General features: G+C 68.7%; 43 protein-coding genes, 1 pseudogene and 1 riboswitch (1 of these 45 running past the window's edge). Of the genes and pseudogenes, 20 read left to right on the top strand and 24 right to left on the bottom strand.

Features of this window, described 5'->3' with window-relative positions; translation table 11 throughout:
- The 6 genes from NM961_RS15235 to NM961_RS15210 form a co-directional block, all read left to right on the top strand.
- Nucleotides 1-7,582, top strand: partial view of a beta strand repeat-containing protein gene (locus tag NM961_RS15235; RefSeq protein ID WP_255915265.1) — the 3' portion only. It extends 761 nt beyond the left edge of the window; the window shows 7,582 of its 8,343 coding nt (coding positions 762-8,343); its start codon lies off the left edge, out of view; the stop codon is at nt 7,580-7,582.
- A gap of 141 nt (nt 7,583-7,723) precedes the next feature.
- The gene (locus NM961_RS15230) at nt 7,724-8,236 is read left to right on the top strand and encodes a phage tail protein (RefSeq protein ID WP_255915264.1); all 513 of its coding nucleotides are present in this window, start codon (nt 7,724-7,726) and stop codon (nt 8,234-8,236) included.
- A gap of 10 nt (nt 8,237-8,246) precedes the next feature.
- Nucleotides 8,247-8,750, top strand: a complete 504-nt coding sequence (locus NM961_RS15225; RefSeq protein WP_255915263.1) for a phage tail protein — start codon at nt 8,247-8,249, stop codon at nt 8,748-8,750.
- 12 nt (nt 8,751-8,762) lie between these two features.
- On the top strand, nt 8,763-9,287 hold the full coding sequence (locus NM961_RS15220) for a phage tail protein (RefSeq protein ID WP_255915262.1): 525 nt from the start codon (nt 8,763-8,765) through the stop codon (nt 9,285-9,287).
- A gap of 223 nt (nt 9,288-9,510) precedes the next feature.
- Nucleotides 9,511-10,149 carry a hypothetical protein gene (locus NM961_RS15215; RefSeq protein ID WP_255915261.1) on the top strand — a complete coding sequence of 213 codons (639 nt, stop codon included), beginning with the start codon at nt 9,511-9,513 and terminating at the stop codon, nt 10,147-10,149.
- Nucleotides 10,146-10,658 (top strand): GNAT family N-acetyltransferase, encoded by a 513-nt coding sequence (locus tag NM961_RS15210; protein ID WP_255915260.1) that lies wholly within the window; start codon nt 10,146-10,148, stop codon nt 10,656-10,658. Before NM961_RS15215 ends, NM961_RS15210 begins: the two co-directional genes overlap by 4 nt.
- A 43-nt stretch (nt 10,659-10,701) precedes the next feature.
- Here the strand turns inward: NM961_RS15210 and NM961_RS15205 are convergent, their stop codons facing one another.
- The 4 genes from NM961_RS15205 to NM961_RS15190 all read right to left on the bottom strand — a co-directional run bounded on the left by NM961_RS15205 (nt 10,702) and on the right by NM961_RS15190 (nt 14,340).
- On the bottom strand, nt 10,702-10,995 hold the full coding sequence (locus tag NM961_RS15205) for a DUF6916 family protein (protein ID WP_255915259.1): 294 nt from the start codon (nt 10,993-10,995) through the stop codon (nt 10,702-10,704).
- 104 nt (nt 10,996-11,099) lie between these two features.
- On the bottom strand, nt 11,100-12,347 hold the full coding sequence (locus NM961_RS15200; RefSeq protein ID WP_255915258.1) for a M12 family metallo-peptidase: 1,248 nt from the start codon (nt 12,345-12,347) through the stop codon (nt 11,100-11,102).
- A 368-nt stretch (nt 12,348-12,715) separates the two neighbouring features.
- A complete protein-coding gene (metF, locus tag NM961_RS15195) occupies nt 12,716-13,570 on the bottom strand; it encodes a methylenetetrahydrofolate reductase [NAD(P)H] (RefSeq protein ID WP_255915257.1) in 855 nt (284 codons plus the stop codon).
- Between the two features lie 110 nt (nt 13,571-13,680).
- Complete coding sequence (locus NM961_RS15190; protein WP_255915256.1) at nt 13,681-14,340, bottom strand: phosphoribosylanthranilate isomerase; 660 nt, start codon at nt 14,338-14,340, stop codon at nt 13,681-13,683.
- Between the two features lie 72 nt (nt 14,341-14,412).
- On the opposite strand from NM961_RS15190, the gene NM961_RS15185 reads away from it, so the two are divergent.
- Complete coding sequence (locus tag NM961_RS15185; RefSeq protein ID WP_255915255.1) at nt 14,413-15,543, top strand: GGDEF domain-containing protein; 1,131 nt, start codon at nt 14,413-14,415, stop codon at nt 15,541-15,543.
- Nucleotides 15,544-15,730: 187 nt separating this feature from the next.
- Here the strand turns inward: NM961_RS15185 and ahcY are convergent, their stop codons facing one another.
- Nucleotides 15,731-17,158, bottom strand: coding sequence for an adenosylhomocysteinase (ahcY, locus tag NM961_RS15180; RefSeq protein WP_255915254.1), 1,428 nt, complete (start codon nt 17,156-17,158; stop codon nt 15,731-15,733).
- Between the two features lie 15 nt (nt 17,159-17,173).
- A riboswitch (S-adenosyl-L-homocysteine riboswitch) is annotated at nt 17,174-17,271 on the bottom strand.
- Between the two features lie 187 nt (nt 17,272-17,458).
- On the opposite strand from ahcY, the gene NM961_RS15175 reads away from it, so the two are divergent.
- The 3 genes from NM961_RS15175 (at nt 17,459) to NM961_RS15165 (ending at nt 20,393) form a co-directional block, all read left to right on the top strand.
- Nucleotides 17,459-18,211 carry a hypothetical protein gene (locus NM961_RS15175; RefSeq protein ID WP_255915253.1) on the top strand — a complete coding sequence of 251 codons (753 nt, stop codon included), beginning with the start codon at nt 17,459-17,461 and terminating at the stop codon, nt 18,209-18,211.
- Nucleotides 18,212-18,471: 260 nt separating this feature from the next.
- Nucleotides 18,472-19,224: a hypothetical protein gene (locus NM961_RS15170; RefSeq protein ID WP_255915252.1), complete on the top strand. Its 753-nt coding sequence runs from the start codon at nt 18,472-18,474 to the stop codon at nt 19,222-19,224.
- 476 nt (nt 19,225-19,700) lie between these two features.
- Nucleotides 19,701-20,393, top strand: coding sequence for a hypothetical protein (locus NM961_RS15165; RefSeq protein ID WP_255915251.1), 693 nt, complete (start codon nt 19,701-19,703; stop codon nt 20,391-20,393).
- Between the two features lie 25 nt (nt 20,394-20,418).
- Here the strand turns inward: NM961_RS15165 and NM961_RS15160 are convergent, their stop codons facing one another.
- The 3 genes from NM961_RS15160 to NM961_RS15150 form a co-directional block, all read right to left on the bottom strand.
- Nucleotides 20,419-20,802 carry a GFA family protein gene (locus NM961_RS15160; protein ID WP_255915250.1) on the bottom strand — a complete coding sequence of 128 codons (384 nt, stop codon included), beginning with the start codon at nt 20,800-20,802 and terminating at the stop codon, nt 20,419-20,421.
- A 199-nt stretch (nt 20,803-21,001) separates the two neighbouring features.
- The gene (locus NM961_RS15155) at nt 21,002-21,463 is read right to left on the bottom strand and encodes a hypothetical protein (protein ID WP_255915249.1); all 462 of its coding nucleotides are present in this window, start codon (nt 21,461-21,463) and stop codon (nt 21,002-21,004) included.
- Nucleotides 21,464-21,593: 130 nt separating this feature from the next.
- Complete coding sequence (locus NM961_RS15150; protein WP_255915248.1) at nt 21,594-22,481, bottom strand: DUF2306 domain-containing protein; 888 nt, start codon at nt 22,479-22,481, stop codon at nt 21,594-21,596.
- 224 nt (nt 22,482-22,705) lie between these two features.
- Between NM961_RS15150 and NM961_RS15145 the strand changes: the two genes are divergently transcribed.
- Complete coding sequence (locus NM961_RS15145; RefSeq protein ID WP_255915247.1) at nt 22,706-23,752, top strand: hypothetical protein; 1,047 nt, start codon at nt 22,706-22,708, stop codon at nt 23,750-23,752.
- Between the two features lie 193 nt (nt 23,753-23,945).
- Here NM961_RS15145 and NM961_RS15140 read toward each other — a convergent pair whose 3' ends face one another.
- The 16 genes and pseudogenes from NM961_RS15140 to NM961_RS15065 all read right to left on the bottom strand — a co-directional run bounded on the left by NM961_RS15140 (nt 23,946) and on the right by NM961_RS15065 (nt 43,989).
- Nucleotides 23,946-26,696 carry a TonB-dependent receptor plug domain-containing protein gene (locus tag NM961_RS15140; protein ID WP_255915246.1) on the bottom strand — a complete coding sequence of 917 codons (2,751 nt, stop codon included), beginning with the start codon at nt 26,694-26,696 and terminating at the stop codon, nt 23,946-23,948.
- A gap of 576 nt (nt 26,697-27,272) precedes the next feature.
- Entirely contained in the window at nt 27,273-28,064 is a 792-nt protein-coding gene (locus NM961_RS15135) for a LytR/AlgR family response regulator transcription factor (RefSeq protein ID WP_255915245.1), read from the bottom strand.
- Nucleotides 28,061-29,080, bottom strand: coding sequence for a sensor histidine kinase (locus NM961_RS15130; protein ID WP_255915244.1), 1,020 nt, complete (start codon nt 29,078-29,080; stop codon nt 28,061-28,063). The genes NM961_RS15135 and NM961_RS15130 overlap by 4 nt, the downstream gene beginning before the upstream one ends.
- Before the next feature lie 226 nt (nt 29,081-29,306).
- On the bottom strand, nt 29,307-30,197 hold the full coding sequence (locus NM961_RS15125; protein WP_255915243.1) for an STM4011 family radical SAM protein: 891 nt from the start codon (nt 30,195-30,197) through the stop codon (nt 29,307-29,309).
- A complete protein-coding gene (locus NM961_RS15120; RefSeq protein ID WP_255915242.1) occupies nt 30,184-31,515 on the bottom strand; it encodes an STM4012 family radical SAM protein in 1,332 nt (443 codons plus the stop codon). Before NM961_RS15120 ends, NM961_RS15125 begins: the two co-directional genes overlap by 14 nt.
- Nucleotides 31,508-32,332 carry an STM4013/SEN3800 family hydrolase gene (locus NM961_RS15115; RefSeq protein WP_255915241.1) on the bottom strand — a complete coding sequence of 275 codons (825 nt, stop codon included), beginning with the start codon at nt 32,330-32,332 and terminating at the stop codon, nt 31,508-31,510. Before NM961_RS15115 ends, NM961_RS15120 begins: the two co-directional genes overlap by 8 nt.
- Nucleotides 32,322-33,455: an STM4014 family protein gene (locus NM961_RS15110; protein ID WP_255915240.1), complete on the bottom strand. Its 1,134-nt coding sequence runs from the start codon at nt 33,453-33,455 to the stop codon at nt 32,322-32,324. Before NM961_RS15110 ends, NM961_RS15115 begins: the two co-directional genes overlap by 11 nt.
- Nucleotides 33,421-34,332, bottom strand: coding sequence for an STM4015 family protein (locus NM961_RS15105; protein ID WP_255915239.1), 912 nt, complete (start codon nt 34,330-34,332; stop codon nt 33,421-33,423). Before NM961_RS15105 ends, NM961_RS15110 begins: the two co-directional genes overlap by 35 nt.
- 91 nt (nt 34,333-34,423) lie before the next feature.
- Nucleotides 34,424-34,915, bottom strand: coding sequence for a hypothetical protein (locus NM961_RS15100; RefSeq protein ID WP_255915238.1), 492 nt, complete (start codon nt 34,913-34,915; stop codon nt 34,424-34,426).
- A 285-nt stretch (nt 34,916-35,200) separates the two neighbouring features.
- Complete coding sequence (locus tag NM961_RS15095; RefSeq protein ID WP_255915354.1) at nt 35,201-35,830, bottom strand: 3-oxoacid CoA-transferase subunit B; 630 nt, start codon at nt 35,828-35,830, stop codon at nt 35,201-35,203.
- A 33-nt stretch (nt 35,831-35,863) separates the two neighbouring features.
- Nucleotides 35,864-36,559, bottom strand: a pseudogene (locus NM961_RS15090) (CoA transferase subunit A); the annotation flags it as partial.
- A 347-nt stretch (nt 36,560-36,906) separates the two neighbouring features.
- Entirely contained in the window at nt 36,907-39,111 is a 2,205-nt protein-coding gene (locus NM961_RS15085; protein ID WP_255915237.1) for a patatin-like phospholipase family protein, read from the bottom strand.
- Nucleotides 39,112-39,341: 230 nt separating this feature from the next.
- Nucleotides 39,342-41,675, bottom strand: coding sequence for a TonB-dependent receptor (locus tag NM961_RS15080; protein ID WP_255915236.1), 2,334 nt, complete (start codon nt 41,673-41,675; stop codon nt 39,342-39,344).
- On the bottom strand, nt 41,672-42,616 hold the full coding sequence (locus NM961_RS15075) for a FecR family protein (RefSeq protein ID WP_255915235.1): 945 nt from the start codon (nt 42,614-42,616) through the stop codon (nt 41,672-41,674). Before NM961_RS15075 ends, NM961_RS15080 begins: the two co-directional genes overlap by 4 nt.
- An 85-nt stretch (nt 42,617-42,701) precedes the next feature.
- Nucleotides 42,702-43,241: an RNA polymerase sigma factor gene (locus tag NM961_RS15070; protein WP_255915234.1), complete on the bottom strand. Its 540-nt coding sequence runs from the start codon at nt 43,239-43,241 to the stop codon at nt 42,702-42,704.
- Nucleotides 43,242-43,317: 76 nt separating this feature from the next.
- A complete protein-coding gene (locus NM961_RS15065) occupies nt 43,318-43,989 on the bottom strand; it encodes an energy transducer TonB (protein WP_255915233.1) in 672 nt (223 codons plus the stop codon).
- 328 nt (nt 43,990-44,317) lie between these two features.
- On the opposite strand from NM961_RS15065, the gene NM961_RS15060 reads away from it, so the two are divergent.
- From NM961_RS15060 to NM961_RS15020, 9 genes are all read left to right on the top strand, one after another.
- Entirely contained in the window at nt 44,318-45,862 is a 1,545-nt protein-coding gene (locus tag NM961_RS15060) for a hypothetical protein (RefSeq protein ID WP_255915232.1), read from the top strand.
- 215 nt (nt 45,863-46,077) lie between these two features.
- Complete coding sequence (locus NM961_RS15055; protein ID WP_255915231.1) at nt 46,078-46,335, top strand: hypothetical protein; 258 nt, start codon at nt 46,078-46,080, stop codon at nt 46,333-46,335.
- 619 nt (nt 46,336-46,954) lie between these two features.
- Nucleotides 46,955-47,380 (top strand): DUF2170 family protein, encoded by a 426-nt coding sequence (locus tag NM961_RS15050; protein ID WP_255915230.1) that lies wholly within the window; start codon nt 46,955-46,957, stop codon nt 47,378-47,380.
- Between the two features lie 9 nt (nt 47,381-47,389).
- Nucleotides 47,390-48,049 carry a hypothetical protein gene (locus NM961_RS15045; protein WP_255915229.1) on the top strand — a complete coding sequence of 220 codons (660 nt, stop codon included), beginning with the start codon at nt 47,390-47,392 and terminating at the stop codon, nt 48,047-48,049.
- Nucleotides 48,039-48,395, top strand: a complete 357-nt coding sequence (locus tag NM961_RS15040; protein WP_255915228.1) for a hypothetical protein — start codon at nt 48,039-48,041, stop codon at nt 48,393-48,395. Before NM961_RS15045 ends, NM961_RS15040 begins: the two co-directional genes overlap by 11 nt.
- A complete protein-coding gene (locus NM961_RS15035; RefSeq protein ID WP_255915227.1) occupies nt 48,392-49,015 on the top strand; it encodes a hypothetical protein in 624 nt (207 codons plus the stop codon). Before NM961_RS15040 ends, NM961_RS15035 begins: the two co-directional genes overlap by 4 nt.
- A 138-nt stretch (nt 49,016-49,153) precedes the next feature.
- On the top strand, nt 49,154-51,208 hold the full coding sequence (locus tag NM961_RS15030; RefSeq protein WP_255915226.1) for a flotillin family protein: 2,055 nt from the start codon (nt 49,154-49,156) through the stop codon (nt 51,206-51,208).
- Between the two features lie 189 nt (nt 51,209-51,397).
- Nucleotides 51,398-56,476 (top strand): DNA repair ATPase, encoded by a 5,079-nt coding sequence (locus tag NM961_RS15025; RefSeq protein ID WP_255915225.1) that lies wholly within the window; start codon nt 51,398-51,400, stop codon nt 56,474-56,476.
- Between the two features lie 1,004 nt (nt 56,477-57,480).
- On the top strand, nt 57,481-57,671 hold a 191-nt coding region (locus NM961_RS15020; RefSeq protein ID WP_255915224.1), incomplete at its 3' end, for a hypothetical protein.

Here is a 57,671-nt window from a genome sequence, read left to right as displayed (position 1 = left end):
CGACCTGCAGAACAACCCGCCCGTCGTGAGCACGCCGGCGGTGACCACGCTGGAAGAAACCCCGGTTACCCTGACCCTCACCGGCACCGACGTCGAAGGCGATCCGATCACCTTCGCCATCGCCACTCCGCCGGCCCGCGGCACCCTGGGCGCGATCACGCCGGTCAATGCGACCACGGCGACCGTGGTCTATACGCCGACCGCCAACCTCAACGGTGCGGATTCCTTCACCTTCACCGGCAGCGACGGCCAGGGCGCCTCGGCGCCGGCCACCGCCGCGATCACGGTCACGCCGGTCAACGATCCGCCGTCTTTCACCGCCGGCGCCGACCAGGCCGTGCCGGAGAACGCCGGCGCGCAGACCGTCAACGCCTGGGCCACCGCGATCAGCGCCGGTCCGGCCGACGAGGCCGCGCAGACCGTGGCCTTCACCGCCAGCGTCGTCAGCACCACCGGCAACCTGACCTTCGCCGCCGCGCCCGCGGTCGCCGCCAACGGCACGCTGACCTTCACCGCGACCAACGGCACCTCGGGCATCGCCACCGTCAGCGTGGTCGCCCAGGACAACGGCGGCACCGCCAATGGCGGCATCGACACTTCGGCCGCGCAGACCTTCGTCATCAACGTCAACGCGATCAACCACGCGCCCAGCTTCACCGCCGGCGCGAACCAGACCTCGCTCGAGGACGCCGGCGCGCAGACGGTCAACGCCTGGGCCAGCGCGATCAGCGACGGCGACGGCAACACCCAGGTCGTCGATTTCCAGATCACCGGCAACACCAACCCGGCCCTGTTCGCGACCGCGCCGGCAGTCTCGCCCACCGGCGTGCTGACCTATACCGCTGCGCCGAACGCCAACGGCACGGCCAGCATCAGCGTAGTGCTGCACGACAACGGCGGCACCGCCTTCGGCGGCTCCGATACCTCGGCGCCGCAGACCTTCACCATCACGGTGACGGCGGTCAACGATGCGCCGTCCTTCACCGTCGGTCCCAACCAGACCGTGTTCGAGAATGCCAGCGCGCAGAGCGTGAACCCCTGGGCCACGGCGATCTCGCCCGGCCCGGCCGACGAAGCCGCGCAGACGCTCGCCTTCGCCGTCACCAATAACACCAATCCCGCGCTGTTCAGCGCCGCGCCGGCGATCTCGCCGACTGGTGCACTGACCTATACCCCGGCCGCCGGCGTCAGCGGCACGGCCACGATCACCTTGCAGCTGGCCGACAACGGCGGTGTCGCCAACGGCGGCGCCGACACCTCGGCCACGCAGACCTTCACCATCACGGTGCAGGGCATCAATCACGCGCCCAGCTTCACCGTCGGTCCCAACCAGACCTCGCTCGAAGATGCCGGCCCGCAGACGGTCAATCCCTGGGCCACCGCGATCAGCGACGGCGACGGCAACACCCAGGCCCTGGATTTCCAGGTCACCGCCAACAGCAACCCGGCCCTGTTCGCCACCGCACCCGCGGTCTCGCCGACCGGCGCGCTGAGCTATACCGCGGCGCCCAACGCCAACGGCACGGCGACCATCACGCTGCTGCTGCATGACAACGGCGGCACCGGCAACGGCGGCATCGACGCCTCGGCCACGCAGACCTTCACCATCACCGTCACCGCGGTCAACGATGCGCCGAGCTTCAGCGGCGGCACCTCGGCCTCGGTGCTGGAAAGCGCCGGCCCGCAGACCTTTGCCAATTTCCACACGGCGATCTCGGCCGGTCCGGCCGACGAAGCCGGCCAGACCCTGAGCTTCACCACCACGGTGACCGCGACCACCGGCAGCCTGGCCTTCAGCGCGGCCCCGGCCGTGGCGCCGAACGGCACGCTGACCTTCACCGCGCAGAACGGCACCTTCGGCACGGCCACGGTCAGCTCCACCCTGCAGGACAACGGCGGCACCGCCAACAGCGGCCAGGACACCTCCGCGGCGCAGACCTTCACCATCACCGTCAACAACGTCAACGATCCGCCGGTGTTCACCGTCGGCGGCGCGCAGACCGTGCTGGAAGACGCCGGCGCGCAGACCGCGGCCGGCTTCGTCACCGGCATCGCCGACGGCGACGACGGCAGCCAGACGGTTAGCTTCACCGTTACCGGCAACAGCAATCCCGCCCTGTTCAGCGCCGGCCCGGCCATCGCCGGCGACGGCACGCTGACCTATACGCCGGCGGCCAACGCCAACGGCTCGGCCACGATCACCGTGATCGCGCAGGACAACGGCGGCACCGGCAACGGCGGCAACGACACCTCGGCGCCGCAGAACTTCACCATCAATGTCACTGCGGTCAACGATGCGCCCAGCTTCACCGGCGGCACTGCCGCCAGTGCGCTGGAAAGCGCCGGCCCGCAGACCTTTGCCAATTTCCACACGGCGATCTCGGCCGGTCCGGCCGACGAAGCCGGCCAGACCCTGAGCTTCACCACCGCGGTGACCGCGACCACCGGCAGCCTGGCCTTCAGCGCGGCCCCGGCCGTGGCGCCGAACGGCACGCTGACCTTCACCGCGCAGAACGGCACCTTCGGCACGGCCACGGTCAGCTCCACCCTGCAGGACAACGGCGGCACCGCCAACAGCGGCCAGGACACCTCCGCGGCGCAGACCTTCACCATCACCGTCAACAACGTCAACGATCCGCCGGTGTTCACCGTCGGCGGCGCGCAGACCGTGCTGGAAGACGCCGGCGCGCAGACCGCGGCCGGCTTCGTCACTGGCATCGCCGACGGCGACGACGGCAGCCAGACGGTCAGCTTCACCGTTACCGGCAACAGCAATCCCGCCCTGTTCAGCGCCGGCCCGGCCATTGCCGGCGACGGCACGCTGACCTATACGCCGGCGGCCAACGCCAACGGCTCGGCCACGATCACCGTGATCGCGCAGGACAATGGCGGCACGGGCAGCGGCGGCAACGACACCTCGGCGCCGCAGAACTTCACCATCAACGTCACTGCGGTCAATGACGCGCCCAGCTTCACCGCGGGCGCCGACCCGGTGGTCAACGAAGACTCCGGCCCGGCCAGCATCGCCTGGGCCACGGCGATTTCCTCCGGCCCGGCCGATGAATCCGGCCAGTCCTTCGGCTTCAACGTCGCCGTCGTGAGCGGCGGCCCGCTGTTCTCGTCGCTGCCGACGGTCTCGGTCGCGGGCCAGCTGAATTTCACTCCGGCCGCGAACGCGAGCGGTACCGCGGTCTTCACGGTCACGCTGCAGGACAACGGCGGCACCGCCAACAGCGGCGCCGACACCAGCGCGCCGGCCACCCTGACCATCACCATCAACGCGGACGACGATCCGCCGGCCGCCGTCAACGACGCCGCCACCGTGACCGAAGACGCGGCCGCGACCGCGGTCAACGTGCTGGCCAACGACACCGATATCGATGCCGGCCCGATCTCGGTCGCCTCGGTCACCCAGCCGCTCAACGGCAGCGTCGTCATCACCGGCGGCGGCACGGGCCTGACCTACCAGCCCAACCCGAACTACTGCAACGCGCCTCCGGGCACGACGCCGGACACGTTCACCTACACCCTGGCCCCGGGCGGCTCGACCGCGACGGTGCTCATGACCGTGACCTGCGTGGACGACGCGCCGACCGCGGTCAACGATTCGGCGACCATCACCGAGGACGATCCGGCCACGGCGATCCCGGTGCTGGTCAACGACACCGATCCGGATGGCGGTCCCATCACCATCACGGCCATCACCCAGCCGGCCAACGGTGTCGTCGCCATCACCGGCGGCGGCAGCGGCCTGACCTATCAGCCGAACGCGAACTATTGCAACGCGCCGACACCGGGCACGCCCGACACGTTCACCTATACGCTGACGCCGGGCGGCAGCAGCGCAACGGTGTCCGTCGCGGTCACCTGCGTCGTCGATCCGCCGGTCGCGGTGGCCGATGCCGCGACAGTTGCCGAAGATGCCGCCGCGACGCCGATCGACGTGCTGGCCAACGACTCCAACCCGGACGGCTCGCCGCTCGCGGTCGCGTCCGTGACCCAGCCGGCCAACGGCACTGTCGTCATCACCGGCGGCGGCACGGGCCTGAGCTACCAGCCCAACCCGAACTACTGCAACACGCCGCCGGGCACGACGCTGGACACGTTCACCTACACCTTGAACCCGGCCGGCCCCACGCCGACCGCGACGGTCACCGTGTCGGTGACCTGCGTCGACGATGCGCCGGTCGCGGTGAATGACACGGCGACGATGCTCGAAGACGCGGCGGCGACGGCCATTCCCGTGCTGGCGAACGACACCGACGTCGACGGCGGACCGAAGGCGGTTGCCTCGGTCACGCAGCCGGCGAACGGCACCGTCGTCATCACCGGCGGCGGCACGGGCCTGACCTACCAGCCCAATCCGAACTACTGCAACACGCAGATCGGCGGCACGCCGGACACGTTCACCTACACGCTGAACCCGGCAGGCGCGACGCCGACGGCAACCGTGTCGGTGACGGTTACCTGCGTCAACGATCCGCCGGTCGTGGTCGCTCCGGCCGCGCTGCCGGTGCACACCAACATCGCCGTCGGCATCAACGACGGCGCCGCCGGCGATCTGCTGGTACTGGCCAACATCACCGATCCGGACAGCAGCAACTTCACCATCGGCACCTCGCCGACGGTGTCGGTCAACGGCGGCGACGTGGCGATCAGCGCCAACGGCGCGTACACCTACAACCCGCCGTCCGGCTTCACCGGCACCGACACCTTCCAGTACACCATCTGCGACGACGGCTCGCCGGTGGCCTGCAGCGCGAACATCACCGTCAGCCTGACCGTGAGCGGCCCGCGCATCTTCTTCGTCGATGACGATGCGGTCGTGATCGGCACGCGCGACGGCACGCTGCTGCAGCCGCTGCAGACGCTGAGCGCGGCGGCGACCGTGGCGACCAGCAGCGGCGACAAGATCTTCGTGTTCTCGGGCAACTACACCACCGGCATCACGCTGGCCAACGGCGTGGAGCTGGCCGGCCACGGCCTGGATGCGGCCACGGTGAACGACTTCGACGCCGAACTGGGCATCACGCCGCCGAGCTATTCGATTGCGCGTCCGCTGGTCGACCAGACGCCGCCCGTCATTACCAATGCCGCCGGCAACGGCATCACCCTGGGCAGCAACAACACGGTGCGCGGCGTGCAGATCGGCAACGTCACCGGCGGAGCCATCGCCGGCACCGGCTTCGGCACGCTGACCGTGTACGACGACGTGCGCATCAACACCAACGGCCAGGCGCTGAACCTCACCAACGGCACCTTCGCCGCCGGTTCCATCGTGGCTGCGCTGAGTTCAAGCGGCGGCGCCAACAATGTCTCGCTGACCACGGTCAACGGCACGGTCGACCTGGGCACGGGCGCGCTGTCCGGCGCCACCGGCACCAGCTTCAACGTCAGCGGCGGCACGGTTGCGGTCACCTATGCCGGCAGCATGAGCAAGACCAGCGCGGGCCTGCTGATCGACGTGCAGAACAAGGCCAGCGGCAACATCACGCTGAGCGGAGCGCTGAGCGCCACCAACGGCACCGGCATCAACCTCAGCAACGTGGACAGCAACTTCACGGCGAGCGGCGTGGTGACCCTGAACGGCGGCGACGCCGGCATCGACATCACCACCAATTCGGCCGGCACGATCAACTTCTCCAATACCGGCTCGGCCATCACCAACCCGACCAACGAAGCCATCCGCATCGACTCGTCCTCGCCGACCTTCACCTACGCCGGCACCATCAGCAAGAACAACACCGGCACCGGCATCCGCCTGAGCAACAACACCGGCGGCACGCAGAGCTACACGGGTGCGATCACGCTGAGTTCGGCCGCGGCCAACGCGATCGATCTCAGCACGAACGGCGCGAGCACGATGAACTTCAGCGGTGCCGTCGGCCTCACCACCACGCTTGGCGACGGCGTGCGCCACCAGACCAGCGGCACGGTGAACTTCTCCGGCGGCCTGACCATCACCTCGGCCAGCGGCGATGGCATCGACGCGACCGGCGGCGGCACCCTGACCGTCACGGCGGGGGGCGCGATCGTCAACACCATCAGCACCACCGGTACCGGCACCTCGCTCAACGTCAACACCACGCAGATCGGTTCCGGCGGCCTGACCTTCCGCAGCATCACCAACAACGGCACCGGTGCGAACGGCATTTCGCTGGTCAATACCGGCACCGGCGCGGGCAACGGCGGCCTGACCATCACCGGCGTGGGCACGACCACCAACTCCGGCGGCACGATCAACAACAAGACTGCGCGCGGTGTGTCGACCAACGGCCTGAAGAGCCTGACCCTGTCGAACATGGGCTTCACCGGCAACGGCACCAACCAGGACGGCGCGGCGACCTGCGGCAACGCATTCGGCGGCACCAACACCAATTGCGGCGCCGCCATCCACATGGTGGCCACCAGCGCCGTCGCCCTGAGCAACGTCGATGTCTCCGGCGGCACGCAGATGGGCATCAACGGCAACGACGTCAACGGCCTGACCATGGACGACGTGACGGTGGCGAATGTCGGCGACGAAAACCTCGAAGATGGCGTGCAGTTCGTCAACCTGCGCGGCACGGTCAACATCAGCAACTCGTCGTTCACGGGCAACTACCACCGCCAGTTCGAGGTGCAGAACCCGAATGCGACCAGCGCGCTGACCATGGCGATCACCAACTCCACCTTCGACCGCGGCATCTACACTTCCACGGCGGCACAGGGCGTGCTGATCGCCGGCCATGGCACTTCGCAGATGACGACCGCGATCAACGGTTCGACCTTCCGCCGCAACTTCGGTACGGCGCTGACGGCCCAGGGCATCGGCAATGCGAACATGACGTTCAACGTCGGTACGACGGTGGCGAACACGTTCACCGATAACTCGCTGGCCCTCCAGTTCCTGACTGACAACGCGGCAACGATGAACGCCACCGCGCAGAACAACACCATCACGGTGAGCGGCACGGTAACCTCGGGCAATACACCGGTGACCTTCCGCAAGGGCACGGGCGCGACGGGGCTGTTCGTGGGCACGTTCAGCAACAACACGATCGGCGGAGCCGCCGTCGACAGCGGCAACAACTGCGCAGGCTGCAACGGCGTCTCGGTCACCAACGAAGGTACCGGCGGCGACATGCGCATGACCATCTCCAACAACACGGTCCAGCACATCCGCCAGCGCGCCGTGGAGGTGATCAGCCAGCTGAACGACACCATCGGGGTCGTGATCACGAACAACCAGTTCCTTTCGCCCGATCCGCCGGTTCCGGCCGGCACGCGCGTCGGCCACGCCGTGTTCGTGCAGTCGGGCAACGACGACGGCGATTCCAGCCAGTTGTGCGCCGATATCCAGGGCAACAACATCGCCGGCACCTGGGACGGCAGTGTCGCGGCCGGCAACATGCGCATGCGCATCAACCCGGCCGAGACGGGCACGGCGCCGCTCGCCAACTTCCGCCTGCGCAATCTTGGCGGCACGGGCACCATCACGGACGTAGTGAACTACCTCAACGGTGCGAACACCAACGCCCAGCCGACGGCGACGACGAACTCGTTTACCTCGTATACCACCGGTACCGCGCCTTGCTTCTGATACAGCGCGCGCAATGAGAATCTGGCGCCGGCTCCGCACGCGCGAGGCCGGCGCCGACGTAACGCGCCGCAGGGACGCGGCGCGCAGCCTGTACGCAGTCGTTCCAATCCGACCACGCAACGCATCACCAGGGGAGGCGTCATGGCAGAGCCATTCTTAGCCGAAGTCCGTATTTTCAGTTTTGTTTTCGCGCCCAAGGGTTGGGCGCTGTGCAACGGGCAACTGCTGCCCATCAACCAGAACCAGGCTCTGTTCTCGCTGCTCGGGACAACCTACGGCGGCGACGGCCGCGTGAATTTCGCGCTACCCGATCTGCGCGGCCGGGTGCCGGTCTACGTGGGCGGCGGCACGGGTTTCACGCTCGGCGAGCGCGGCGGCGAGCAGGCGCATACGCTCACCGCGTCGGAAACCCCGCAGCACACGCATGTCATGGTGTCCACATCGGTTGGTGCGACGACGAATGTGCCGACGGGTTCGACCATCCTCGCCACCGTATCGTCCAGCCTCTACAACGCGCCGGGCGGAGCACTGACGACGCTGCACCCCCAGTCGGTCACCAACATCGGCGGAAGTCAGGCACATCTGAACATGATGCCGTTCCTGACACTGAGTTTCTGCATCGCCCTGCAGGGCATCTTCCCGAGCCAGACCTGAGGAGACGACCATGGCACAACCCTATGTCGGCGAGATCCGCATGTTCGGCGGCAATTTCCCGCCCGCGGGCTGGATGTTCTGCAACGGCCAGATCCTGCCCATTTCCGAGAACGAAACCCTGTTCCAGCTGATCGGAACAACCTACGGCGGCGACGGCGAATCGACCTTCGCCCTGCCCAACCTGCAAGGTCGCGTGCCCTTGCACCAGGGCAACAGCTTCATCCTCGCCGAGTCCGGCGGCGTCGAGAGCGTCACGCTGACGACGCAGCAGATACCGGTCCACAACCACGCTGTCGTCTGCTCCACGGTGCAGGCGCAGAATCCGCAGGGTAAGGATGGCCTGCTGGCCCAGGCGCCGACCGTACAGCCCTATCTGACCGAAGCGCCGGCCGGCCCGATCTCGTCCAAGTCGATCCAACCTGTCGGCGGCAGCCAGCCGCACGAGAACATGCAGCCGTACCTGTGCGTGAGCTTCATCATTTCGCTGTTTGGCATTTTTCCGAGTCCGACCTGAGGGGGGCGAGTCATGGCAGATCCATTCGTTGCGGAAATTCGCATCTTCGGGTTCAACTTCGCGCCGCGCGGCTGGGCGACGTGCGACGGGCAGCTGTTGCCGCTGTCGCAGAACACTGCGCTGTTCTCGCTGCTCGGCACCACCTACGGCGGCAACGGCAAGAGCAACTTCGCGCTGCCCAACATGGCCGGCAACACGCCGATGCATTGGGGCCAGTCGACCACCGGCACGATCTACGATCTCGGCCAGGTCGGCGGTTCGGCGTACGTGACCTTGCTTGAGAGCGAGATCCCGTCGCACACCCATCTGCTGCAGGTGGCCGCCGACATCGGCGATCAGAACGCGCCGCTGAACACGCGTTCGCTCACCACGTCGAACAACGGTCCGATCTACGCGCCGGACAGCTCGGCACCGTCGAACATGGCGTTCCAGTCGCTGGCGCCCTACGGCGGCAGCCAGCCGCACAACAACCTGCAGCCGTACCTCACCTTGATGTTCTGCATCGCCCTGCAGGGCGTGTTCCCGGCGCGGCCTTGATGCCCGGGTGCTGATACCCGGGCGGAACCGGCTCCTGGCCGATTTCCGCCCGGACAGTGAGCAGCGGTAGCACTTTTCCGACGGCCCGCACAGATCGCGGGCCGTCGCATTTGTAAAACCACGTAAAATCGTCGGCGGGGCTGAGCTTCCGCTGCGGGTCTGGGCGCGGGCGGCGTTACAGTCCGTCACACGGCCGGGGTGACGGCCGTTACAGGGGATACGCATGAAACGTCGTGAATTTCTCGGCGCGCCGGTGGCGCTGCTGGGTCTTGGGCTGGCCGCGGGCTACAGCCCGCTTGCCGCAGCGGCCACCGATGCCGCCGCTGCCAGCTTCATCCTGCTGCGCGTGGCCGGCAGCGGCGGGGAAACCGATCTTACCGGCGACCTGCAGCAGGCCTGGCCCCAGCTCGAAGCCAGCCTGGGCGAAGCCCGCATCAACCTGCTTGGCGTAGTGCGCTCGACCGGCAACACCCTGGGCGCCATCGACATCGAATCGGCCTTTTTCGGCGAAGGGCGCGAGGTGAACCTGGCCCTGGTCTACAGCGCCGCCGCCGCCGGCCGCGACAGCGGCAGCCGGCCGATTTCCTTCCTTGCCCAGGCATCCTCGTTCGCCGGCTTCGTGGTTTCGCCGCAGGGCGGCAAGCTGCGCAGCAAGACCGCGCCCAGCGTCAACCTGATCGGCGACGCGCGTGACGGCCGCCTGGTGCCGGGCCACTACATCCTGCTGCACCGGCCGCTGAGCATGGGCCGCTTCAACCTGGCCGAGTACCGCTTCTCCGGCAGCTGGCTCAAGCCGCTGGCGCGGCGCGACCGCAAGCCCGTGACGGCCGATTACATCGTCTTCGCCGTGGATCCCGCTTGAGCGGCGCCAGCCTTGCGCAGCGCCTGCTGCAACAGTGTCCGCAGTTCGGGCTGCGCGGGGAGGCCGACGCCGATACGGCCTTCCTGTGCGCGCTCTACGCCGCCACGCGGCGCGAGGAACTGGCCCACGTGCCCTGGCCGGACGAGGCCAAGCTGGCCTTTCTCGCCGAGCAGTTCCAGCTGCAGCGCGATCACTACCGCAAAAACTACCAGGGTGCGGAATTCCTCGTGGTCGAGGCGGATGGCGAGCGCATAGGCCGCATCTACCTGTACCCGAGCGAGCGCGAAATCCGCCTGATGGATATTGCGCTGGTCGATGCGCGCCGCGGCCAGGGCCTGGGCGCGGCGCTGGTGCAGGGCCTGATGCAGATTGCGCGCGAGGACGGGCGCGAGATCACCCTGCATGTGGAAACCAACAACCCGGCGCTGCGCCTGTACGACCGCCTGGGTTTCCGCCTGATCGAGGAGCGCGGCGTCTACCTGTTCCTGGGCTGGACGCCGCCGGCCTGAACGGCGGCTTCGGCCGGGCGCCGGTCCAGGCCGGCACCGGCCTTCAGTTGAACGTGATCTCGTAGCACATGCCGGCGCCGTCCGGGCCTATCGGCACCACGAACAGATCCAGAGGGCCCAGGCTGGGGTGCTCCAGCCGGTACAGGCCCTGACCGAAGGACTGCTGCGCGCCGTTCTGGCGCAGGATCAGCGCGAACGAGGGCGCGCTGCGCGGACTGGGGCTTTTCAATGCGCGCGCTTCGGTCAGCTCCAGCGCGACGGCGCTGGTGCCGTCGCCCAGGTTCAGGCTATGGCCGACCAGCGGTTGGAAATCCTCAAGCTTGAGCTGATCCAGCATATCCCCGTCTCCCCGTATGGCGGTGGCGCAGGGTAGCGGCTGGCGCCAAGGGCGGGCAAGCACACGCGGTCCGGCGGCATTGCGCCGCCGGACCGCGAGACGGATCAGCGGAACGCCGCGACCGTCGCCTTGCGCTCGTTCAGCACGCGCGCATTGTTGCTTTGTGCCGCCGTGCCCATGGCCACGCCGTTATAGGTCTTGTTCGGATTCGACCAGTAGTTCAGGCGCGTGCAGCCGTTGGTGCAGTCATAGGCCATGATGGTGCGCCAGCCGTTCTGCGGACGCTGGTAGCCGTGGCCGTAGGCATAGGGCGAGCCGCTGGCATTGGCCGGATCGTGGTTGGCGCCGAGGTTGTGGCCTATCTCGTGGGCGAAGGAGTAATAGCCCGTCGCGCAGCTGCGCGCGACCACGGTGAAAGCCGAGGCGGCGTTGGAGTTCATGTAGCCGATGCCGCAGGCCGCGGTGCCGTTGGTGATGAGCACGGCCACGTCGGCGCTGACGTTGTTGCGCTGGGTATGGATGGCATCCATATAGCCGTCGTTGGTGCTGCGGTAGCGCGACAGGTTGGTGCTGAAGTTGCTGCTCTCGGTGTAGCTGACCAGGCCGGTGCCGGCCAACTGCAGCGTGATTTCCACGCCGCTGTTGGCATAGCCGATATTGGATTCGCTGACCGCGAGGTTGATCAGGCCGACGATATCGGCGCTGGCGTTGCGCGCGGCGGTGGTGTAGTTGACCAGTGCGCGGATCGTGGTCTGTGCCTTGGCTTCGCTGGTGACTGGCCTGGTCTGCGTGCGGCTGCGGGCCATTTCCGCGAACATCTGCCGGTAGGCGACTTCGTCGTGGTCGGGCGGCATGCGCGATTCGTCCACTTCGACTACGGCGTGGCGGCCGTCGAACAGCGGGCGTATGGCGTAGAGCTGGCCGAACACGCGCACATTGCCGGTGAGCTTGTCGCCGTTGCGCACCAGCACCACGGAATTCATGGGATCGTCGGCGATATCGCTCTCGATCTTGGCCTGGGTGCTGCGCGTCTCCATCAGCGTGCCCTGCCAGACGATGAGGCCGTCTTCGGTCTGGTGCACCTTGAGCGCATCGGCGGTCAGCCGCACCGGGCCGCCGATGTCGAGGTCGAGCTTGAAGCGCGTGGTCTTGAGATCGATCGCGGCCGCATCGGCCAGGACGATGTCGGCGCTGCGCGTGGTCGGCTCAGCGGCCAGCGCGGCGAAGGCGGCGTCGCTGACGAGCGGGGTCAGCGGCGCGGCGCTGAACAGGACGGGTTCGGCGGCGAAGGCCGGCGCGGCGAAGCCGGCGGCGGCAACCAGGCAGGCACGCGAAAGCAGATGCAGTTTCATCGGGATTCTCCGCTAGTGCATGGAAATGCAGATTCGGCAGCGGCAGGGCCCTGGTCGCTGCCGGATCGCGGCGGCGAACCTGCCAGAGATGTGACTGGGGCGCGGGGACCGAATCTACCGCCCGCGCCGGAGATCGACTCTGTACAGGCTGCGTCTTCAGGTCAAGCGGGAATACACCCAGGCGCGGCGCATTCTGTGACTTGCGTCGGATGCGCTTTGGCAAATGGCCACTTTGCTGCATCGCGCCATTGTGCGGGATTGCCGCACACGGGATTTCCGCGGGCATAAAAAAGCCTCGCGTGGGTGGCGCGAGGCGAAGCAGTCCTGCGGGTGTCGTCACTCAACTCGTAAAAGCAGTGCGCCGCGGCTCACCCGCGCAGGCGCTCCACGATGGCGACCGTGGCGCGGGCGCGGTTGAGGGTATAGAAATGCAGCGCCGGCGCGCCGCCTTCGATCAGGCGACGGCAGAGGCCGCTGACCACGTCGATGCCGAACTCGCGGATCGCCTCGGCGTCGTCGCCGAAGGACTGCAGCCGGCGCGCGACCCAGCGCGGAATTTCCGCGCCGCACAGTTCGGAGAAGCGGCGCAGCTGCGAGTAGTTCGTGATCGGCATGATGCCCGGCACGATAGGCACCTGCACGCCGAGGCGGCGGGCGTCGTCGACGAAGCGGAAATACGCATCCGGATTGTAGAAATACTGGGTGATCACGCCGTCTGCGCCGGCATCGACCTTGCGCTTGAAATTGGCCAGGTCGGCCTGGGCGTCGTCGGACTGCGGATGGATTTCCGGATAGCCGGCCACTTCGACGTGGAAGTAATCGCCGGTCTCGGCGCGGATGAAGCCGACCAGGTCGCTGGCGTAGCGGAAGTCGCCATAGCTGGCCATGCCCGAGGGCAGGTCGCCGCGCAGCGCGACGATGCGGCGGCAGCCCTTGTCGCGGTAGAGCTGCAGCAGGCTGCGGATTTCCGCCCGCGTGCCGCCCATGCAGGACAGGTGCGGCGCGGCGTCCAGGCCGTGCTGCTCGCGCAGGTGGCAGACCGTGTCCGGCGTATAGCTCAGGGTGGAGCCGCCGGCGCCGAAGGTCACGGAGACATAATCCGGCTGCAGCGCCTTGAGCGTGGGCAGGGCCTTTTCCAGCGTGTCGCGCTGCTCGTCGGTCTTGGGCGGAAAGAATTCCAGCGAGACGGGCACGGACAGGCGGGGCGGGGTGTTCGCGGACATTGCGGGCATTCCTGGCGGTTGCGGCATGACGCGGCCGGCTCTGCCGGGGCGCGCGGATGCGCAATATATCTCTATTTCCGGATACAGAGATAGATGATTTGCCGCGCCGCTCAGGCCGCCGCAACCGCGCGCTGGAAAGCCGCCAGCTTGGCGGCATCCAGGCGGCCGTCGGTGCGCACGCCGGTGCACAGGTCCAGGCCGAAGGGGCGCACCTGGCGTATCGCCTCGGCCACGTTGTCCGGGCGCAGGCCGCCGGCCAGGAACACCGGGCGGCTGCAGCGTTCGACGATCTGCCGGCTCAGGCGCCAGTCGTGCACCCGGCCGGTGCCGCCCAGCTGCTTGACCGCCAGGCGCGGATTGCCCGAGTCCAGCAGCAGCGCATCGACGTGCGGCGCCAGCGCTTCCGCCTCGTCCACCGAGCCTTGGTCCAGAACGTGTATGACCTGCACCAGGGCGATGCCGGGCAAGGCTGCGCGCAGCTGCGCATGGATGCCGGCGGGCACGGCGTCGACCAGTTGCAAGGTGTTGCAACGGCAGCGGCGCTGCTGCGCGATGATGGCCCCAGCGTCGGTCAGCGAGGTAAGCAGGAAACTCGCGACCGGCGGCGGCACCTGCGCGGCGATGGCGGCGATCTCGTCTTCGCCTATCGGCCCCGGGCCGCTGGGCATGGCCGAGACCAGGCCCAGGGCGGCGGCGCCGCACTGGATGGCGAGTCTGGCCTCGGCCGGGTCGCGGATGCAGCAGATCTTGATGCGGGGGAGGGAGTTCATGCAGCGCACTGTCCACGGCCGGACGCGGGAAAAGCAAGCCGCGGAACCGTCGCCAGGCCCACACGCCTGCGCATGACGCGCGCCCGCATTCCCGCGCCGGAGCCGGTACTGGCCGCCCCCGTGGCGGCCGGCTTCCGCCGTTCGCGCGAGCTGGGCGAAACCGCCGCGCGCGGCGTGCTGGGCGGTGTTTTCTACATGCTGGGCTGGGCCCTGGCCGGCGGTGTCGGCGGCGAATTCGCGCGCCGGCCGCTGCTCTCGGTCGCGCTGCTGCTGGCCTTCGGCCTGCTCGCCGCTGCGCGCGTGCTGCTGGCACGGCCGGCGCTGGCGGCGCGGCTGGGCGAGGCGCTGCTGGCGACCTGGTGGAGTCTGTTCCTGCTCACCGCACTGCTGTGGGGCGGGGTCACCGTCTGGGTGCTCGGCGATGCGCAGCTGGGCAATGCGCGCCTGGTGGTGCTGATCTGCTCGGTGGCCTATGCCACGGCCTATGCGCACAACTTCCCCATGCGCTGGCAGGCCGCCCTGCTCGGTATCGCCTTGCTCTACCTGCCCGGCATGCTGCTGGCCTGGTGGTCGGAAGACCTGCGCGGGGTGGCCATCGCGCTGAGCGTGTTCCTGATCTATCTGCTGTCCGCGCTGCGCCTGAGCCGCGACCAGTACGAACGCCAGCTCGCGCTGGAAGCCGCGCTGCTGCGCCAGCGCGACCTGTACGAACAGCAAAGCCGCACCGATGCGCTGACCGGCCTGGACAACCGGCGCGAATTCGCCTTCAACCTGGAACGCGCCTTCGGCGCCGGCCAGCCGGTGTGCCTGCTGATGATCGACATAGACCACTTCAAGCGCATCAACGACCGCCACGGCCACGCCGCCGGCGACGCCGTGCTGATCGCCTTCGCCGACCTGCTGCGCGGCCATTTCAGCCAGCCCGGCGCGCGCCTGGCCCGTCTTGGCGGCGAGGAATTCGGCGTGCTGCTCGGCGTCGGCGAAGACGCCGCCGAAGCCAGCGCCATCGCCCTGTGCCAGCGTCTGGCGCGCGCGCCGCTGGAACCCGGCTCGCCGCGGGGCGCGGTCACCGTCAGCATCGGCGTGGGCCAGCTGCGTCCGCAGCGCCACCGGCGTCCCGACGACTTCATCGCCGATGTGGACCGCTCGCTCTACCGTGCCAAGGAAGAAGGGCGCAACCGGGTGTGCCGTATCGCGCGCTGAGGCGCGTCGCCGCTGCGGCGGAGCTGCCGGCCGCACTGCGCCGCCGCGGACTCCCGCAGCACGCGCGGCGTTACGCACGCGCCGGCTTTCCGGGCCGGCTGCGGCGGAAATGAAAAAGGCCGGCGATCGCTCGCCGGCCCTGGTCCGCATCCGCTGCGGCAGATGCCGCAGCGTCAACGTCGGTACATCAGTAGCGGTAGTGTTCCGGCTTGTACGGGCCTTCCACATCCACGCCGAGGTAGGCGGCCTGTTCCGGGGTGAGCTTGGTCAGCTTCACGCCGATCTTTTCCAGATGCAGGCGGGCGACTTCCTCGTCCAGCTTCTTGGGCAGGCGGTAGACGGTCTTCTCGTAGACGTCCTTGTTCGCCCACAGGTCGATCTGGGCCAGGGTCTGGTTGGAGAAGGAGTTGGACATCACGAAGCTCGGGTGGCCGGTGGCGCAGCCGAGGTTGACCAGGCGGCCTTCGGCCAGCAGGAACATTTCGCGGCCGTTGGGCAGGATGTACTTGTCCACCTGCGGCTTGATGTTGACCTTCTTCACGCCGGCCAGCGCGTTCAGCGCATCGACCTGGATCTCGTTGTCGAAGTGGCCGATGTTGCAGACGATGGCCTGGTCCTTCATTTTCTGCATGTGCTCGACGGTAATCACGTCCTTGTTGCCGGTCGTGGTCACGTAGATGTCGGCGATGCCGAGCGAGGATTCCAGCGTATCGACCTGGAAGCCTTCCATCGCGGCCTGCAGCGCGTTGATCGGGTCGATCTCGGTCACGATCACGCGGCAGCCGTAGGCGCGCAGCGAGTGGGCCGAGCCCTTGCCCACGTCGCCGTAGCCGGCGACCACGGCGACCTTGCCGGCCAGCATCACGTCCATGGCGCGCTTGAGGCCGTCGGCCAGCGATTCGCGGCAGCCGTACAGGTTGTCGAACTTGGACTTGGTGACCGAGTCGTTGACGTTGATGGCCGGGACCAGCAGCTTGCCGGCTTCCATCATCTGGTACAGGCGGTGCACGCCGGTGGTGGTCTCCTCGGAGACGCCGCGCCATTCCTTGACGATGGCGGTCCAGAAGCCGGCCGGGCGCTCCTTGGCGACGCGCTTGAGCAGGTTCTTGATGACCTGTTCCTCGTGCGAGGAGGACGCGGTGTTGACCCAGTCGGAACCCTGTTCGAGTTCATAGCCCTTGTGGATCAGCAAGGTGACGTCGCCGCCGTCATCGACGACCAGCTCCGGGCCCTTGCCGTTGGGGTGCACGACGCAGTCCAGGGTGCAGTCCCAGTACTCTTCCAGCGTCTCGCCCTTCCAGGCGAACACCGGCACGCCGGCGGCGGCGATGGCGGCGGCGGCATGGTCCTGGGTGGAGAAGATGTTGCAGGAGGCCCAGCGCACGGAGGCGCCGAGATCGACCAGGGTTTCAATGAGAACCGCGGTCTGGATGGTCATGTGCAGCGAGCCGGTCACGCGCACGCCCTTGAGCGGCTTGGCCGCGGCGTACTTCTTGCGGATCGACATCAGGCCCGGCATCTCGTGCTCGGCGATCTCGATTTCCTTGCGGCCCCAGTCGGCCAGGGACATGTCGGCGACTTTGTAGTCGTGCTGCGGCTTTACGACGGCATTCATGGTGAACTCCAGTGCTTTGGGCGGGCGCGGTGTCGGAATGGAACCCGATTCCGCCGAGCCTGATTCCGTGTTCGCGTGGACCCGCGACCGGACTTGCAGCGCCCCTCGGCGGCGAGGAGGGCGCGGATTATATCGCTGATTCCGGATGGAGCGATATGTCGGGCTGGCGGGCCCGGCCGTGATGCCGGGGCAGCCGGCGGAGCGACGGTACGGGGAAAGCCCTGGCGCAGGACTGCGACGCTGCGCGCTGCGGATGCGTCCCAGGCCTTGGGGACGATGCACAACCAGGAGCTTCACAACATGAACGTGGATCGATTGTTTTTCCGTCTGGCCGCCGCGGCGGCTTTCCTGCCGCTGGCCGCCACTGCCCAGATGGAGGTGGTGCCCGCGCACCCGGTGCAGTTCGAGCGCGTGCACCTGCGCCTGACTACCGACAGCTGCCGCTTCGCCGAGGATACGGTGGCGGTGGAGATGGCGGCAGACAAGGCCGTGATCGTGCGGCACCTGCCGCGCCAGTGTCTGGTGCCGGGTTTTCCCAAAGTGGTCGATATCCAGCTCGGCGCCTTTCCCGCCGGCAACTACGAGGCCGTATTCGTCGACGGCGACACCTACCAGGCCGCCGAACGGGTGAGGTTCACCGTGGATTCCATCGCCTCGGTCGCGATGGTGCCCGGCGTGCAACTGCCCATCGCGGACTACAGCGGCCTGTGGGGCGTCGCCAGCGAACCGGGCTGGGGCCTGTCCTTGCACCAGGGCGTGGTTGGTTCGTTGTTCGGCGCCCTGTTTGTCTACGATGCGCAGCGCCAGCCGCAGTGGTATTCGCTGCAGTCGGGCGGCTGGGCGTCGCCGACCCGCTGGGAAGGCCAGGTCATCCGCAGCGACGGCCCGCCGTGGACGGCGGCGATCTACCCGCTCACCGGAGCCGCCCACCACGCCGTAGGCCAGGTGAGCATGGATTTCAGCATGGTGCCCGGCCGCGAAGACCTCGCCAGGCTGAGCTATACGATCGACGGACAGACGGCGACCAAGGAAATCGCGCGTCTGCGGTTCTGAAGCCGCCGTCAGGACCAGGCACATCCGTCGTGTGATCTGCGGTGCCGGCGGCTTTCCGGCCGGCACTCGCGCAGACACCGCGGTTGTCGGGTCCGGGCCGCCCGGCGGGGCGATCGGCTCCGCCGGGCGGCCCGGGCAGTGAAGTATGGGGGTTCGTTAAGTCCGATATCCCGGAAAACGCGGCTTTGTACACAGGACGGCAACGCCGCGCGCCGTAGGCTGATCCGGCTTCCGGAGGACGCACAGCCAGGAGTTTTCCTATGAGCATGAACCGATTGACCTGCCTGCTGGCCGCCGCAACGGCCTTCCTGCCCATGGCGGCCTTCGCCCAGGCGGGCGTGGTGCCGAAATATCCGATGCAGTTCGAGCGCGTGCACCTGCGCCTGACCGCCGACAGCTGCCAGTTCGCCGAGGACACCGTCTCGGTGGAAATGAACGCCGAGAAGACCCTGATCGTCCGCCACCGTCCGCGCCAGTGCCTGGTGCCGGGCTTCCCCAAGGTGGTCGACATCCAGCTCGGCGCCTTCCCCGCCGGCAGCTACGAGGCGCTGTTTTTCGACGGCGATTCGCGCGAAGCCGCCGCCCGGGTCAAGTTCGTGGTGAATTCCGTCGCGTCGGTCACCATGGTGCAGGGCACCATTCTTCCCATCGCCGATTACAGCGGCCTGTGGGGCGTCGCCGACGAGCCCGGCTGGGGCCTGTCGGTGCACCAGGGCACGCTGGGCGCGCTGTTCGGCGCGCTGTTCATCTACGACGCCCAGCGTGAACCGCAGTGGTATTCGCTGCAGTCGGGCGGCTGGACCTCGACCAGCCAGTGGGACGGCCAGGTCATCCGCAGCGACGGTCCGCCGTGGATGGCGGCGACGTATCCCGCCGACGGCACCCAGTACCGCGCCGTGGGCAATGTGCGCCTGGATTTCGGCATGATCCCCGGCCAGGAAGACATCGCCAGGCTGACCTATTCCATCGACGGACAGACCGTGACCAAGGAACTCACGCGGCTGCGATTCTGATGCCGGAACGGCGTTTTTTGCGGTGGAATCCGTTCCGATACGGCAATTCCAGCTGCATCGATGATCCGCCGGGCGTTTGCTGCGCAAGCGCCCGGCGGGCTGCGGCGGTAGGCGGGCGCAGCTTGTTGTTTCGACTCCAAAGAGCCGCGACCCGTCCCGCACAGTCACGCCGGAAAGGGCGGCCGGAGGCGGTGCGGACAAGTACCGGCAATGGATGACTGCAATCCCCGGCTTCTGCCCGGTTGCCTGACGCAAGCGCACCGCTGCCGGATCGCGCCAAGTCCGCGCCTCCAATCCCGAATCCCGGTTGTTCGCTTCCTCCCGCCGCGACGTTTCCTGCTATGGCCGGAGCGGTGCCCAAGGTCTGGTCCGCGCAGCCGCGGCACTGCAAGGGAATGCCGTACGGGTGCCGCGGCCCGGCTTTTGCCCGCGGGCCGGCCCGATTCCGCCGCATTCTCCTGTCCATGATTCCACGCATGAACCGATACGCTGTCCTGTCCCTGTTGCTGCTGGCCGGCATCGCCGGTGCCGCCGCACCCAAGCCCGCGCTCAACCTGCCCGGCGAGAATTTCCACGGCGACGAAGTGAGCGCCCGCGACGGCGAGACCTGGCTGGCCCTGGTCGTCGCTGACGGCAAGGCGCGGCTGCAGAGCACGCGGCTCAAGGTCGAAGCCGTCAACGATCCGGTGCTGGACGCCGATGACGAGAAGACCGGCCGCAGCGTCGCCGCGCCCGGCATCGAGGCGCTGGTGTTCCTGCGCGGCATCGCGGCGCTGGCGCCCGGCGATGTGCCCGTTGCCGCGCCGGCGGAGGTGGACTTCTCCACGGCCCGGCCGTTCGAGTCCACGCTGGCCGGCAAGCCTTTCCGCCTGGTTGCCGAATGCACCACGGCCGACGGCCGCTGCCGCCTCAGCCTGGCCGAGGGCGGGCAGCGCCAGGTGCTGCTGGAACGCGAGGCGCTGGCCGGCGAGGACGGCCGGCCGGGCTTCGGCGAAGGCGTGCCGCGGCTGCTGTTTGCCGGCGACCTGGACCGCGACGGCCGCGTCGATCTGCTGCTGGATACCACCGACCACTACAACCTGAGCCGGCCCACCCTGTTCCTGTCCGGCGCGGCCGGCAAGGGCGAGCTGGTGCGCCAGGTGGCGCAGCAGGAAGTGACCGGCTGCTGAGCCGGCGCTGCCGCGCGGCGTCTGGTCACTGCGGGTTCTGCGGCAGCCCGTCGTCGATGCGGTAGTAGTCGCCCTTGTCGGCGACGAAGATGTGCCGCGCCAGCTGCGTGTCGGTAGGCGTTTCCAGCGCACCCATGGACACGGCCGTGGTGTCGCGCTGCAGCGGCTTCCAGAACAGCACGCTGCCGCAGTTGGCGCAGAAGCCGCGCTTCACCTTGGCCGAGGACTGATACCAGCGCACATGCTCGGCGCCGCTGATGCGCAGCTGCGCGTCCGGCACGTCGGTGGAGGCCCAGTAATGCCCCGTCATCCTGCGGCACTGGCTGCAATGGCAGGCATCCGGCGCGTGCAGCTCGCCGTCGATCTCCAGGCGCACCGCGCCGCAAAGACAGGAACCCCGGTGTGGCATCGCGCGCTCCACGGTGCGTGAGACAGTCCGGCATTTCGCCGTGGCGGCGGCCGGAATGCAACCGCAGTAGCCAAGGGCCTGGCGCAGCGCCGATTCGCGCCGGATGCCGCCGTGGCGGTGTCTGGCGCGGGTGCCGTCGCGGCTGTGCCGCCGCGGCGTTCGCTCTGGCATTGCCGGACGGCTGTGCGTGCCAGCGGGTTCAGTTACCGCTCGCCAGCCAGGCGTCGTTGTCGCGGTGCCGCTGCAGGCCCACGGTCTCGAATTCGTCCAGTGCCGGCGGCACGGTCTTCACGCCGAGCAGGGCCAGGGCGTTGTTGATCGGTCCCAGTTCGGCCGACTGCGGCCCGAACACCAGCTCGCCGTCGCGGAACACGGCCGCGCCCTGGGTGCCTTCGCCGCCGAAATACTCGGTCTCGAAATACAGCAGCGTGGCGCGGCGCGAGCCGGCGGCGAGCAGCCGGGCCAGGTCCAGCGAGAGGGCGTTGAAGCCGGGATAGAACTCGTGCGCGGTCTGCGGCAGCAACTGATCCAGGGCGTCCTGGCTCAGCGGCAGCAGGGCCAGCACATCGGTCAGCGCCACCGGCGCAGGCAATCCCTGCTCGGCGGCAAACGCCTGCAGCGCGGCGCGGCGGGCGATCAGACCGGTGACAAAATGAGCCATGCGGAAGTCCGTTGCAGAAATACAGGCGACGCGCCGCGTCTTGCGTACGCGCGGCGCAGTCGACGCTGCAGCAAGCAACGGACGTGCCATGGCCCTGCAGGGCCGGCGGCGATGGCCGGCGCGCGGCTGCCTACAGCCGCGGCAACCACATCACGAGTGCCGCCCCGGCTATGCCCGCGGCCATCGCCAGCGTGGCCAGCGCGAGCAGCGCCGCTGTCGCCAGCTTGGTCAGGCCGCGGCGGTTCTGCTGCGCGCGCAGGTACAGTTCCAGCAGCGCCAGCGGCAGCAGGTACTGGGCAAAGGCAAGGAAAGTCAGAAACGGACCGCTGAAGGTCTGCGGATCGAAACCGGCCGGGCCGCGGTTGGCGATAAGCCAGAACATCAGCCCCACGCGGAAGAACCATACACCGCTGACCGCCAGGAACAGGCGCAGCGCCCAGCGCCGGTGCGCCTCGAAACGGCGCGCGACGGCGCTGCGCAGCGTGGCCAGGCCGAACAACAGGATCAACAGCGCATTGAGGCTGATCGCCAGATGCTGCGGCAGGTCGCCCACCCGGTCGCGCGTCCACAGCAGCACCAGTCCGCCCAGGCTGAGCAGCAGGGCGGCGAACAGATACAGCCGGCCGTTCCAGCGATGCAGCCGCGGCGCGCGCCGGCGCAGCGCCGGCAGCAGTTGCAGGCTGCCGCCCAGGGTGATGACCACGGCAAAGGCCAGATGTACGGCAAGGATCAGGTTGCCCAGCGCATCGCCCGCGACATAGCCGTGCGGAAGTACTTTATTCCACGTATACAGGTTTCCCTGCGCCAGCGCGCCGCCGTAGAAGCCGGCAACGTAGATGGCGAAGATGAGTTGCCCCAGCGCCATCACGCCGTAGCAGAACGCCGCGGCGGCCTTCAGCGCCGGTGCGCCTGCGCGCGCCAGCCGACCTTCGCCGTAGCCGGCCGGAATGACGCCATTGCCCGCGCGCGGCTGCGCGCGTTCGGCCAGCGGGGTCGCAGTTGCGGGACTTGCGCTCATGGAATGCCTGCCTGGTGTGGAAAACGGGCCGCTGCGGCGGACGGATGAGGCGCGCCGGATTTGGACGGCGCGCCTGTCGTCATACGGGCAGCGGCAGGCGCAGTGTGGCCAGGAGCGGCAGGCGCCTGGAGCGCGATGCGACGGATGACGGTTTTTTGGGAGTGGAGGAACGGGATTCGGGATTTGGGATTTGGGTTTCGGCAGTGGAGAGGCGGGATCCGGCGATGCGTCGCTTCCTGCTCCGGCTGGGCTCTGTCCTGGCGTGGGGTTTCTTTCGGCGCGCGGATAGGCTGCCGTTTGCGGATCTGGTCCGGTCCCGAATCCCAATCCGAATCCGAATCCGAATCCGAATCTCGAATCCCGAATCCCGAATCCCGAATCCCGAATCCCGAATCCCGCAGCTCGGCCCTCAGTCACGGTCTTCCGTCGCAATGCGTTTTGCTGCGGCCGGCGGCGGCTTCAAGGTGGCGCAGCCGGTGCGCTTTCGCCGGCAGGTGCTGCGCGGGGCCACGATCGCCGGCGTTCCGCGCGGCTTCGCCAGGCCGCCGCGGCGGCTGCACCCACCCAGGAGACGCGCCATGCTGCCCATCCATATCGCCGCCGGACTGCTGGCCCTGATCGCCGGCGCGCTGGCCATGCTCGCGCGCAAGGGCGGCGGGCTGCACCGGCGCGCGGGGCTGGTGTTCGTTGCCGCCATGCTGGGCATGAGCGCCAGCGGCGCGGTGCTCGCGCTGCTGAAGCCGGAATGGCTATCGCTCAGCGCCGGCCTGCTGACGTTCTATCTGGTGGCGACGGGCTGGCTGGCTGTGCTGCGGCCGGTGGCGCAGTCGCGCAGGTTGCTGCAGGCGCTGATGTGCCTTGCGCTGCTGACCGGTGTGCTGGCGTGGACCGCCGGTGCGGCGCTGATCGGCGGCCGGAATCGCGGCATGGGCCTGGGTTGCTTCATCTTCGGCGGCGTCGCCTTGCTGTGCGCCATGGCGGACTGGCGGCTGCTGCGCCGGGGCGCGATCGAAGGCGCGCCGCGATTGGCGCGGCATCTGTGGCGGCTGGGCTTCGCGCTGTTCGTCGCCAGCGCGTCGTTCTTTCTCGGCCAGGCCAGGCTGTTTCCGCCGGCATTGCGCAGCTCCGGACTGCTGTCGCTGCCGGTATTCGCGGCGGCGCTGCTGACGCTCTGCTGGCTGCTGCGGCTGCGGCGCCGGCGGCCGCTGCCGGTTCGTGTGCCGGCGCAAGCGAAAACCGCGGATTTGCAGGGCGCAGCACCCGGCGGTTAGACCGGGTGCTGCGCAACTGCGGGTGGGACGGTGCGCGGACATTCTCCGTGGGGGGCAGCGAAGGCCGAGGGCGCGTAGCGGAACCGGGGAGGCGCTACGTTTTGATCGGCGGCCGGTGCAAGTCAAGCGGCCTGGGGAGGGTCTGCCTGCACCGGCGCGGCTGGAGAAGGTCTACGTCCGTTCCACCCCTTGCTCAGCGTGCCGAACCGCCGAAGCGGTAGGCGAATTCCAGGTAGTACTGACGGCCGATGGGATCGAACTGGAACTGGTCGTAGTACGGATAGACGCTGTTGGTGCTGTCGCGGTGCGGCGGCGTGTTGCGGATGTTGTTGATCGCGGCACTGATGCGGGCGTTCTCGGTGACGCGGTACTCGGCCGAGAGGTTGTACGTCATGCTCGGGCCGTAGCGGCCGCTCTGGTCGCTCTTGGGCAGCGAGCCGTAGCGCTGGCCGAACAGCGTCGTGGTCAGCGCGCCGTAGTTCCAGCTCACGCTGCCGCTGACGCGGCTGCGCAGGTTGTCGTAGCCCAGGTCGTCGCGGATGTTGCGGTCGGCTTCGCCCGGGAACTGGCGGTAGGTGTACTTGAGCACGCCGGTGTAGTTGAGGCGGAAGCGGAAGTCGCCGGAATTCGCCGTTTCCAGCCGGTAATTGAGGCTGGCGTCGATACCCGAGTTGCGCAGCGCCGCGGCGTTGATCGGGTAGGTATTGGCGCCGCCGATCTGGCCCGGGTTGACCGGTGCGGTATCCGAAATGCGCTGGATCAGCGCCAGCGCCTGCTGGCAGGTCGGCGAATTGATGTCGATGGCCGCGCCGCCTTCGGTGCGGCCGATGCGGCAGTCGGCTTCGGTGCGCAGGATTTCGTCGAGGTCGCGGTCAGTGATCGCGTCATCCAGGCGGATGTCGTAGTAGTCCACGCTGATGTCGAATTCCGGCACCGGCGACCAGACGAAGCCGTAGGTGAAGGACTTGCCGGTCTCGTCGTCGAGGCTGCGGTTGCCGGCGCGCGTGCCCTTGACCGAGATGCCGTCGTAGTCGCAGGCGGAGTATGGGCGGTCCGGCTGGCGCGTGCGGCAGAGGTAGTAGTCGGTCAGGCTGTAGTACGCGCCGCTGGGGCCGGCGAAGACGTAGTGCAGGTCCGGCGCGCGGAAGCTGGTGGCTGCGCTGCCGCGCACCAGCAGCGATTCCAGCGGACGCCATTCCAGGCCCAGCGCATAGGTGGGCTTGCCGGTGGAGTTGCCGGCGAAGGAATAGCTGTCGTAGCGGACCGCCGGCGTCAGGTTGAGGTTGGACAGCAGCGGCACGCGGAACTCGGTGCCCACGGCGTAGTGGCTGCGCGAGCCGCTGCCGCCGGTGCCGGTCCAGCCGAAGTAGCGGCCGGCGATCACGTCCGGATCGATGTCCATGGCATACGACTGGCTGCCGTATTCGGCCACCGCCGCCATGCCCACGTCGCCGGCCGGCAGCGAGAACAGCTCGCCATTGTCGATGCTGAAATTGAACGACTCCGAGCGCGTCTTGGCGTTGATCGGGGTGAAGCGCGAGATCGACTCGTACTCGGCCCGGGTCAGCGGCTTGTACAGGCGGCTGATATCCGGCGAGAACAGGTCGTAGCCGGTTTCCTCGTCCACGCCCAGGCTTTCGCCGAGGAAGAACTTGTCGGCCGCCTCGGACACGATGGCGCGGTGCGCCTGCACCATCTGGAAGCTGGAATGCGAGTAGCCGGCGTCGTAGTGCCAGTTGCCGATGTTGCCTTCGATGCCGGTGTTGAGCGAGCGCGTGTTGTCGCGGTTGTAGTCGAGGATGGCGTTGAGCCCGCCGACTTCCTCCGGCGTGAAGATGCGCTGCAGTGCCTCGAACTCGCCGGTGTCGGCGTTGATGTAGGCGTTGTCGCTGGAGCCGGTATAACCCCAGAAGTTGGGGCCGCCGCCGAACTTGGTGCGGGTGTGCGCGGCCTGGAAGTCCAGGTAGGCGCGCATGTCGTCATTGATATGATAAGTCAGGGTGGCATAGCCGACCGCGTTCTCGCGCTCGTTCTGCACCGTGCCGTAGAGCGCCTCGGTACTGCCGCAGTACCAGCCGCGGCCGGGACGGAAGGAGTAATCCACCGTGCCGCGGTTCAGGTGCGACAGCGTGCTGCAGGTCTCCTGGCCCGGGTCGATGTACTGCAGCGTGGCCGGGTTCCAGCGCAGGAACGTGCGCGAGGCGATGGCGCGGCCGCCGTTGAGCGCGGGATTGTCGTTGAGCGAATCCTGGAAGCTGCGCTGGTACTGGAAGATGGGGTCCTGCTTGTAGACCTCCAGGCCGAACAGGGTGTCCAGCTCGCCGATGCTGCCGCCGGTGCTGACCTGCAGGCGCTGGGAGAAGCCGCCGCCTTCGTCGGTGTCGCCCATGCGGTAGTTGAGCGAGGTGCCGTCGGCCTTCTTCTTGAGAATGAAGTTGATCACGCCCGAGACCGCGTCGGAGCCGTAGATCGCCGAGGCGCTGCCGGTCAGCACTTCGATGCGCTCGATCATCGACGTGGGGATGTTGGCGATGTCGGTGAAGTTGCTCTGGGCGTTGTAGGCGAGCGGGAAATCCGCCATGCGCCGGCCGTTGAGCAGCACCAGGGTGTAGCTGGGGCCGAGGCCGCGCAGGTCGACCTGGGCCGCGCCCGGGGTGAAGCCCTGGAACTGCTGGGTCTGCACCGAGCCGGTGGACTGGGTCAGCGAACGCACCACGTCATAGACCGAGCCCAGGCCCTTGGCGCGGATGTCGTCGGCCGTAATCACCGTGACCGGCGACGGGCCTTCGATGGTCGCGCGCGGGATGCGCGAGCCGGTGACGACGATTTCCTCCAGGGCATTCTCGTCCGTGGCGGCGGAATTGTCGGATTGCTGCGCGTGAACAGCGGGAAATGCTCCACAGCAGAACAATGTTGTGGCCAGATACAAACGCGAACGACGCATGATTCCCCCTGATTGGCTTTTGGCTTGGGCAGTAGTTCTATGTCTGCCTGGCTCTTCGGCCGGGCAGATCGGTCCGGAGATTGCGCGCAGACTCCGTCTCCCGGCGCAGTGCCTGGGCTACGGACCGGGAATGGCGAATGCCCCCGTAGGCATTCGTACGAAACCGGCGGTACATCCGCATCGGCGCGGACACACCTTCGCACGCGCGGCGCGGCGGCGTCGCGACAGATTCCGCTGCGAAAACGTTGCGTGCCGTCCAATTGCGCAAAAAACACGCAAGCGTCATAAGCGCAGGACGCGGGATCGGGATTCGATCGACGCGCCGTGCAGATAGGCCTGAAGACGTATGGATGGCTGAACGGCGTGCCGCTTCTGCGGCACGTCATCTTTCTTTTCCGCTGATGTTGCAGTGCGCCGTCGTTTTTCGCCGCCAGTGCAACATTGCGTGAGCCAGCTCACGGGGCGGCGGGATCGTCGATCCGGTATTTATATGACAAGCGACGGGCGATGGCGCCCGGGCGGAACGCCGCCGGCCGCCGCACGGCGGATCCGCAGATCCCGGATCCCGCGCGGCGGCTACATCTGGCGGAACAGATGCAGATAGCTGCGGCTCACCGGCAGCACTTCGCCGCGGCCGCGCAGGTGGATGTCGGCGGTCTCGTTGTCGCCGCGCACGACATGGCTGATCGCGCGCAGGTTGACCACCACCGAGCGGTGCACCTGGGCGAACTGGGCCGGGTCCAGCTGGGTGAGCAGTTCCTTCAGCGGCGTGCGTATCAGCGCCTCGCCGGGCTTGCCACCTTCGCCCTGCCAGGCGATCAGGGTGTATTTCTCGTCCGAGCGCAGGAAGGCGATGTCCTCCACCGCGATCAGGCGCAGCGACTGGCCTACCGAGGCGCGGATCCAGCGCAGCGGCGCCGGCGCCGCGGCCTTCTTCTGCAGCTGAGCGGCCAGGGCTTCGAGCAGGGCCTCGGTATCGGCCAGCGGCGGCGCGACGGCGCGCAGGCGTTCCTGCAGGCGCGCGACGGTATCGGCCAGACGCGCGGTCTCCACCGGCTTCATCAGATAGTCCAGCGCGCCGTGCTCGAAGGCCTGCAGCGCGTACTGGTCGTAGGCGGTGACGAAGACCAGGTGGGCGCGGCGGCCGATGTGCTGCGCGGCTTCCACGCCGGAGAGCCCGGGCATGTGCACGTCGAGGAAGCAGATGTCCGGGCGCAGGCGTTCAAACTGTTCCACCGCCTCGCGGCCGTTGCGTGCCTGGGCGACGATTTCCAGCTCCGGCCAGGCCGCGGCGAGCAGGCGGCCGAGCGCCTTGCGCAGCAGCGGTTCGTCGTCGGCGATCAGCGCGGTGGGGCGGCGGGGATTCATGCCTGGCCTCGTTGGGCGGGGAAATCCAGTTCGGCGCAGACGCCGTGCGGCTGCTGTGGCGTCAGGCTGAGCGTGGCCGTCGGGCCGAAGCTGAGCTGCAGGCGTTCGCGCAGCGTGGCCAGGCCCGTGCCCAGTCCGGCGCTGCCCGCGTGCAGGCCCACGCCGGTGTCGCTGACCTGAGCCAGGCAGCGGCCGTTGCGGACCTGTACGCGCACATCGATGCGGCCGCCTTCCTCGCTGGGGTCTATGCCGTGGCGCACCGCGTTCTCCACCAGCGTGAGCAGGCAGGTCGGCGGACAGCGCAGGGCCAGCGCGGCTTCGTCCGCGTGCAGCGAATACTGCAGCCGGTCGGGCATGCGCAGGTGCATGATGGCGAGGTAGGCGCGCAGCAGTTCCAGTTCCTGCGCGACCGTACTGTCGGGATCGTTGAGACGCGGCACCGCGGCGCGCAGGTAGGCGATCAGGCTGCCCAGTACGGCGGACGCCTGCGGCGAGCCCGAATCGACCAGCTCGCGCACATTGGCCAGGGTGTTGAACAGGAAATGCGGCTGCACCTGCGCCTGCAGCAGGCGCAGGCGCGCGTCCAGCGCGCGCCGCTCCAGCCGCTCGCGCTCCAGCTGGAAGCTGAGCGCCTGGTTGCGCACCGTGCTGTCGCGCTGGCGCAGCAGCGCCGCCGCGGCGAACCAGGGCGCGAACAGCAGTCCGCTGACGCTGAGCGTCGCCAGGCCGCTGAGGCGCTGCTTGTCCTGCCATAGCGGCACTTCCGCCGGGCCGGTGCAATAGAGGTACAGCAGGAGCACGGTCGGCGGCACGGCGACCGCGACGCCCAGCACCTGCAATACCCAGCGCGCAAACCAGCCCGGCAGCTGGCGCGGCCACTGTTCCAGCAGGCTGAATACCAGCAGCAGCACGAAGGCGATGAACAGCGTGCGGCCGACCACGACATAGCTTGGAATCGTGAATCCGAGGCTGACCAGCAGCCCCCACAGCGTCGCCGCGACCGCCACGGTCAGCACGCGGCGCCAGCCCGGCAGAAGGGCGAGGCCGCGGGGTTGGGCCGGGGGCGGTGGTGCAGGTGTGCGCATGCGGCGACGATAGCAGCGATCCGGTGCGGTGCGAGGCCGCGTCCGGCGCAGTGTAGAACGCGCCGGTGCCGCCGCCGCCGGTGCTGCGACCGGCCGCGGATCGGCGGGCGCGAACGGCGCGCAGCGGCGACGGATGCCGGAATGCCGTCCGCGCGACCTAGCCGGCGTCGTGCGGCGCCGGCCAGCCGTCCATCACCCGTTCCAGTACGCCCTGGTCGAACTGGCGCTCGTGGCCTATGTCGCGCCGATGCATGTAGCCGATATAGCAGTCGCAGCGTGGATTGGGGCAGGGCCGCGCGGCGCGGCGGGCGCGGAAACTGCCGTCGTAGAGATTGCCCAGCGGCGCGGCGATGAAATGGCAGGGGCGTACGTCGCCGTAGCCGTCCACCGACAATGCGCTGTCGCCGGCGCGGCAGTCGGCGCCCAGGCTGGGGCGGGGTTGCAGGCTGTAGGCGAAATGCGGGTCTATGGCGCTGAGTTCGCGGACCTGCGCGGCGCTGTAGTAATCGTCGGGGCGCGGATCGAAGGCATTGATCCACAGGTATACACCGTCGGGCAGGGCGCGGCGCAGCGCGGCGATGGCGGCGATGTCTTCGCGCCGGCCCACCGTGCCCACGCTGTGGCGTATGCCGTAGCCGCGCAGGCGCCGCAGCCGCTGCAGGAAGGCGGCCTGCGTCGTCTGCGAGGGATGGAAGGTGCACCACAGCGCCAGCGTCGCGGGATTCGCCCTTTCCAGCCAATGCAGGTTGCCGCTGAGATTGGTCTGGATCGCGACGCGGCGCACGTTGCGCGCATGGCTGAGCGTGACCAGCGCCTGCATGTAGTGGCGCCGCACCAGCGCCTCGCCCCAGGGCGTGAACAGCAGGGCGAGGGTTTCCGGCGCCTGCAGGCACCAGTCCACGAAGCGCTGCAGTTCCGCCGCATCCTGCTGCAAGTGCGCGCGGCTGTCGCGGCGCTTGGCGAAGGGGCAATAGCCGCAGTCGTAGTTGCAGCTGGCCAGGCGGCCGCGGTAGAGCAGGCGCAGCGTATCGGACTCAAGCCGCCGCATGGCCGTCCAGGCGCGCCCGTACGGCGCTGGAATTGAGCCAGGGGCCTATGGCGTCGGCATGGGCCATGCCCAGTGCGGTCAACGCGATCAATTCGCCGCGGGTTTCGGCCAGGCCGGCCTGCAGCAGTTCGTCGAGTTCGCCGAAGCAGTCGCGCGCGGCGCAGCCGAAACGCGCGGCGAAAGCCGCGGTATCCAGGCCGGGCCAGGTCAGCAGGGATTGGATCAGATAGCGCCGGCGCTGTTCTTGCGCATCCAGTACGAAGCCGTAGCGCGCGCTGGCGAAGGCTTCTTCCGGCTGGGCGATGTAGTCGCGCAGGATGGCGCTGACGCCGGCGCGCTCGACCGCGTAGTGATCCGAGTAGTGCAGGCCGCGCGTATACGAGCGTGCGCCGCAGCCCAGGCCGATCATGCCGTCGTCCTGGCAGCAATACGCCGGGCCGCCGCTTTCCGGCGCATGCGCGGCGCGGAACAGGCGCATGGAGACCTGGACATAGCCCGCGGCGCACAGGGTGTCGCGGCCGAGTTCGTACAGGGCGCGGCGCGGATCGTCCGCGTTTGCGGACAGTTTGCGCTGCATGCGCCCGAGGCCGGTGCGTTCGCGCACGTACAGCGGGTACAGGTAGATTTCTTCCGGCTGCAGTGCGAGCAGGGTTTGCAGCGAGGCGGCGAAGCTGCCCGGGGTCTGGCCGGGTATGCCGTAGATCAGATCCAGGTTCAGCGTAGGGAAATCCAGGGTGCGCACGGTATCGACGGCTTGCAGTACGGCAGTTGTCTGCGCCGGCCGCACCAGGGCGCCGAGTTCCGCATCGACGAAGCTCTGCACGCCCATGCTCACGCGATCCACGCCGGCGGCGCGGCAGTGCTGCAGGCGCTCGCGCGTGGCGGTTTCGGGGCTGACCTCGATGCCGCTGGGAATCTGCACCAGCTCGGGCACCAGATGGGTCTGCACGGCCTCGAACAGGCGGGCCAGCTGATCCGCGTCCAGATAGGTGGGCGTGCCGCCGCCGATGGCGAAGCGCGCGAAGCGGCGCTCGCCCAGCAGTGCGCCGACCACGCGCAGCTGGCGCAGCAACTGGTTGAGGTAGCCGTTGACGAGGCCGGCACCCGGCTGCCCCAGCGCGAACAGATTGCAGAAGCCGCAGCGGTAGGTGCAGAAGGGAATGTGGATGTAGCCGAACAACGCGCTGCGGTCTTCCTGCTGCCATAGTCGGGCGAGATCCACCGGCTGGGCCAGCTCGCGATAGGCCGACTTGTGCGGATAGGAGTAGCTGTAGGCCTGGTAGGGCGCGGCGCGCAGGCGGGCGGGCAGGTCAGTCATGTGCGCCGATCCGGAACTGGGTATAGGGCACCTGCATCACGCTGGGATGGGCGTGGCGGTGGCCGTGCCAGCCGTCCTCGCCGTAGGCCGTGCCGTGGTCGGAGCAGACGATGACGAAGGCCGGGCCGCGCTGTTCCAGCATTTTCCACAACGGCGCCAACGCGGCATCGACATGGCGCAGCGCCGCGGCGTGGCTGTCCAGACTGTCCTCGCTCGCGCCGTCGAGGTAATGCCGGTTGGGCTGGTGCAGCGCCGCCACGTTGATGAAAAGAAACACCCGGCGCTGGCTCAGCTCCGGCGCAGCCAGGCGCGCGCAGGCCAGGGCGACCTGGTGCTCGGTGCAGTCGGGCGCGGTGACGCCGAACTCCGGCCGCCAGTGGCTTTCGGCGAACAGGCCGGGCAGTTGCCGGCCCAGCGGCGTGTGCGGATTGAAGAAGCCGACGCCGCCCAGGCACAGCGTGTGATAGCCGCGCTGGGCCAAGCCCTGCACGATGTTGTCCGCTGCGTCGAAGACGAGACTGTGCGCGTGCGTGGTCTCGCTGCCGGGAAAGCGCAGGCAGAACAGGCGCGGATGCGGGCCGGGCGTCGCCGGCGTGGGCAGGAAGCCGGCGAAGAAGGCGCAATGCGCGGCATAGGTGAAGCTGGCCGGCGTGTGGCGCAGCTCCCAGCCGTCTTCACCCATGTACTGCGCCAGATGCGGCAGCGCGCCGGCGCGCCACTGCGCCTGGGCCACGTCGTAGCGCAAGGTGTCCAGGGTGACCAGCACCAGGTCGTGGCTGCCGGCGAAGGTGTTCATGTCGGGAATTTCAGTGGACATCGCGGCGCATCAGTTCGGCCTGGTCGTCATAGGTTTCCTGTCCGGCGTGGCTCAATCCGGGCAGCAGGTCGCCGAAGCAGTTGGCTTCGAGCACGTGGATGCCGCGGCGGCCGGCGATCAGGTCGAAGCCTATGCTGTGGCAGTCGGCGAATGCCGCGGCCGCGGCGGCGACCTGCTGCTCCAGCGCAGCCGTCGTTGCGCTGTCCAGCCAGTCGGGCAGGGCACGCGCATTGCCCAGGTGCAGATTGGTCAGAGGACCGCTCGCCAGGCGCGCGACGCGCTGCCGCGCCCGGCCGGCATGGGCGACCACGCGCAGGTCGTAGTGACCTTGATGCGGCGCCGGTGCCCGCGGCTTGTGCACCCAGCACTCCGCATACGCACCCTGGCCGGCGACGGCATCGACCAGTGCGCCGACTTCCGCGCGTGCCGTATAGCGCCGCAGGCGCAGATGGTTGAACAGGCGGCCGCGGGCATCGAGGCGGGCCGGGCTGATGGCGCTGAGGCGGCCGTCCGTATGGCGCTGCAGCGCGATCACGCCGGCGGCGGAAGAGCCGTATCGCGGCTTGATGAACACGCGCGGGCAGTCGCGCGCGGGCCAGTCCGCCTCGAACTGCTGCAGCGACTGCACCAGGCCGAGTTGCCGCGGCACGGTCGCGTGGGCTGATAGGATTTGTTGACAGTAAAATTTATCCACCATGCGGCGTATCCCGGCCGTGCCGTTGAGCAGCCGCGGCGGCGCCGCGACGGCGCGCAGCGCGGCGTCGACTTCGTCCAGCAGGGCATTCAGGCCGGCGTACCACTGCGGCTGCGCGGCCTGTTCGCCGTGCAGCAGCGGCAGCGGCGGCGCACCGGCCGCGCCGTCCAACCGCCAGCCGAGGCGGCGCAGGGCGAGGGCGCAATCGGCGTCCTCGCCCGGCGAGTCGATCTTGAGCCAGCGGTACCGCCGCTCGTGCAGCTGTTGCGCCAGCCGTTGCGGCGCGGCAATGAATGCGTTCCAGCCCAGTACGTCCACGCCCAGTCCGCGCCTTGCGCAGGCCTGCTGCAGCAGCCGGGTCCGCCGCGACGCGGCATGGCCCAGCAGCAGGATCTCACTCGGCGACTTCGACGTAGCGGTCGCCGTCATCTTCTTCCTGCGCCTTGTCGATGCGCAGCTGCAGCGGCAGCTTGCGCAGCGCGGCCACGAGTTCGTCGGAGATGTAGTGGTGCTGCAGGTCCAGCACCTTGAGGCCGGCGATATAGGGGCTGTCGATCAGCGCCCGTGCGCCCTTGTCGCCTATCGTGCCCATGGACAGGTCCAGCGTATGCAGGCTGCTCAGCCAGGGCTGGCGCGCGATGTGGATGGCCAGCTCGTCGCTGATCTGCGCGTTGCGCAGGCCCAGGTAGCGCAGGCGCTCGGGGCGTATCTTCTCCAGCAGCTGGGCGTAGTCGTCCAGCTTGCCGTCGAAGCCGTAGTTGTCGTCGCCCAGCCACAGCTCCAGATGACGCAGCGCCGGCAGTATCGAACGCTGCAGATTGCGCACCAGGGCCGTGGGCAGTCCGCCGCACTCGATCGCCAGTTCGCGCAGGCCGTGGTGCTCGAAGGCCGGCAGTTCCAGGTTTTCGCTGCCGCGCAGGCGCAGCACTTCCAGGGTGCGGAATTTCTGCAGCAGGTCTTCGTAGTCGCCCTGGTGGATCCAGGAAATCTCGCAGTCCTCGGAAGTCATGTCGCCGACGAACAGCGCCTTGAATTCGGGCAGTTCCTGATGGCGTTCGACCAGGCGGTCGAGCAGTTTCTGCGGGCCGGTTTCGTAGGCCTCGGACCAGGAGCCCACCACCAGCGCCTGCAAGGTCGCCGGCGTCACCTGGCCCAGGAACTCGTCCAGCAACTGTACCTGGGTCTCCTCGGCCTCGTATTCCTGGCACAGACGGTAGACCACGTCGTGCCGGCTGACGCGGTCGCCGTAGCTGTAGTTGTGCACGGGCTTGCCGAAGAAGGTATCCAGGTAACTGCCGACGGTCATTGGGGCTCCGGTCCTGTAGAGGCGTTGGGCGAGTGTAGCGGGTGGCGGGCGGGCGCAGTCAGCGCCGCGCCCGCCGGTCCGTTCAGCGGGTTCAGCAGAGCTGGAGCTGCAACAGCACGCGCTGGTCCCTGCATTCGCGCTGGCGTGCCGAGAGCATCACCACGCGGTCGGTGCTGAGCCAGGGGATGTCCTGCGCATTGAAGCGGTGTTCCGTCACGCAGAGTTTTCCCACCGGGCCGAGGAAGGCGCGATAGGCCACGCGCTGCTGCTGCCGCAGCGCGGGATACGGGCCGCTGTCGATGGTCGCGAAGTGCTGCAGCGCGGCTTCCACGGCCTGGCGTGCGAGGCCGGCCGGCACGGTTTCCGGCAGCGAAAATGCCGCGAGATAGCTGCGGCGCAGGAAGGTGCAGAGCTGATGGCCGTGGCGGCATTCGACGGTGCAGTTCTTGAGCTGCAGGTCGATGCGCGGCGGCGCCGGGCTGTAGGCATGCGTGGAAAAACCGGCCGCTTGGCGGGCGAGTTCGCCGGCGCTGAACGGGAAGTACCGGCCCGCGGCCGGTTTTGCTATCTGGTCATGGGGCATGGCTGACTCCAGCTGCGGTGGATCAGGCAGGCGGCACGATGCCGCGCTGCGCGCGAACGGCGGCGTGGAGTTCGATTACGGCGGCAACGGCCGCAGCGGCTTCCGTGCTTGCGCAATGCGGTATGGCCGGGGACGTGTGCGCTGCTGCGCGGGTGCAGCGCAGCGGCGGCAACCTGTGCGCAGCGTGAATTCAGGCAAAACCTGCCCGCCCGGCGGCGAAAGCCGGCGCGTGTCCTGCGTGTATGCGAGAAACGGCGGCGCGCCTTGCACGCGCCGCCGCGGTATTCAGCCCAGACCTTCCGCAATCTCGAACGTGCAGCCCGTCTTCGCTTTCACGTCTTCCAGGCTCACGCCTTCATGCAGCTCGATCAGGCGCAGGCCGCCGCCGTCCTTGACCTCGAACACGCACAGCTCGGTGATGATGAGATCGACCACGTTCTTGCCGGTCAGCGGCAGGGCGCATTCGGGCAGGATCTTGGGCGATCCGTCCTTGGCCGTGTGTTCCATCAGTACCACGACGCGCTTGACGCCGGAGACCAGGTCCATCGCGCCGCCCGGGCCCTTGACCATCTTGCCGGGCACCATCCAGTTGGCGAGATCGCCGTTCTCCGACACTTCCAGGCCGCCGAGGATGGAGAGATCGATATGGCCGCCGCGGATCATGGCGAACGAATCGGCGCTGGAGAAGAAGCTCGAACCCGGGATCGCGGTGATGGTCTGCTTGCCGGCGTTGATGAGATCCGCGTCGACCTGGTCCTCGGTCGGGAACGGGCCTATGCCGAGCAGGCCGTTCTCCGACTGCAGCGTCACATTGACGCCGGCCGGAATGTGATTAGCGACCAGGGTGGGGATGCCTATGCCGAGGTTGACGCAATAGCCGTCGCGCAGTTCCTTGGCGGCACGGCGCGCCATCATGTCGCGCACCGGGTTCTCCTTGCCCGAGGGTGCGCCGCCGGTGACGGTGCGGAACTCGATGCGCTTCTCGTAGTTTTTGCCCTGAACGATGCGGTCGATGTAGATGCCGGGCGTGTGGATCTGGTCCGGATCCAGCTCGCCGGTTTCGACCAGTTCCTCCACCTCGGCCACGGTGATCTTGCCGCAGGTGGCGATCATCGGATTGAAGTTGCGCGCGGTCTTGCGATAGACCAGGTTGCCGAACTTGTCGCCCTTCCACGCCTTGACGATGGCGACATCGGCGGTGATGGCAGGTTCCAGCACGTATTCCTTGCCGTCGAATTCCTTGGTCTCGCGCTTCTCGGCCAGCTTGGTGCCGAAGGCGGTGCGGGTATAGAAGCCGGGGATGCCGGCGCCGCCGGCGCGCAGGCGCTCGGCGAGCGTGCCCTGCGGGGTGAGTTCCAGTTCCAGCTCGCCGGCCAGCACCTGGCGCTCGAATTCCTTGTTCTCGCCGACGTAGGACGCGATCACTTTCTTGACCTGGCGCGTCTTGAGCAGCGGGCCCATGCCGAAATCGTCCACGCCGGCGTTGTTGCCGACGATGGTCAGGCCCTTGGTGCCGGCATCCTTGAGCGCCTGGATCAGGTTCTCCGGGATGCCGCAGAGACCGAAGCCGCCGGCGGCCAGGGTCATGTCGTCGAAGAGCAGGCCTTCCAGCGCGGCCGAAGCCGATTCGTATACCTTTTTCACGGTGCGTCCTTTTCGAGCGGAACGGCGAGGGCGGACCGCGCGGCGGCCGCCTCGCCGGGCGGGCGGTGCGGCGCAGTCATCGGCGGGAGGGTAGTACGGCCGCGCCGGCCGATTCAATCGTACGAACGGGAAATTGCTGCGGCGCGACAGCTCCCGGCGCGGCCTGGTTGCGCGCTGGCACGCGGCGTCATGTTGCGGCGCCCTCTTCCGCGCGGCAGCGCATGGCGGCGCGGACGGAACCTGCGCTTTGCCGCCGCCGCGCGCAGCCCGCGGACAGCGCCTGCGCCTGGCGGGCTGGTGCGGGCGCAGCCGCCGCCGCGGGAACAATGCCGCGGCGGCGCGCGGCTTCAGGGATCGGAACGCAGCAGCGGCCCGAAGCTCAGGTAGAACGAGTTGTTGCCGCCTTCCGCATGGCCGAAGCCCAGGAACATGGGGCCGAGGAAGGTATCGATACCGAGGAATACGCTGCCGGCGCCGATCAGGTCCTCGCGGTTGATCGCTTCGCGCGAATCCCAGACACCGCCGGCTTCGAGGCTGGCGCCCAGGTAGACCGGCACCGACACCAGCTTCTCCGCATCGGTGAGGCGGCGGTAGTAGACCAGCCGGCCCAGGGCGATCTGGTTGGCCAGGATCTGGTTCTCGGTGAAGCCCGACAGGTTGGCCAGTCCGCCTATGCTGCCGAAGGTGGACAGCAGGTTGTCGCTGCCGCCGGCCGAATGCAGGCGGGCGCCGAGCAGCCAGCGGTTGGGGCCGTGCGAGAACGCCGTGTCCCAGCTCAGCCGGGTCACGTCGGAAAGGCTGGAATCGTCGCCGTTGAGCAGGAGTTGCTGCGACAGGTCCAGGCGCGTGCCGCGGCTGGGGAAACCCGAATCGTCGAGGCTGTCGCGGGTGGCACGGAAGGTCAGGCCGGCGTAGGTCTGGCTGACGCCGCGGCCCAGCTCGGGCGGGCCTACGCGGCGGCGCACCTCGTCATAGCCGGTCTCCAGCGTGGTGGACAGGCGCCAGCCGGAATTCGGCGTATAGCCCAGCTCCACCGCGCTGGTGCCGCGGCTGCGGCGGAATTCGGCCAGGGCGTTGTTGGCGGTGGCGTCGGTGCTGAGCGGGAAGTTGTAGGCGCGGTATTCCAGGTACGGTGCGACATAGAACTGGCCGGCCGCGCCGAAGGGCTGGTAGTACTCGCTGTGCAAGCCGGTGATGCGGCCCAGTTCGATGCGATTGCGCGATTCGCCGCCGCGCTCGTTGAGGCCGGTGAAGTTGACCTCGCCGATGAGCTGGTAGCTGTTGCGCCCGGCGAAGTCGTCGGACAGGCGCAGGCCGAAGCGCAGGAAGTTGGGGCCCCAGCCCTTGTCCACCGGGTTCACGCTGAGGCCGGTCTGGCCGTCGCGCTGCTCCACGTTGTAGGTGATGCGTTCGTAGCTGCCGTCGCCGTAGGCCAGGCCTATGTCCTTTTCCAGCTGGTCTATGTCCAGCGGCTTGCCTACGTTGCCGGACAGGCGCTGCTCCACGTAGGCCGCGGTGCGGCTGCGCCCGCGCAGCACGTCGAGGAAGGCGATCAGCGGCGGATCGAATTCGGGCCGGTGATGGCGCTGCTGGAAGGCGGCGTACTCGGCCTCGCTGACCGCGTAGCGGCGCAGCGCCGGCAGCGCGGCCTCGGCGGCGGCCTGGCCGGCGGCGACGGCTTCGGCGGAGCGGTGGAAGTCGGCGCTGCCGATATCGCCCATCTCCGGTATCAGCAGCACGTCGCTGGACTTGTCCAGGCTCGCGATCTGCAGGTCGGTCTCGCGCTTCATCAGCGTGCCCAGCATCTGGTTGGCGATGCTGAAGGGCGAATTGAGCTTTTCCTCGGGCAGCAACGGCTCGCCCACGCTGACCACGATCAGGCGCGTGCCGCCGAGTTCGCGCGCGATGTCGATGGGAACATTGTCCACAATGCCGCCGTCCACCATGAGCCGGCCGCGGTAGCGGATCGGCGCGAACGCGCCGGGCACGGACATGGAGGCGCGTATGGCCATGGCCAGGTCGCCGTCGTTGAACACCACTTTCTCGCCGTTGGAAATATCCGTGGCGACCGGGCGGAACGGAATCGGCAGCTGGTCGAAATTGTCCAGCTCCAGGGTGGACAGCAGCAGGCGGCGCAGCAGCAGCTGCAGTTTCTGGCCCTGGATCATGCCGCGGGGCAGGGCGATGCTGCCGTTCTTCAGGCCCAGTTCTATGCCGCCGAGGAAGCGCAGTTCGTCTTCCTTGCGCCGCATGGGCAGTTCCTCGCGCGATGGGTCGTCGCGGAACATGTCCTTCCAGTCTATGCCCTTGAGCACGGCCTCGACCGCGTCCGCATCGTAGCCGGCCGAATACAGGCCGCCGGCGATGGCGCCCATGGACGTGCCGGTGATGCAGTCGACCGGAATGCGCTCGCGCTCCAGCACCTTGAGCACGCCGATATGCGCTGCGCCGCGGGCGCCGCCGCCGCCCAGCACCAGGCAGGTCTTGGCCTGGCCGGCGGCGGGCAGCAGCGCGAGCGCAAGGCCGGCCACCACCGTCTGCATGAAATTCATGATTCTTCCCTGGAGATTGCGTTTGAAGCCGGGACCGGCCGTGGGCTGTGCTGCCGGCCCGGGGATGCCCCAGCGGCGGCGTTGACGCGATGAATGCGTGCGGGCGCGGGGCTGAGGTGCATCGGGGCGGGTCTGCGCAAGCCGGTCGATACGCCGATTCTAGCGGTGCCTGTGGTCGCGGCTGTGTCGCGGCGTGGCCGAAGTTGTGCGATTGCCGCCGGTGCGCTGCCTCACTGCCACTCGTACTGCCAGCGCAGCTCGACCCGGCGCGGATCGCCCAGGCGGTAGCGGGTTTCCTGGCGGCGGTCGTTGTAGCGGAAATCCACCCGGTCCAGGTAAAGCGCATCGGCGGCATTGGTCACCGACAGGGAGAAATCGGCCTCGGCCAGGCGGTAGCCGAGGCGCAGATCGGCCAGGCTGTACGCCGGGCGGCGGTTGCCCGGGTTGATGTCCAGCGTGGTCTCGGCCTCGGCCGTGTGATAGGCGTCGAGCGAGCCGTACCAGCCGGTCTCGGCGCCGTAGCGCAGGCCGAACAGGGCCGTATGTTTCGGCGCGCCAGGCAGGCGCGGCGTCGGATCCTGGTTGTAGTAGCGGTAGTAGTCGTAGCGCGCGCTGAGGTGGCCCAGGCCCAGGGTGGCCTGCCACAGGCCCAGGCGGCCTTCCAGCTCCAGTTCGGCGCCGTAGATGCGGCCGCGCGCGCCGACGTGGTTGGTGACGTAATGGAAGCGTTCGCGCACCAGGGTGTGGAACACGGCGGTGCGCAGCTTGAGGTGTTCCTCGAACCAGCTGGCCTGCCAGCTGAGCTGGGTGGAATCGTCGCGCTCGGCCGGCTGTATCCATTCCGGGCGCACGCCGGCGCTGCTGCGTATGCCGCGGCCGTGACTCAGGCTCAGGCGCTGCCGGTCGCTGATCTGCCAGTTGCCCACCAGCATGGGCACCGGCGTGCTGGTGTCGATGCGGCCGAACTGCTGGAACAGCAGGGTGGAATCGCGCTGGGCGCAGAGGCCGGGTCGGGGCACGAAATCGGTCTCGGGCACGTCGCAGGCGATGCTGACGTAGCGCTGCTGGGCGCGTTCCTTGACCTGGCGCAGGCCGACGCCGGCGCTGAAGCGCCCGTCGTCCCAGTGCCGGCCCAGCCACAGCCAGGCGCTGCGGGTGCGGAAATCCATGTCCTGGCGGTTGTCGCCCAGGCGGCGGAAACCGGCCACCCAGGTGGCATCGCGGTCGGCGAAGGAAACCGCGCTGACTTCCGCGCCGGCGGCCATTTCCCAGTTGTCCAGCATGTAGCGGCCGCTCAGGCTGACGGCGCGGCGGCGCTCGGAATTCAGGTCGCCGGTGGGGCCGAAGCCCGAGCCCATCCACAGGCCTTTCTGCTGCGCCACGGTGCTGTTGGCGTTGAGGCGCACGTTCCAGTCGTCGCGGCCGTATTGCAGACCCAGGGCCGAGCCGGCCGCGCGGGTGCGCGTGCGCGCGGTGTCGCGGGCGTAGCTGTTGCGGTCGCGCGAAAGCGGGAACGGGAATTCGCCCGCGGCGGTGTAGAGGGCCGGATCGTCGCCGCTCACGCCGAGCAGGGACAGCTCCATGCTCGCGCCCGGCAGCGATTCCGGCACCAGGTTGAACTTGGCGTAGGCGTTGTCGACGGTACGGTGGCTGCTGTTGGCCTCGGGCACGTTGACCTCGTGCACGTAATTGGCCAGCACGCGCCGCTCCAGCGCGACGCGCATGCCGCTTTCGCCTTCGCCGAAGGTGTCCGAGTACGAAGTCGAGCCGCGCAGCTGGCCGTCGTTGCCGATGCCAGCGGTGGCGCGCAGGGTGGGCGTGGGCGCCGGCGCGGCGGTGTAGAGATCCAGCGCGCCGGCGGTGGCACTGCCGCCGCGCTCGAAGCTGCGCGGGCCGCGCTGGATCTGGATGCTGGCCACGCCTTCCACCGGCACCATGTCGCCCTCGATCAGGCTGGTGCCCAGGTCGATGCCGTCCAGGCGCACGCTGAGGCCGCTGAAGGTGTCCAGGTCGCGTTCCTGGCCGCGGATGGCGAGGCTGGCGCCGCTGGCATAGACATTGGGCGCATAGCGGCCGATCTGGCTCAGGCTGAGGAAGGGCGCGGTGGCCAGGCGGTCCTGTTCGACCCGGGTCACGCTCATGGCCTCGTGCACCATTTCGGTCACCGGCGGTGCGGCCGCAGTCACCGGCGCCAGCGACGGCAGCGGGGTGTCCTCGATGGTCAGGGCGGACAGGTTGACCCGCTCGCTGGGCGCGGCGGCGAGGATCTCGATGGCCGCGTCCTCACGCCGGCGCCAGGCCAGGCCCAGCGGAGTCAGCAGTGCATCCAGCGCCTCGGCCAGGGTGGTGCGGCGGCTGGAGGCGGCGCATTCGGCGCTGGCGACCCGGCCGGAACGGTCGACGATGGCGACATTGGCCACGGCGGACAGGCGTTCCAGGCAGCCCAGCAACGGGCCGGCTTCCAGGGCGATGTCGTATTCGGGCGGCGCGTCGGCGGCCAGCAGCGGCAGCGGCAGGGCCAGGGCAATGAGACAGGCGAGCCGGCGCCGGTGCTGTCGCCTCATCGCATGATGTAGGCGACGCGCGGTATGTGGCGCAGCTTGAGCTGGGCGGTCTGCGCCAGCACGTGCAGCGCGGCGGCCGGATCGTCCAGCGGCAGGCTGGCGGTGATCGGCCGGGCGGCCTCGGCGTCGTTGCTCAGGATGATGCGCTCGGGCAGGTAGCGGTCCAGCTCGGCCAGTACCTCGGCCAGGGGGACCTGCTCCACGCTGAGCACGCCGCCGGTCCAGCCTTCTTCCAGATTGGCGCGGCGGCCCAGGCTGGCCTGGTCGGCGCCGCTGGCGACGAAGGCGTGCTGGCCGGCGGAAAGCTCGACCGGTTCGCCTTTTCCGGCGGCCACGCGCACGATGCCTTCGTGTACGCCCACGCCGGTGCCGCTGTCGCTGCGGTCGACCACGAAGCGCGTGCCCACGGCCATGGCATCCACGCCGCCGCTGGTCACGTGCAGCGGCCGCGCCGGATCCTTGGCCACGGCGATGGAGAGGCGGCCGCGCACCAGTTCGATGTCGCGCCGGTCATCGCGCATGCTCACGCGCACGGCGCTGTCGGTGTCCAGCTGCAGCACCGAGCCGTCGGACAGGGTGCGCTGCTGCGGCTTGCCGATCTCGGTGTAGAGATCGCTGTTGAGGTTCTGCCAGGTCGGCACCACGCGCGGGCCGGCCACGACCAGGGCCAGCACCAGCAGCGGCGCGGCGGCCAGGCTCCAGCGCAGGAACGTGCGCGCGGCGCTGCGGGCGGCCGGACGGGCAACTGGCTGCGCGGCGGCGGCGGGGCTTTGCTCCAGCGCGAAGGCCGCGGCGCAGATGTCGGCATAGGCCAGGCGGTGGCGCGGGTTCTGCGCCAGCCAATGGTCCAGCGAAGCGGACTCGTCGACCGACAGGTTGCGGCCGCTGGCGATGGCGTGCCAGCGGGCGGCTTGTTGCAGCAGCGATTCGGTCGGGTTCATGGACATGGTCTCCCGCTTAGACGCGCGAGTGCCGCTTTGCCCCCAACGGGCAAAAAACGGTGCTGGCGGCCTGCCCTGGCCGTGGTCATTGCCGGCGCCTGCCGGTCAGGGCCGCGCCCAGCTGGGCCAGGGCGCGGGTCAGGTGGTTCTCGACCGTCTTGGGCTGCAGCTTCAGCTGGTCGGCGATTTCTTTCTGGGTGTGGCCGTGGATGCGCGCCAGGACCAGCACGTCGCGCGCCCGCGGCGTCAGCGTGTTCAGCGCGGCGCTGACCCGGGCCACATCCTCCTGCACGCTGGCGATGTGGTCGGCGCCCGGGGCGTGGCCGCCGGCGTCGTCGTAGTCGCTGTCGATGGCGTAGGAGTCGCTGACCATGCGCCGGCGCAGCTGGTCGCGTGCCAGATTGGTCGCGACGTGGAACAGGAAGGCGCGGGGCTTGGCGATGGCCTCGCGGCGCGATTGCGAGATCAGGCGCATGCCGGCCTCCTGCGCCAGGTCCTCGGCCAGGCCGGCGTCGCCGCAGAGGCGGCGCAGATAGGCCACCAGCTCGCTGTAGCAGCTCGCATACAGGTCGGCGATGGAGTCGGCGGCGGCATCGGGCGTGCTCCGGTCCGGGGTCGCGCTCATGCCGGGCGGCCGCAACCGCAGGCGGCGGGGCCGGGCCGGCGCGGCGAGCCGGTCGGAGTGGCGGCGGCGCGGAGCATCAGATGCTGAGCTGGTAGACCACGGGCAGGCGCAGTTCGAGCTGGCGCGCCTCGCCGGTGAAGAAGGCCGCGCTGGGAACCGGCGAGGCGCGGCGCAGCAGGTCCATCGCGGCCCGGTCCAGCACCTCGTGGCCCGAACTCTGGGCGATGCGCTGGTTGACCAGGCGGCCGTCGGGCATCAGCACGACCAGGATTTCCACCGTGCCCTGCATGCGTGCGCGCCGGGCCGAGGCCGGATAGCGCCGGTGCTGGGCCAGCCATTCCAGTACGCGCAGGGTGGCGTTGTTGACCGCGGCCTCGCCGGTGTCGGCCACGGCGGTGCCGGGCAGCGGCGTTGCGCTGAGTGCCGGCGCCGGCTGCGGCAGGGCTTCCACCGGGGCCGGTTCCTGTGACGCGGCCGCAGGCAACGGCGGCGGGGTTGTGGCAGTCTCCGCCAGCTGGCGCGGGGCGGGCTGGGGACGGGAGGCGGCCACCGGCCTGGGCGGCGGCGGCGCCGGCAGGGCCTGCGGCGCGGTCTGCGCCAGCGGCGGCGGAACGGGAGCGCCGCCGGCGCGCAGGCGCACCTGCAGGGCGGGCTTTTCGGGATCGGGCTGGAAGTCGGCGATCCACTGCCACAGCAGCAGGCCGGCGGCAGCGTGCAGCAGTACGGAAATCAGCAGGGCGGCGGCCACCGGACGACGCGGTTCGACCGCCGCAGTCACCGCGAAGACGGCATCACGCGCGCCCGCGCACGCGGGAACGGCGGCGTCGGCAAGCGGAGTCTCGGGCGTTGCGAGCAGGAAGAAATGCGCGGCGTTGGATGACGAACTCGGCATCGCTGGCGTGACTGCTACGGAACTGGCGGCGGATATTAGCCATAGTGCCGCTAAAAATGCATGTGGTTTTGCGGGAAAGTAACGTGTTGGGGGGATTGGCCGCGCCGTGCGTCTTGTGTGGTTGATTGCAGGAGCACGGCCCGCCGGTCCGGGGCGCTGTAGCGGGAACAACGAAGGTATGACGATGAAAAACACCACTTTGCGTACATCGGGCCTGACCGGCCGCCTGCTCGCGGCGCTGGCCCTGGGCGTGTGCGCAAGCAGTGCCAGCGCGGTACGGCTGGATCCGGACGGCACCGGCCAGGTGCTGATCTATCCGTACTACACCACGCGCGGCGGCAACCAGACGGTTTTCTCCATCACCAACCATTCCGACCGGCACAAGGCGCTGCGCGTGATCCTCGCCGAGGCGCGCAACGGCCGCACGGCGCTGGAGCTGAATGTCTATCTCGCGCCGCGCGATAGCTGGTCCTCGACCGTGTTCTACCTCAACGATTCGACCCCGGCCGCACTGGCCACGGGCGATGATTCCTGCACCTTCCCGGGCGCGGAGCGCTTTGCCGGCGTACTGGTCGGCGGCCGTCCGTACCAGGATCTGCGCATGAACGATTTCGTCGGTTCGCGCGAGGACGCCGGTCCCAGCGTCAAGGACCGCCTGCGCGAAGGCTTCATCAAGGTGTTCGAGATGGGCACCCTGGTGCCGAACACCCCGCCGGCGCTGGCGATCACGCCCGCGGCCAGCGGCGTGCCGGCCAATTGCGGTGAACTGGGCAATGGCTGGAGCACCTACTGGCGCAGCAATCCCTCCGCGCACATGACCAATCCCACCGGTGGCCTCAGCGGCGAAGCCTATGTGCTGAATGTGGGCGCCGGCACGGTGATGTCCTACCAGGCCACGGCGCTGGCGGATTTCCGCACCGATCCGGCCGACGTGCCCGCCGGCAGCCGCTCCAGCGTGGTGCTGCACCGCACGGCGGAAGAGCGCGTGGATTTCGACAAGGCGCTGAACGATCCGGCCACGCAGATGGCCGAAGCCGTAGTCGACCTGCCCAACCGCCGCCTCAACCTGCAATACGCCGCTGAGCGCGCGGTGGACGCGGTCAGTGCGGTGCTGTCGGCCGATGCGGTCAACGTGAGCTATTTCAGCGACCACACGGTCGGCGCGACCACCGACTGGGTGATCAATTTCCCGACCCGTTCCTTCTACACCGACCAGGCCCGCGTCGGCACCGAACCGGTCAAGCCCTTCACCGGCCTGTACCCGACCAGCGGCAGCGAGACCAGCGCGATCATGCGCGTGCCCTACGGCCTGTACGACCGCGGCGGCGGCAACATCGCCAACGCGCCCAACGTGGCCAGCGTCGATCTGCGCTTCTCCACCCAGATCATCGCGCTTGCGCCGGGCCAGGTCGCCAACGACATCCACGGCCGCCCGCTGGGCTCGGAGCTGGACGTGTATCTGCAGTCGGTGCTCAGCGGCAGCCGCCGCGACGGCGGCTGGATAGGCCTGGACCTGGTGCGCTATCGCGACACGAGCGGCGCTGTCTATACGCGCGATTTCCGCCCGGCCGAAGACGGCACCGTGATGCTGGGCCTGCCGGTGATCGGTTTCGCGGCCGTCAACTATGTCAACAACAATGCCAACCCTGGCGTGATGGCGAACTACAGCATGGCCAATCCGCAACGCCGCAGCCAGGACTGCCGACGCAACACGCTTTCCTGCAAATGACCTGACCCCCGCGCCCGCGGCCGCCGAAACGGCGGAAGCAGGCGCGGTGCCAGGCAACTAGAGCGCCGCAGGGGCGGCGCTTCCCCGCTCTCCCTCCTGGGAATGGTTTCGTGCGCGCCACGAGGGACGCCTGTTGCCTGGATTTTGATGCGAGCGGGGTTTTTTGCTGGTTGTACATGCCGACCCAGGTCGGTTCTAGCTAAGGAAGTAGCGCCATGTACCGCATTCCCGATATGCACACTGTCATGAACGCCGGACGCCGCCCGCGCCTGCAGCGCGTCGCCGCCTACCGGCGTCTGGGCTACCGCGTCATCGTCGAAGGGACGCCGACGACCCCGCTGCGCTGGAAGGTGTTCCGCCCGTGGCTGCGTACGGTTTCCGCCTCGGGCATCGTCGCCTCGCGCGAAGCCGCGATCACGGCGGCCAACGCCTGGATTCGCGCCGACGTGGACGCGGCCCGTCTGCACAACTGATTGCCGGATGATGTGAGGGGTGCGCGGCGGCGGTGTTTTGGCCACCGCCGCCGCGCGCTCCTTGCCTCTCGATGAAATGGGGTTGGGGAAAATTGCGCGTTTGCGCAATGGCAAGAAATAACGACACGGGGAGCTGCGGCCGGCGTCGCCGCCGGCACCGCGCGGCAGGCTGACGGCGGAGCGCCGCCGGGCCGCTGCGGCGGCTTCCTCCGGGGTCAGGGCGACGGGCTGCAACGGCCCAGGCGCCTCCCGCCGCGCGGCTGCACTCGGGCAGCCGCGCGCGGGATCTTCTTCACTGCGTATTCCGGGCGGCCGCTACGGCCCGCCGCGGCACCGTTTTCCGATGGGGTGGATGCAGTCCGTTCCGCTTTCGCAGCCGTGCGGCCGCCGCGCATCCGGCCCGCCCGGCGCGGCGCGCGCCGCCCCGACGACGCCTGGCGCCGGGCACCGCTTTCCTGCCGCGGGTTTTTCCCGGCGCGGCACGCACCGGGAGCGAGGGCGTTTCCACAACCGCACCGCGGATCCCATCCGCGGACATAATATGTCTTGACATGTTATGTCCGCCGGCATAGCGTCGCCGCATGCCGCAACCGCTGCATCGCATCCCGGGAGGGGGAGCATGCCTAGCCCGCGCCGTCTGGCCACGCTGATCAAGTCCGCCGTGCCGCTGCTCAAGCGGCAGATCCTGGTGGACGCTGTCGACGCCATCCCCATCGCCGGCGAAGTGCCGGTCATCGAGATCAGCTTCCCGGGCAGCGACCGCCTGCCCATCTACGTCACCGATACCGGCAGCCAGCTGCTGTGCATCAGCTATCTCTGGCGCGACGACGAAGTGAAGCCGCGCCTGCGCGCAAAGCTGATGGAAACCCTGCTCGACCTGAATCCCGCCGTGCCGCTGTCCTCGTTCGGGCGCATAGGCGCGCATTTCGTCCTGGTCGGCGCGCTGAGTCCCGCCGCTTCGCCCGCTGACATGGCCCTGGAACTGGCCACCCTCGGCGACAACGGCCGCGACGCGCTGACCACGCTGGCCGAATTCCTGGTCTGAGGAACTGCCATGGCCTGGTGGGACGACATCCGCGACATGCTGCGCCAGGACCTGGGCGCAACCCCGGCCCGGTCCGCGCCGGAGGCGGCGCCGGCACCGCTGCGCCAGGCCCGCCAGCTGCTCAGCCGCACCGCGCGCGAACTGGCCCAGGCCCGCGGCCGCGCCGAGACCGTCGCGCGCCGCCTGGCCCGTGCCCAGGCCCAGCTGGAGGCGCTGACCCGCGCGCCGCAGCCGCATCCGCGCTACCACGCCCGCCTGCTCGACCTGTCCCGCGCCATCGCCCGCGACAGCGGCCTGGCCGGCGGCTTCCAGGCCCACCTGGCCCAGCTCGACCTGCTGCACGACGAAGTCAGCCGCCAGTTGCGCGAACTGGACCACGACCTGGACATGGCCCGCGCCGCCAGCACCCTGGGCCAGGCCACCGATGCCGTCGCGCGCCGCCGCGCCACACGCGCGGTTGCCAGGCCCGCGTCCACCCGGCCGGCCGCCGCCAAGCCCGGCTCCGTCAGCACGAAGAAGAAGGCCAGGCCGGAGCCATCGCCTTCCGATCCCGAATCCCCAATCCCGAATCCCGCCCCCAAGGGCTTCCGCCGCGCCCGCACCAGCCGCGTACTGGCCGCGCTGGAAAAACTGCCGCCGCGGCGGCCAGGCAGGCGCGATGAAGACTGAGCTGCCCAGCCGCTGGCGTTCCTCGCAGCCCGCCTTGCGCGCCGTCCAGGTGGCCTTCGACGTGACCGAGGCCGTGCTGCAGGCGGTGCGCGCGGCCGCCTACGAGGCCAACCTGTCCAATTCCGACCAGGTGCGCGTGGTGCTTGGCCTGCCGCTGCTGCGCCAGGCCAAGCGGCCGCGCCTGACCGTGAGCCTGAGCGAGGATGACTACAAACTGCTCGCCGCGCGCTATGGTCTGGACCCGGGGGATCACCTGGCCATCAAGGAGCGCGTCGGCGCCGCGCTGGTCGCGTTCGCAGAAAAACACCGCAAGACCCGTTCCGGCAAGAGGACCGTGAAGTCATGAGCTTTATCCAATTGCTGACCCAGTATCCGGCCTTCGTGCCCAGCATCCTGATCGGCGTGCTGCTGGTGTTCTGGCTGGCCGCCATCGTCGGCCTGCTGGATTTCGACAGCGTGGGCCCGGACTGGATAGGCGGCCATGACGCCGGCGATGTCGACGGCCTGCCCGAGACCGTGCTCGCCCTGGGTTTCGACCGCCTGCCGTTCTCCATCGTGATCAGTGCCATCGGCCTGTACTGGTGGCTGCTGACCATGCTCGCGGCGAACCTGCTGCTGCCGCTGGTGCCGCTGCCGGTATGGCTGGGCGGCACCGTGCTGCTGGCGGCGGCGCTGGTCGCCGCGGTATTCCTCGCCGCGTTCTCGCTGCGGCCCCTCAAGCCGCTGTTTGCCGTGAATGCTCCGGCGACGCGGGAATCGGCCCTGGGCAAGCGCTGCCGCATCCTGACCCTGAGCGTGGAGGAGAATTTCGGCCAGGCCGAGGTGGACATGGGCGACGGCACCCGCCTGACCCTGCAGGTCTACGCCAGCGTCCCCAACCGATTGGCGCGCGATGCGCAGGCACTGATCATCGACTTCGATGCCGGACGCAAGCGTTACCTGGTGGCCGAATTCGATCCGCCCTGACGTTCGCAAACCACCCGCTGCGGCGTTCATGCAGGAACGCCGGCGGGCCGCGGTGCCGCCTCATCCCTTGCACGCCCTGCACGGCGCGCAGAAAAAACCTGACGTAAACGCATACCACTTGTTGCCGGAGCCAGCGCCATGGATATCACAGTCACCACGCTGATCGTCGTCGTCGTGCTCGTCGCCCTCGCCGTGCTCGCCCTGATGGCCGTCGTGGCCAAGTTCTATCAAAAGGTCGACCAGGGCCGCGCCATGATCGTCAACACCATGCGCGCCGAGCCGGAAGTGACCTTCACCGGCCGCCTGGTCATTCCGGTGCTGCACCGGCGCGAGGTGATGGATATTTCGCTCAAGACCATCGAGATCGAGCGCATGGGCAAGGAAGGCCTGATCTGCAAGGACAACATGCGCGCCGACATCAAGGTGAAATTCTTCGTGCGCGTCAACAAGACCCGCGAGGACGTGCTGCGCGTGGCCCAGGGCATAGGCTGCGAGCGCGCCAGCAACCAGGCCACGCTGGAAGACCTGTTCAGCGCCAAGTTCTCCGAAGCGCTCAAGACCGTGGGCAAGGCCATGGACTTCGTCGACCTGTACGAGGCGCGCGACCGCTTCCGCGACCAGATCGTGCGCCAGATCGGCGATGAACTCTCGGGCTATGTGCTGGAGGATGCCGCCATCGACTACCTTGAGCAGACTCCGCTGGAAAAGCTCGATCCGCACAACATCCTCGACGCCCAGGGCATCAAGAAGATCACCGAGCTCACCGCCGAGCAGAACGTGTTCACCAACGAGCTGCGCCGCAACGAGGAAATGCGCATCAAGAAGAAGGACGTGGAGACGGCCGAGGCCGTGCTGGAGCTGGAACGGCAGAAGGCCCATGCCGAAGCCAACCAGCAGCGCGAAATCGCCATCACCCGCGCGCGTGAGGAAGCCGAGGCGGCCAAGGTCGCCTCCGAAGAGCGCGCCAAGGCCGAGGCGGCGCGCCTGCTGGCCGAACAGCAGATCGCGGTGCAGACCGAGAACATGAAGCGCGAGGCCGAGGTGGCGGAGAAGAACCGCCAGCGCGCCGTCGCCATCGAGGAAGAGAAAGTCACCCGCGCGCGCGAGCTGGAAGTGGTCGACCGCGAGCGCGAAGTCACGCTGCAGCGCATAGAAAAGGAAAAAGCCGTCGAAGTGCAGAAGAAGGCCATCGCCGACGTGATCCGCGAGCGCATCGTGGTCGAGCGCACCGTGGCCGAGCAGGAAGAAGAGATCAAGAACCTGCGCACCCTGTCCGAGGCCGAGCGCACCAAGAAGAGCACCATCGTGCTGGCCGAAGGCCAGGCGGAAGAAAAGTTCATCACCGAAGTGAAGACCGCGCTGGCCGACGAGCAGCGCGCCAAGCACAAGGCGTCCGAGGAACTCACCATGGCCGAGGCGCGCCTGGCCATCGCCAGCAAGACCGCCGAAGGCAAGAAGCGCGAAGCCGAAGGCGTGGAGGCGCTGGCCGCCGCGAGCGGACTGGCCGCCGCCAAGGTCGCCCTGGCCAAGGCCGATGCGGACGAGAAGGCCGGCATGGTCTCGGCCAAGGTGCAGATCGCCGAGGCCGACGCCATCTCCAAGCAGGGCGCGGCCACGGCCGAGGCGCTGCGCCTGAAGCTGGAAGCCGAAGCCAGCGGCAAGCTCAAGTACGGCGAAGCCGAAGCCGCGGCGATCGCCGCGCGCTTCGCGGCCGAAGCCGGCGGCCTCAAGGACAAGTTTGAAGCCATGCAGGCGATGAGCGCCGACACGCGCGCCCACGAGGAACAGCGCATGCAGCTGGACTACGCGCACGCGCAGCGCCTCAAGAGCATCGAGGCCAACCAGGCCATCGCGCGCGAGCAGGCCGAAGTGCTGTCCAAGGCGCTGGGTGCGGCCAAGATCGAGATTGTCGGCGGCGACGGCGAATACTTCGAGCGCTTCATGCGCAGCCTGAGCCTGGGCAAGGCCATCGACGGCACCGTCGACAAGAGCGACCTGCTCAGCACCGCCCTGGCCGAGCACAAGGCCGGCAAGCGCGACCTGATCGCCGATGCGCGTGAGCTGATCGCCGCGCTGGGCGGCGCCGATGCGGTGCGCGATCTTTCCATCGCCGGGCTGATGCAGAAGCTCACCGCCTCCGGACGCCACGGCGACGTGGAGACGCTCAAGCGCCTGAGCGGCGACGGCGCGTGAACGGCGCCGCTGCCGCGCAACGCTGAGGTCTGCGCCGGCGCGCGGCCGTGACGGGAATGCCGGAAGCCCCGCGGCCGCGCGCCGCAGGTGCCGGCGCCCGGGCGGCGCGGTTCCGGCCAGATGCTGTTTCCCGCCGGCCTTCGCCGCGCAACCACCGCCGCGAAAGCCGCAGCCCAGCAAGGGATAGCCATGTCCGATTCCGCCACCTTTGAACTGCTGCGCAAGCGCCTGGTCGCCGCGGCCGAGACCCTGCACGGCAAGGCCGAGGCGCTCAACGCCCGGCGCGTGGAGGCCTTCGGCCGGGTCGAATCGCGCCTGGCAGCGCGCCTGGCCGCACGCACCGAAAACAACTGCGTCGCGCGCGATATCGTGCGCGTCGGCGAGGTGCTGCTGTTCGGCTACAACGTGTTCATCGGACTGAAGAAGGAAACTGCGGTCGGCGACGTGTTCTGCCTTTACCGCCTGGACGAGGGCGCGGAAGGGCAGGAACTGGTGCCGCTGCCGCTGGAAGGCTCCTTCCTTGCCGATGCGCGCTTCGCGGCGGATTTCCGCGAACTGTTCACCTATTACCGCGCCACCACGCTGGACCAGCTGCGCGTGCTGGACGAGCGCCTGCTGCTGGTGTTCCGCACCGGCTCCCAGGCCGGCGACAAGCGCGTGTTCCGCTTCGCCATCGAGCGCGACGGCAAGGTCAGCTACATCGACAACCGCGGCGACCGCGAGCACGTGCTGCCGCCCAGCCACGATTTCGAATGGACGCCGGTAACGCGCGAGCAGTATGTGCTGGGACGGCATCCGCACATCAACGTGCTGGACAGCGTCTTCGTCGAGACCGTCGCCGGCGATTTGACGATAAAGGTGGAAAACAATACCGAGACCGGGCTGGGCATCTACAGCGAGCCGGTCGAGGACAGGAACCAGTCGCTGGCTGACGCGGAAGTCGCCTACGCCGACCTGCGCAGCCTGATCCTGCTGCGCGTGAAGCCGTACCGCGAGGACACCACGCGCTACCTGGTGTTCAACAAGCGGCTCAAGTCGGTGGTGCGCATCGACGAGATCGGCGCCTCCTGCCTGCAGCTGCCGGAAGACCATGGCCTGGTTTTCCCGGGCGGCTACTACCTGGAATCCGGCGACTTCAAGCGCTTCGCCGAACTGGGCCATGATTTCTCCGGCTACCGCATCAAGCGCCATCTGCGCGCGCCCAGCGGCGAGGACATGCTGTACGTGTTCTACGAGCCGGTCGGCGGCAGCTATGCGCTGCTGTCCTACAACCTGATCGAACGCAGCATGAGCCAGCCGCTATTGGGCAACGGCTACGCGCGCTTTGCCGACGGCCGCGTGCTGCTGATTACGCCTGAAGCGCCGGACCAGGCCTCGCGCCTGCACACCATGCAGCTGTGGCGCACGCCGTTCGCGTTCGAGGAATACGCCAGCGCACAGCCGCGCGTGGCCGGCCTGCTCGGCCGCCTGGGCAATGCGACCGTGGTGCGCGCCCTGGCCGAACTGCGCGAACTGCGCCGCCTGGCCGAGGACACCGGCAGCCGCGGCGCCTACGAGCGCCTGCTGCGCGTGGCGGCGCGCTGCAGCGACGCCTATCCCTGGCTGGGCGAGGCCGAAGTCGGCGATATCGGCAGCGAAGTCGCGACGCTGGCGCGCAGCGGCCGCGAGGCGCTGAACGCCTACGAGAAACTGGAGCGCGCGCAGAACGAAGCGGCCCAGCTGGTCGCCGCCGCCGGCAAGACCGTGGCCGAGCTGCTCTCGCGCGTGGCCAGCCTGCTGTGGCAGAAGCCCGACGATTTCACCGACGCCATCCGCCAACTCAAGCGCAAGCGCGGCGAACTCACCGTGATGGGCGAACAGCCGCATGTGGACGGCGCCGCCATCGCCGCGCTGGATGCGCGCCTGCGCGAGGAACTGGAGCGCATCGGCGCGCGTGCGCTGAAATTCTTCGCCGACCCGGCCGCCTTCGCCACGCTGCGCCAGGGTCTGGCCGACAGTGCCGCGGCGGTCAACGATGCGCGCACCACCGCGGCGCTGGCGCCGGTGGCGGAGAAGCTCGATGCGCTGGCCGAATCGCTGGATGGCCTGTCCGAACTGATCGCCGGTTTCGAGCAGAGCGACGCGCAGCAGCGCGCCGCGCTGCTCGGCGAAACCTCGCAGCTCTACGCCGAGGTCAACCGCATCCGCGCCGCCTTGCGCGCGCGCCGCGAAACCTTGCTGGTGCAGGAACAGGGCCTGGAGTTCGGCGCCCAGCTCACGGTGCTGGAGCAGTCCGTGCTCAACCTGCTCGGCCGCTGCGACACGCCGGAAAGCGCCGATGCCGGCCTGGCCCAGGTGCTGAGCCAGATCGAACAGCTGGAAGCGCGCTTCGGCGAGCAGCCGGATTTCCTGGTCGAACTCACCTCGCGCCGGGAAAGCGCGCTGGAAGCCTTTGCCGCGCGGCGCGAGCAGATCGCCGGCCAGCGCGACAAGCGCGCCCAGGCGCTGAAGGAAGCCATAGGCCGCGTGCTCGACGGCGTGCCGCGGCGCGTGGCCAAGATCGGCGTGGCCGAGGAGCTGCACGCCTTCTTCGCCGGCGACACCCTGATCGAACGCGCCCAGCGCCAGCTGGAGGAATTGCGCGGCATAGGCCAGGCCGTGGCCGCCGACGAACTGGCCGGCCGCCTGCGCGCGCTGAAGGAAGCCGGCCTGCGCGATCTGCGCGACCGCAACGAGCTGGGCACCAGCGGCGCCGCGCTGGCGCTGGGGCGGCATCGCTTCAGCATCGAACGCGGCACGCTGGATCTGGCCCTGCTGCACGACAGCGACGGCCTTGCGCTGCAGCTCACCGGTACCGACTACCGCCGCCGCGTGCAGGACGCGCGCGCCGAAAATTACCGCAGCGTCTGGGGCCAGCCGCTGCCCAACGAAACCGCGCAGATCTACCGCGCCGAATTCCTTGCCGCGCTACTGTGGCGCCGCATCGAAGCCGGCGATGCAGCCCTGCGTGACGCGCTGCGCGCCGCCGATGCGCAGGTGCTCATCGATGCTGTCGCGGCCGAAGCCCAGCGCCGTCCCAGCGAGGATTACCAGCGCGGCGTGCACGATGTGGACGCCGCCGCCATCCTGCGCGAACTCGCGCGCCTGTCCGTGGCTGCGGGCGAACTGCGCCAGCCCGCTGCGGCGCGCGTGCTGGCCCAGGCCTGGTACGCGGCGCAGCGCGAACAGGCCCAGGCCGCGCTGCGCGCGCACGCCGCCGGCTTGCACTGGTTCCTGCAGCGCGAGGAAGCCGTACCGCTGCCGGCGAGCTGGCTGAGCGGCCTGCAGAGCTGCGCGCAGCAACTGGGCTTCGCCGCCAGCGAAGCGCAGGCGCAGACGGCGGCGCGGCACCTGGTTGCCAGCCTCGGCGGCGAGCGCGCCCAGTTCGCCGCGCATTCCGCTGCGCTGGATCTGGCGGCGCGTGCGGGCAGCGAACTGCCGCGCAGCGCGCTGGCCGCATTGCAGTCCGAACTCTCCGCCGCCGAGCGCCTGGACCTGGCACGCCAGTGGTGCGCGCGCCTGGCGCCGGAGCAGCCCGACGTGGCGCTGGAAGCCGGCGCCATCCTCGCTTTCGCCGATCTGCCGCGCGAACGCATCAATGCCGAACTGGCGGTGGACGTGAGCGGCCTGCGCGGCGCCCATGCGCGCCTGCGCGATGGCGTGCTGCGGCTGGACCTGCCCGAGTTCCTCTCCCGCCTCGCCGCGCACGCGGAAAACGGCGAGCGCGCCTGGCACGATTTTGCCCGCCTGCGCCACGGCCTGGTCGAGGACGAACGCCGCCGCCTGGGCCTGGACCGCTTCCTGGCCAAGCCCATGGCCGGCTTCGTGCGCAACCGCCTGATCGACGAGGTCTACCTGCCGCTGATCGGCAACAACCTGGCCAAGCAGATCGGCAGCGTCGGCGACGCGCGCAGCGACCGTTCCGGCCTGCTGCTGCTGATCTCGCCGCCGGGCTACGGCAAGACCACGCTGATGGAATACATCGCCGACCGCCTCGGCATGATCTTCGTGCGCGTGAACGGGCCGACCCTGGGCCACGAGGTCAATTCGCTGGATCCGGCCAGCGTGAGCCAGCGCGGCGCGGCGGAGGAACTGGTCAAGCTCAACCTCGGTCTCGCCATGGGCGTGAACGTGATGCTGTACCTGGACGACATCCAGCACCTCTCGGCCGAGTTCCTGCAGAAGTTCATCAGCCTGGCCGACGGTACCCGGCGCATCGATGCCGTGATCGACGGCGAGGCGCGCACGCTGGATCTGCGCGGCAAGCGCTTCGCCCTGGTGATGGCGGGCAATCCGTATACCGAATCCGGCGAGGTGTTCCGCATTCCCGACATGCTGGCCAACCGTGCCGATGTCTACAACCTCGGCGATGTGCTGAGCGGGCGCGAGGCGCTGTTCGCCGACAGTTACATCGAGAACGCGCTGACCGCCAACCCGCTCAGCGCGCCGCTGGCCGAGCGGCCGCGCACGGAAATTCAGGCCGTGCTGCGTGCCGCGCGTGGCGGCGAGGAAGAAATCCCGGCCGAACTGCCCGGCGGCCTGGAAATGCTGGAGCTGGTGCGCCGCATGGTCGGCGTGCGCGACGTGCTGATGCGCGTCAACGCCGCCTATGTCGCCAGTGCCGCCCAGGACGACGCCTACCGCAGCGAACCGCCGTTCAAGCTGCAGGGCAGCTATCGCAACATGGTCAAGCTTGCCGCCCAGCTCAGCCCACTGCTGACGCCCGCGGAACTCGATTCGCTGATCCGCGACCATTACCGCGGCGAAGCCCAGACCCTGGGCGCCCGCGCCGAAGAAAACCTGCTCAAGCTGTCGCAGCTGATCGGCGCGCCGGATGCTGCCGAGCAGGCGCGGTGGAACGAACTAGTGGAAAACTTCCGCCGCCTTGCCAAGCAGGGGGGCAAGGACGCCGACGGCGCCACGCGCATGGCGCAGACCCTGGCCGAGATCGCCGTGCAGCTGGAAAAACAGGGCGCCCACAGCCAGGGCCTGGGCGACGCGCTGGGCGCGCTGGAGGCCCTGCGCAGCCTGGCCGATATCCAGACCAGCCTGCAGCGCGAGCCGCGCCTGGAAATGCCGCCGGCACTGAACGAGACGCTGGCGCGCATGGCCAAGGCCTACGAGGAAACCCTGTTGCCCCTGGTCTCCGCACTGCATCACAAGATGACGCTGGACCATGACATGTGGGAACAGGTGCGTACGGTGCGGACCAGTCTGGATATGTTGGTCAAGCGCCTGGGCAAGAGTTGAACTGCCGGCAGCGCCCTGTGCCGGCGGAAGCATCGATTGCTGTCGGTTCGGATGGCTTATGCCGCATCGCCGCTTGCTTGGCGTCGGGCTGCCGATACGATCGCCGGCGCCGGCCGTGGTCTTTGATCTGTCCGGCGGTCTGAGGGCGACAGCGGGTGTCTTGTTGAAGGGGGTCTTTTTTTTTTTCGACAGCGCTGCACCCGAAAGACACCGTTGTCGTTTGAGCGCGAGTATCGGAGTTTTGCGCAATTCGGGTGTGTCTGCCGAGTTTCTCTTCAGTGTTGTGTGCGCGCCTTTATCGCGCCGACTGCTTGCACGCCCTGGCATACGCAGCGGGTGTGAGTTTTTGTGAGGCAGGGAATTTTTCGGTCAGGCGTGAACTTCGCTTTACGCTTGTCCGTCTCAGGATGTAACCTCACCCAGGACATCGGGCGATCCCGCAAGGATCGTAGTTTGTCGCAGCGCCGGCCCGACGCCGGCAATGGTTTGTCGGCGCCTGCCGTACCTACGGCACCGCTCCCGCCCGGGCGCCGAATGCTCACTTCAACCAGACCGCTGTCGCCATCGGCGAGACAGCGATGCGTTGCAATACACCGGTCGTTGCGATCGCCGCATCAAACGTGTGCGGTGTTGGCGGTGGTTCCTTAATTGCTTTTCCAGCCCCGCTTCCTTCACTGGTTCCGGTCGGTCTGGTTCGGCTCCGATTTTCCGCTTTCGTCGATCCGGTTCGGGATTGTGTCGTGGCCAGGCGTCGTGGAACGGTTCGGTCCACCGATCTCTTTCGGGGGGAAAGCATGTCTGGTCCGTCGTAAGGAAAACAAAGTGCCGGCCGCCCGGCGGGCCGAGTTGGTGGCTGCAAGGCAGAGATGGCGTCATGGGCGCCGGTCCGTGGACTGGTGCCGATGCCGCCGGAGACAGAGCAGGCTGAGAGGTTTGCTTCTGTCATCGCAGTGGATGCGGACCACGCACTGGATGTGCGTGGCCGATTTTTCAGGGGGTAAGCCATGCGTGGTGGTACTGTGTCCCGGCGTCTGCTCGCCGGCGTGTTGGGCGTGCTGGCCGCCGTGCCGGTGCTGGCCCAGGTGCAACGCACCTTCGTCAACCTGGGCTTCGAGCTGCCGAGTGCGGCGCCGTCGAACTGCTATTTCCAGGTATCCGAGGCGCTGGTGCCGGGCTGGACGACGACGCATCCGTC

Origin of the sequence: Tahibacter harae (genome assembly GCF_024437735.1) — a bacterium.
GTDB classification, from domain to species: domain Bacteria; phylum Pseudomonadota; class Gammaproteobacteria; order Xanthomonadales; family Rhodanobacteraceae; genus Tahibacter; species Tahibacter harae.
Note: the sequence above shows the minus strand (reverse complement) of the source record. Positions and strands in the feature narration are given on the sequence as shown.

Excerpts from the sequence above, each read along its gene's own strand:
- NM961_RS15230 (WP_255915264.1), top strand. The coding sequence starts at position 7,724 with ATGGCAGAGCCATTCTTAGCCGAAGTCCGTATTTTCAGTTTTGTTTTC.
- NM961_RS15225 (WP_255915263.1), top strand. The coding sequence starts at position 8,247 with ATGGCACAACCCTATGTCGGCGAGATCCGCATGTTCGGCGGCAATTTC.
- NM961_RS15220 (WP_255915262.1), top strand. The coding sequence starts at position 8,763 with ATGGCAGATCCATTCGTTGCGGAAATTCGCATCTTCGGGTTCAACTTC.
- NM961_RS15215 (WP_255915261.1), top strand. The coding sequence starts at position 9,511 with ATGAAACGTCGTGAATTTCTCGGCGCGCCGGTGGCGCTGCTGGGTCTT.
- NM961_RS15205 (WP_255915259.1), bottom strand. The coding sequence starts at position 10,995 with ATGCTGGATCAGCTCAAGCTTGAGGATTTCCAACCGCTGGTCGGCCAT.
- NM961_RS15200 (WP_255915258.1), bottom strand. The coding sequence starts at position 12,347 with ATGAAACTGCATCTGCTTTCGCGTGCCTGCCTGGTTGCCGCCGCCGGC.
- metF (WP_255915257.1), bottom strand. The coding sequence starts at position 13,570 with ATGTCCGCGAACACCCCGCCCCGCCTGTCCGTGCCCGTCTCGCTGGAA.
- NM961_RS15190 (WP_255915256.1), bottom strand. The coding sequence starts at position 14,340 with ATGAACTCCCTCCCCCGCATCAAGATCTGCTGCATCCGCGACCCGGCC.
- NM961_RS15185 (WP_255915255.1), top strand. The coding sequence starts at position 14,413 with ATGACGCGCGCCCGCATTCCCGCGCCGGAGCCGGTACTGGCCGCCCCC.
- ahcY (WP_255915254.1), bottom strand. The coding sequence starts at position 17,158 with ATGAATGCCGTCGTAAAGCCGCAGCACGACTACAAAGTCGCCGACATG.
- NM961_RS15175 (WP_255915253.1), top strand. The coding sequence starts at position 17,459 with ATGAACGTGGATCGATTGTTTTTCCGTCTGGCCGCCGCGGCGGCTTTC.
- NM961_RS15170 (WP_255915252.1), top strand. The coding sequence starts at position 18,472 with ATGAGCATGAACCGATTGACCTGCCTGCTGGCCGCCGCAACGGCCTTC.
- NM961_RS15165 (WP_255915251.1), top strand. The coding sequence starts at position 19,701 with ATGAACCGATACGCTGTCCTGTCCCTGTTGCTGCTGGCCGGCATCGCC.
- NM961_RS15160 (WP_255915250.1), bottom strand. The coding sequence starts at position 20,802 with ATGCCACACCGGGGTTCCTGTCTTTGCGGCGCGGTGCGCCTGGAGATC.
- NM961_RS15155 (WP_255915249.1), bottom strand. The coding sequence starts at position 21,463 with ATGGCTCATTTTGTCACCGGTCTGATCGCCCGCCGCGCCGCGCTGCAG.
- NM961_RS15150 (WP_255915248.1), bottom strand. The coding sequence starts at position 22,481 with ATGAGCGCAAGTCCCGCAACTGCGACCCCGCTGGCCGAACGCGCGCAG.
- NM961_RS15145 (WP_255915247.1), top strand. The coding sequence starts at position 22,706 with ATGCGTCGCTTCCTGCTCCGGCTGGGCTCTGTCCTGGCGTGGGGTTTC.
- NM961_RS15140 (WP_255915246.1), bottom strand. The coding sequence starts at position 26,696 with ATGCGTCGTTCGCGTTTGTATCTGGCCACAACATTGTTCTGCTGTGGA.
- NM961_RS15135 (WP_255915245.1), bottom strand. The coding sequence starts at position 28,064 with ATGAATCCCCGCCGCCCCACCGCGCTGATCGCCGACGACGAACCGCTG.
- NM961_RS15125 (WP_255915243.1), bottom strand. The coding sequence starts at position 30,197 with ATGCGGCGGCTTGAGTCCGATACGCTGCGCCTGCTCTACCGCGGCCGC.
- NM961_RS15120 (WP_255915242.1), bottom strand. The coding sequence starts at position 31,515 with ATGACTGACCTGCCCGCCCGCCTGCGCGCCGCGCCCTACCAGGCCTAC.
- NM961_RS15115 (WP_255915241.1), bottom strand. The coding sequence starts at position 32,332 with ATGTCCACTGAAATTCCCGACATGAACACCTTCGCCGGCAGCCACGAC.
- NM961_RS15110 (WP_255915240.1), bottom strand. The coding sequence starts at position 33,455 with ATGACGGCGACCGCTACGTCGAAGTCGCCGAGTGAGATCCTGCTGCTG.
- NM961_RS15105 (WP_255915239.1), bottom strand. The coding sequence starts at position 34,332 with ATGACCGTCGGCAGTTACCTGGATACCTTCTTCGGCAAGCCCGTGCAC.
- NM961_RS15100 (WP_255915238.1), bottom strand. The coding sequence starts at position 34,915 with ATGCCCCATGACCAGATAGCAAAACCGGCCGCGGGCCGGTACTTCCCG.
- NM961_RS15095 (WP_255915354.1), bottom strand. The coding sequence starts at position 35,830 with ATGATGGCGCGCCGTGCCGCCAAGGAACTGCGCGACGGCTATTGCGTC.
- NM961_RS15085 (WP_255915237.1), bottom strand. The coding sequence starts at position 39,111 with ATGAATTTCATGCAGACGGTGGTGGCCGGCCTTGCGCTCGCGCTGCTG.
- NM961_RS15080 (WP_255915236.1), bottom strand. The coding sequence starts at position 41,675 with ATGAGGCGACAGCACCGGCGCCGGCTCGCCTGTCTCATTGCCCTGGCC.
- NM961_RS15075 (WP_255915235.1), bottom strand. The coding sequence starts at position 42,616 with ATGAACCCGACCGAATCGCTGCTGCAACAAGCCGCCCGCTGGCACGCC.
- NM961_RS15070 (WP_255915234.1), bottom strand. The coding sequence starts at position 43,241 with ATGAGCGCGACCCCGGACCGGAGCACGCCCGATGCCGCCGCCGACTCC.
- NM961_RS15060 (WP_255915232.1), top strand. The coding sequence starts at position 44,318 with ATGAAAAACACCACTTTGCGTACATCGGGCCTGACCGGCCGCCTGCTC.
- NM961_RS15055 (WP_255915231.1), top strand. The coding sequence starts at position 46,078 with ATGTACCGCATTCCCGATATGCACACTGTCATGAACGCCGGACGCCGC.
- NM961_RS15050 (WP_255915230.1), top strand. The coding sequence starts at position 46,955 with ATGCCTAGCCCGCGCCGTCTGGCCACGCTGATCAAGTCCGCCGTGCCG.
- NM961_RS15045 (WP_255915229.1), top strand. The coding sequence starts at position 47,390 with ATGGCCTGGTGGGACGACATCCGCGACATGCTGCGCCAGGACCTGGGC.
- NM961_RS15040 (WP_255915228.1), top strand. The coding sequence starts at position 48,039 with ATGAAGACTGAGCTGCCCAGCCGCTGGCGTTCCTCGCAGCCCGCCTTG.
- NM961_RS15035 (WP_255915227.1), top strand. The coding sequence starts at position 48,392 with ATGAGCTTTATCCAATTGCTGACCCAGTATCCGGCCTTCGTGCCCAGC.
- NM961_RS15030 (WP_255915226.1), top strand. The coding sequence starts at position 49,154 with ATGGATATCACAGTCACCACGCTGATCGTCGTCGTCGTGCTCGTCGCC.
- NM961_RS15025 (WP_255915225.1), top strand. The coding sequence starts at position 51,398 with ATGTCCGATTCCGCCACCTTTGAACTGCTGCGCAAGCGCCTGGTCGCC.